The organism is Euryhalocaulis caribicus, assembly GCF_000412185.1.
In the GTDB taxonomy this organism is placed as follows: Bacteria; Pseudomonadota; Alphaproteobacteria; order Caulobacterales; family Maricaulaceae; genus Euryhalocaulis; species Euryhalocaulis caribicus.
Genome location: NZ_ASJA01000018.1, coordinates 1 through 55,478 on the forward strand (window position 1 = coordinate 1; position 55,478 = coordinate 55,478).

The window sequence follows — 55,478 nt, forward strand, 5'->3', positions numbered from 1 at the left end:
GCCGCCGCCATAGATCGTGTCGGAGCCAGCAATGCCGTAGAACGTGTCGTCGCCGGTGTTGCCGAAGAAGAAGTCGTTGCCCGTTGAGCCGGCAATGATTTCAACATCGAACATCGCGATGCGGCCGCCCAGGGACGGGGTCGCGGTCGCGGAGCCATTGGCGTTGATCACGAAGACATAGCCGCCGGAGGTGGAGCCGGCGAAGGTCGCCAGGTCCGTGCCGTCGCCGCCGAACACGATGTCCGCGCCGTCCGCGCCATTGAACACGAAGGTGTCATTGCCAGCTTCGCCGAGCAGACGGTCGGAGGCGTTGCCGCCCACGATCACGTCATCGCCGGCCGAGCCGAAGATGATGTCCGCGCCGTTGCCGCCGACCAGCGTGTCGGTGCCCGCGCCGCCATCGATGAAGTCACGGCCAGCGCCGCCATAGATCACGTCGGAACCGCTTTGACCCCACAGCAGGTCGCCAGCGCCGCCACCATAGATGGTGTCGTTGCCTTCGCCGCCATAGATGTTGTCAGCGCCGGACTGACCATAGATCAGGTCCGCGCCGCCATTGCCGAAGATTTCGTCAGGACCGGAGCCGCCATAAATGACGTCCGGGTTTGCTGTGCCTTGGATCCGGTCGATACCGGTTGTGCCAGGAATAAGCGCCATGCTTTCGCCTCTTAAGTGATTGATCTGCAAAAAGCCCTCTTAGGGGGCTAAAATATCGAAAAAGTTAAATCAACCGCACCGCCTGCGCATGCCGGCAACCCTGTCCGCCCCTGTCCCTTACAGTGGCGCAAAAGCAGGCAGATTGCGGATTTTACAGTTAAAAACACACACCGGGACGACATGGCGAAACCGGTAAGAAATGTTCATTACGTTAAATCTGGGACAGGGATGGAGAATCGATGCGCGGCAATCGCTTTCCCGGCCTAGAATAGGGGCAGGAACGATCAGGGCGAGGAGCCGGACAGGATGAAGGTTTCAGGAATGATTGCGATGGCGCTGGCCCTTTCAGGGGCGTCAGCCGCGCTTGGGGCGAACGCGCCGGGCCTTATGGAAACGGACAGGGCGTTCTCTGACCGCGCGCAGACGGCGGGACTGGCCGCGGCCTTTGAAGAATACGCCGCCCCGGACGCCGAAATCCTCCGCGAGAGCCTTTGGGAGCCGATTACCGGACCGGAGGCGATCGGCGAATCCTTTGCGGGCGCCGGGGAGGGCGTCTCGCTGGTCTGGGAGCCGGCGCGCGCTGAGGTGTCGGAAAGCGGCGATCTGGGCTTCACCTGGGGCCGCTGGACCCTGAGCATGCCGCAGGCGGACGAAGACCCGCGCATTGTCCGCGGCAAATATATATCGGTCTGGCGGCGGCAGCCCGATGGCGCGTGGAAATATGTTCTGGACGGCGGCCACACGACCACGGCTTCCCCGCCGGAATAGGGCGCGCTTCAGACAAGAAAAAAGCCGGCCCCGCAAAGGCGGCGGCCGGCTTTTCCCTGAATGGCTCCCCGGGCCGGACTCGAACCAGCGACCCAGTGATTAACAGTCACTTGCTCTACCAACTGAGCTACCGGGGATCAGAAGCCCTGTATCCGCGTATCTCTCGCGGAAGGCGCGCCTCATAGCAAGGGGCGCGCGCCGGGTGCAAGGCCCTTCTCGCAGCAAAGCGCTGAGAAAAAGAAGGGAGCCGGTTTCTCACTGGCTCCCTGTTAGGCGTATGGGTGAATGGTGGGGTGTCTTCAAGAGAAGACGATCCCGTTTATGACGAATTATGCTTAACCACAGGTTAACGCGGCGCGCGCCCATCTGGCCGCGCCTATGGAGGACGGGGCGGAGAGTGGTTATCTTCCCTTCGCTATCGACGAAAAGCGAGGCCCCATGTCCGAACGCTACCAGACCTATCGCGATTTCTGGCCGCACTATCTGCGGGAGCACGCGCGTCCCGAAACGCGGGTTCTGCACTATGCCGGATCGGTCCTCGCCATCGGCCTCCTGCTGCTGGCCCTGGCGACGCGCACCTGGTGGGCGCTGATTCTGGTTCCCGTTTCGGGGTATTTCTTCGCCTGGATCAGTCACGCCTTCATAGAGCGCAACAAACCGGCGACCTTCACGCACCCGCTCTGGTCGCTGATCAGCGACTACCGGATGCTCTGGGCGCGCATCACGGGCTCTCTGGATGATGAACTGGCGAGGGCCGGCGTAAGCGGGGAGGGCCGCGCGTGACCGCCGTGCCTTGCGTTGAATCTTTTTACCACGCGGACTCGGGCACGTTCGCCTATGTCGTCTCCGATCCCGACTCAAAGGCGGCGGCCGTGATCGATGCGGTGCTGGATTTCGACACGGTGACCGGCCGCACCTGCACGAATTTCGCGGATCGCATCTGTGACTGGGTGGAACAGCAGGACCTGACGGTCGAATGGATTCTGGAAACCCATGTCCACGCCGATCACATCTCCGGCGCGCCGGCGGTCAGGAAACGGCTGGGCGGCAAGATCGCCGTCGGCCGGCGGATCGATGAAGTCCGCGCCGCGTTCCGCGACGCCTTCGGCTACGAAAAGATCGTGCTGCCGGGGCGCGAGGGCTTCGATCATTTTTTCGCGGATGGCGAGACATTCGCCCTGGGGGGACTCGAGGCGCGCTATATCGCCACGCCCGGCCACACTCCGGCCTGCGGAACCTATGTAATCGGGGACGCCGCCTTTGTCGGCGACACCATCTTCCAGCCGGACATGGGCACGGCGCGCTGTGATTTTCCGGGCGGGGACGCGCGCACGCTGTACCGCTCGATTCGCAAGCTTCTGGATACGCTTCCCGCCGAGACCCGGATTTTCGTCTGTCATGATTATGGCGCCGCCGCGAACCGCGACCCCCGCGCGGAGACTTCGGTGGCCGAGGAGCGTCGGAAGAATATTCACGCCCGTGACGGGGTGAGCGAAGACGAATTCGTGGAAATGCGGGAGGCGCGCGACGCCACGCTGGGCCTGCCGCGGCTGATGCTGCCATCGGTGCAGCTGAATGTGCGCGGCGGCCAGCCGCCGGAGCCGGATGAGACCGGCGTGCGCCGAATCACGATTCCGCTGGACTATTTCTGAGTGCGGGAAGGGGATGGAGGCGCCGCCCGGAATCGAACCGGGGTGCAAGGATTTGCAGTCCTCTGCGTCACCACTCCGCCACGGCGCCCCTGTCGCATGTGGTGTGAAGGCGACACGCTATAGCCAAGCGCGGCGCCCCGCGCAATGAGGCGCCGCGCATGCGTTGCGGTTGGATGCAGCGGCGGGATATAAGCCGCCGCGAGAACAGTATTGGAATGCGGACAGGCAGAGACGAAAAAAGCGGATGACAGATTACTCAGCCATGCGGCGCCATATGGTCGAAGGCCAGGTGCGGACCAGCGACGTCACGATGGGCGGCCTCGTTCAGGCGATGCGGGACATCCCGCGCGAGCTGTTCCTGCCCAAGGCCAAACGGGCGCAAGCCTATTCGGATTCCCATGTGGAGCTGACCGAGGGCCGCTGGCTGCTGCGGCCGCGCGATTTCGCGAAATTGCTTCAGGCCATGGAGCCGCGCAAGACAGATATTGCGCTCAATCTGGCCTCTGGCCGGGGCTATAGCTGCGCCGTGCTGGCCAGCCTCGTGGAAACGGTCGTGGGCGTGGAGCCGGATACGGCGATGCTGGAGAAATCCAGCGCCAGTCTGGATCATATCGGCGCCGACAACGCCGTGGTGATTGAAGGCGACATCAAGAACGGCGCGCCGGACCAGGGGCCGTTCGACCTGATTCTGGTCGACGGGGCGGTCGCCGCGCCGTCGCGTTCCTGGTTCGACCAGCTCTCTGACGGGGGGCGTCTGGGCGTGTTCGAAATGGTCAACGGGGCGGGCCGCGCGGTTCTTTATCGCCGCGATGGCGGCGCCGTCGGCCGGCGCGAGCTGTTCGATGCGCAACCGCCGCTTCTGCCCGGATTCGAGCCGGAACCCTCGTTCGTTTTCTGATTTCGATTGACCGGCGCGCTTGCCGGACTGGCCCGGGACTTGTAGGCAGCCCGCGGGCCAAGGGGATTTTTGGGAGGAAACTCGGTGAAGCTACGCGCCGCCGCCATATCACTGGCCTGCGTTTTCGCGGTCTCTCCGGCCAGCGCCGACGAGCTTCGCGAAGTGCTGGCGCACGCCTATTCCAGCAATCCGAGCATTCTGGCGGCGCGCGCCAATCTGCGCATCGTCAACGAAAATTACGCACAGGCGCGCTCCAACAAGATGCCGCAGGTCTCGGCCAGCGCTTCCTACGGATACCGCAAGACCAACGAGTCCGGTTCGATCTTCGCTTCCGATGACGAGCTGGAGCCGACTGTCGCCCAGCTGAATTTTGGCCAGCCGCTTTATACGGGCGGCCGCGCCCCGGCCTCCATGCGTCAGGCGAAGGCCTCCATCCAGTCGGCGCGCTACAGCCTCTACGCCGAAACCCAGGACGTGATTTTCAATGGCGTCCGGGCCTACACCACCGTCATGACCAGCGCGGAAGTGGTCGAGATCCGCCGCGAGAGCGTGCGCGCGCTGGCGGCCCAGGTGGACGACACCGAGGCGCGCTTCGACGTGGGGGAGGTCACCCGCACCGATGTCGCGCAGGCGCGGTCCCGCTACTCCATCGCCCGCGCCAATCTTTCCAGCGCGCAGGCGGATTTCCAGGCCGCCCGCGCCAGCTATGAAAACGTGTTCGGTTTTCCGCCCATGTCGCTGGAGCCGCTGCCCGAATTGCCGCCCATGCCGGAGAGCGAGGATCAGGCGCAGCAAACGGCGATCGCCTGGAATCCCGAACTGGTCTCGATCCGCTATGTCGAGGAAGCCTCCGTGCACGGCGTTGACGTGGCGCGCTCGGACATCAAGCCCCGCGTCACCCTCAACGGCACGCTCAGCCGCCGCGAAAACCTGAACTTCGCCGGCGACGAGGAAGAGGCCGCCTCGCTGACGGCCCGGCTGGAGATCCCGATTTTTTCCGGCGGTTTCGAGCGGTCCCAGATCCGCGCCGCCAAGTATCAGGTCAATCGCGACCGCCTCCGCGTAAAGCGCGGCGAGCGCATCATCCTGGAGGAAGTGACCTCCGCCTGGAGCCAGTGGCGCGCCGCGCGCGATATCGTGGTGACCAGCGAGGACGCCACCGCCGCCGCCGAAGAGGCGCTGGAAGGCATTCAGGAGGAAGTCGATTACGGCCTCCGCTCCACGTTTGAAGTGCTGGATACCGAACTTCAGCTGCGCAACGCCCAGATCCGTCTGGCTCAGGCGCGCCAGCAGCAATATGTCGCCGCCCACCGGCTGCTTTCCGCCATGGGCCTGCTGACTGCGGATTATCTTGAACTGCCGATTGCCGAATTCGACCCCGACGCGGATTTCAACGACACGAAACGCCGTCTGGTCTCGACGTCAATCGAACCGTAAGGCTTTGCTGGACATAAAGGCGAACCCGCCATTAGCCTGTAAACATAGAACGAATCGGGGATAGCCATGGCCGAGGCTGAAAAAGAACCCACGATGGAGGAAATCCTGTCCTCTATTCGCCGGATCATTTCTGAGGACGACGAGGATGGCGCGCAGGCGGCGGAAGAGCCGCAGGCCGAAGCTGCTCCTGCGCCCGAACCCGAGCCTGAGCCCGAAGAAGCTGAGGACGAGGACGTTCTGGAGCTGACCGAACCGGTCGAGGACGAGCCCGAAGCGGCGGCCCCGCCGCCCGAGCCGGAACCCGAGCCCGAGCCGGAGCCGCGTCCGATGGAAGACGTCGTCGCGATGGACCCCGAGCCTGAACCGCGCCCCGAGATCCGCCATGAGCCGGAGCCGCAGCCTCAACCGGCGGCGGCGCGCGAATGGGCGGAAGACGCCCCGTCCGCCAGCGGTCTTGTCGGCGATGGCGCGGCGACGGCCTCCGCCGGCGCGTTCGCCAGGCTCAGCGCGGGCCTGCGCATGGGCGATGACGACCAGACGCTGGAAGCGCTGGTCCGCGAGCTTCTCAAGCCCATGCTCAAGAGCTGGCTGGACGAGAACCTGCCCCGCATTGTCGAGGCGAAGGTCGAGGAAGAAATCGAGCGCATCGCCCGCCGGCGGTAATTTCCGCGCGATTTCAGGCTTACCCGAATGCTTGGCCTGTGGCGCGGGGCGTTGCTATAGCCCCGCGAACCCTTTTTCATGTCGCCTTTAGGCGCAATTTCCGGTCATCAGAGGCCCATGCTCGACAAGACTTTCGATCCGCAGGCGGCGGAAAGCCGCTGGTACGATGAGTGGGAGGACTCCGGCGCCTTCCAGCCCAAGGACGATCCCGATGCGAAAACCTTCTGCATCGTCATCCCGCCGCCCAACGTCACTGGCTCTCTGCATATCGGACACGCCCTGAACAACACGCTTCAGGATTCGCTGGTCCGCTATCAGCGCATGCTGGGCAAGCGCGTCCTCTGGCAGCCGGGCACCGACCACGCCGGCATCGCCACCCAGATGGTGGTGGAGCGTCAGCTCGCGGCCGAGGGCAATATCTCCCGCCGCGACATGGGCCGCGAAGCCTTCATTGAGCGCGTCTGGAAATGGAAGGGCCAGTCCGGCGGCTCCATCCTTCGCCAGCTGCGCCGCCTCGGCGCGTCCTGCGACTGGAGCCGCGAACGATTCACGCTGGACGAGGGGCTTTCCGCCGCCGTCCTGAAAGTGTTCGTGGAACTGCACGAACAGGGCCTGATCTACCGCGACAAGCGGCTGGTGAACTGGGATCCGCACTTCCAGACCGCCATCTCCGACCTCGAAGTCGAGAACAAGGAAATCGACGGCCATTTCTGGCATTTCGCCTATCCGCTGGCTGATGGCTCGACCTATGAATTCCCCATCGCCCATGACGAGGACGGCAAGCCGACCGAGTGGGAGACGCGCGACTATATTCTGGTCGCCACCACGCGCCCCGAGACCATGCTGGGCGATACCGGCGTCGCCGTGCACCCGGATGACGAGCGCTACAAGGACCTGGTCGGCAAAAAGGTGCGCCTGCCGATCGCGGATGTCGAAATTCCCATCGTCACGGACGAACACGCGGACCCGGAGCAGGGCGCCGGCGCGGTGAAAATCACCCCGGCCCATGACTTCAACGACTTCATGGTCGGTCAGCGCGCGGGCCTGGCTTCGATCAATTTGTTCGACCCGGAAGCCCGCTTCCTGTCGGAGGCGACCGCCGAGGCGGACGATAAGGGCCTCGCCCGTATCCCGGAAGATTTCCGCGGTCTCGACCGGTTCGAGGCGCGCAAGAAGATCGTCGCGCGCATGGACGAGCTTGGCTGCCTGAAGGCGGTCGAGGACAAGAAAATCATGCAGCCCTTCGGCGACCGCTCCGGCGTCGTCGTGGAGCCGTATCTCACCGACCAGTGGTTCGTGGACGCCGAAACGCTTGCAAAACCCGCCATTGAGGCGGTGGAAACCGGCAAGACGAAATTCGTCCCGAAAAACTGGGAAAAGACCTATTTCGAATGGATGCGAAATATCGAGCCATGGTGCATCTCGCGCCAGCTCTGGTGGGGGCACCGCATCCCGGCCTGGTATGACGAAAACGGCAATATCTTTGTCGCCGAGACGGAAGCCGCCGCGCAGGCCCAGGCGAAAGAAAAGCACGGCAAGGACGTCGCGCTGACGCAGGATGAGGACGTCCTCGACACCTGGTTCTCTTCCGCCCTGTGGCCGTTCTCCACGCTCGGCTGGCCGGAAGAGACCGATGAGCTGAAAGCCTTCTATCCGACCACGGTCCTGATCACGGCCTTCGACATCATCTTCTTCTGGGTCGCCCGGATGATGATGCAGGGCATCCACTTCATGGACGGCGAAATCCCGTTCCATGACGTCTTCATTCACCGCCTGGTCGTGGACGCCAACGGCCAGAAGATGTCCAAGTCCAAGGGCAATGTCACCGACCCGCTGGACATCGTGGACCGCTATGGCGCGGACGCGCTGCGTTTCGCGCTGGTGTCCGGCGCCGCGCAGAACGCCAATATCCGTGTCTCCGAAGACCGGTTCGAGAGCGCCCGCAACTTCACCACCAAGCTGTGGAACGCCGCCCGCTTCGGCCAGATGAATGGCTTTGCGCCCGATCCGGATTTCAACCCGGCGGACGCCAAACAGGCCGTGAACCGCTGGATCATCGGCGAGTCGATCAAGGCGGGCCGCGAGGTGGCGCGCAATCTCGAGAATTATCGCTTCAACGACGCCGCCAACACGGCCTACCGCTTCGCCTGGAACGTCTATTGCGACTGGTTCCTGGAGCTCGCCAAGCCTATCCTGAACGGCGAGGATGAAGCGGCGATTGCGGAGACCCGCGCCGCCGGCGCCTGGGCGCTGGACCAGATCCTGCGCATCCTCCACCCCTTCATGCCCTTCGTGACCGAGGAGCTCTGGAACAAGACGGCCGGGGAGGCGGGGCGCGGAACCCTTCTGATCTCCGCCGACTGGCCGGACTTCGGCGATGACCTGATCGACGAGGCCGCCGCCGCCGATCTCAACTGGCTGATCGACCTGGTGACCGAGATCCGCTCGGTCCGCGCCGGTCTGAATGTCCCGCCCGCCGCCACCGCGCCGCTGATCTTCGTTGGCGCGGATCAGGCCGCGCAGGACCGCGCGAAACGGCTCTCCGAACCGCTGCGCCGTCTGGCGCGGGTGACGGAGCTGGAATTTGCGGATGCCGCGCCGGAAAAATCCGTGCAGGCCGTCGTCGGCGGCTCCACCTTCGCCCTCCGCCTCGAAGACCTTGTCGATCTGGACGCTGAACGCGCGCGCCTGGCCAAAGAGCTGGAGAAATGGGACGCCGAAATCACCCGCTTCGAGAAAAAGCTCGGCAACGAGAAATTCGTCGCCAATGCGCCTGAAGCCGTGGTCGCGGGCGAACGCGAAAAGCTGGCCGAGGCGCAGGCCCAGAAGGACAAGCTGGAAGCCGCGCAGGCGCGTCTGGACGGATGACGCAAGCGGGCCAGACGCTTCCCGAGGGGTTCGAGGACGCGCCGCCCGGCCTCTGGGAAACACAGGTCCGTCCCGCGCTCGGCGAGCTGGAGGCCGAACGCAAACAGGTGATCCGCCGCTGCTTCATTGCCGGCGGCGTGATCTTCGGCGTGGCGGCGATCATCTCCCTCCTGCTCGCGCTCTATGGCAACCCGGACCTGATCATTTTCGCGTTCATTCTGGCTGCTGTCCTGACTGTCGGGGGCGGCGCCGCGATGCTTCAGGGCATCCACAAAAAAGCCAAGCAGGCGCTACTGCATCCGGTCATCACCGCGCTGGGCTATTCCCATCAGGAAAAGGGGTTCGAGCCGGTCGGGTTCGAGGATTGCCGCCGCTATTCCCTTCTGCCCGGCCATGACCGCCGCGATTTCGAGGACTGGATCGAGGGCGAGCATGACGGCGCGCGCTTCCAGTTCTACGAGGCGCATCTCGAGGAAAAGCGCAAATCCGACAAGAAGACCTATTACGTCACCGTCTTTCGCGGCGTGATCGGCCGCGTTCAGCACCAGTCCAGCGCGCTGGGCGAAACTGTCTTTGCCCGCGATGGCGGCCTGTTCGACGGTTTTTCCGCCCCGCGCGGCATGGACCGCGCCGGGATGGGCGAGAACGAATTCGAGAAAATCTTCACCGTCTGGACCACCGATCAGGTGGAGGCGCGCTACCTGCTGCCGCCCAATGTCATGGAGCATCTGGCGGCGATGGAGGCGCGCTTTGGCGGCAAGAAACTGCGCGGCGCCATCGCCGGCGGCTGGCTCTATTTCCTGATCGACACCAAAAACCTGTTTGAACCCGGCTCCATGTTCAAACCCATGGACGACCCCGAACGCTTCGAAAGCCTGATGAGCGAGATCGGCTCCGTCCGCAACGTCATCAAGGCCCTTCGGGAAGTCCGGCCTTAGTAACGTTCTGGAACCTCCTTCGAGACAGCCGCTTCGCGGCTTCCTCAGGATAAGGTTGGCGTGAAATTCGCAGCGGCACAGTAGCCCTTTCCCTGAGGAGCCCGCAGGGCGTCTCGAAGGGCAGGGCGCCTGACGCCTTACTTCAAATAGATAATCCGGTGGTCGCTCTCGACCGTTTCGCCGGTGCCTGTCGTCACCCGCACGCCCAGCGCGTGCTTGCCCGGCTCATAGGGCGCGAAATCAACTCGCAAATCCCAATAGACCGCCGGATAATCCGGGTCGAAATCCAGAACCTCGGGGAAACGGTAGCCCGGCAGGTCATGGCGCTGGTCCGTCCCCGCTATCACCCGGCCGTCCAGCAGCACGTCGATCCGCCTCACCCCGTCCGGGTGCGCCGCCACGCCATAGACGGGCCGCATCTGGCGGGCCATGCGCTCGGCCGCTTGCGGCTGTTCGATCATCGCCTTGGGCAGCAGCGGACATGCGGCGGGCGGGGTCTCACCCCCGGCGCGCGCGGTATAGATGGAAACCCGCACCACGCCCGGCGCCAGCGGCACGGTGGCCAGCTTTTCGATCTCGCCGAACCTGCCGCACAGCCGCGCCCGGAACGCCGTGCGCTCCGCGCTGCGATAGAGATAGTCCGGCTCGCGCAGCGCGATCACCGCTTCGGCCCCGTCCGGCAGGTCCGCTTCCCCGCGGCCCCATTTATCCCAGTAGAACTGGAATCCCTGCGCCGCGTCGGTCGGGTGGTCCAGCGCATAGACCGGCGCCCCCGGATCGGCCGCAACCGCGATCTGCGACGCTGTCACATGGTCGCTCGCCACGACGATGGCCGGGGCATCGCCCGGCAGGCGCAGCAGCGCCGTATCCAGTGGCCGGTGCAGGTCCGACCAGTCCTCCAGATCCCCGCCATAAAGCCGCGTCTCGCCCGCGCTTTGCCACGCCATCAGGTTCACCGCCCAGCCAAGGCTCGCCACCGCCGCCAGCGCCACCCCGCCGGCCGTAACCCACACCCGCCAGCGCGCCCCGTGCATCCAGCGCTCAGCCTCGATCGCCGCGAAAGGCAGCAGCGGCGCATAGGCCATGAACGGCCAGTGCAGCAGGTAATCCTTGTTCAGCGGCGCCAGCAGCGCGAACAGAACCCAGATCAGCGCCGCCGGAAACAGGACCAGCCCCGCAAACGCCTCGCCCCGCCGGACCGCCCGCCATAGCTGCAGCGCGCCCAGCGCCACGAATGCGGCGATCACCGGCGTCAAAATCGCCGCCTGCTCCAGCGGATAGAGCAGGCCCGGCGGCCAGAAAGACCATTCCTGACGTCCCGCCGCCTGGAAGGTGAAGGACGCAAACCCCGTCTGGATATTATGGATCAGCCCGGGCGCCAGCCCGATCGCCGCGATCGCGCCCGCAATCCAGGGATCGCGCGTCTTCAAAAGGTTGCGCCCCTGCGGCGTCGCCACGGCGAACAGGCCCAGCCCCGCCGGCACGAACCAGAAGCGATAGTGATAGGCCAGCCCCAGCGCGCAAATCACGCCCGCCGCGATCCACCAGCGCCGGTCGCTGGACCGCAGCCCGCCCGACAGCGCAATCAGCAGCGTCACGAACAGAAGCTGCAATATAGGTTCGGGATAGGCGTGCGCCCCGGCCACGAAGACCGGCGGGATCACCGCCGCCATCAGCCCCGCCAGCGCCGCCGCGCGCGGCCCCGCCACGTCGTCGGCCAACCGCCACACGGCCAGCGGGATCAGCGCCCCGGCCAGCCAGAAGATCAGCCGCGCCCCCAGCCGCGTTTCCCCGAACACCGCCGCGCTCAGCCAGTTCAGCAGCGGCGCGCCCGCCGGCGTGTCGGCAAAGCCCCAGGCCGGGTGTGACCCGGCGATGCGGTAGCTTGCTTCTTCCCAGATGAAGGCCACCTGCGCAGCCAGCAGCAGCTTGATCAGCGCGGCCAGCGCGATGGCGGCCATGGCGGCATAGCGCCAGTAATCATCGGCGGCCCGGCGGACCATCACGCCTTCAGTCCAGCAGCTCGATCACGACCGGCACATGGTCGCTCGGCTTGTCCATGGACCGCGCATCCTTGTGGATCGTGATCCCGGACAGCGCGTCGGCGGCTTCGGCGGAAAGCAGGTGATGGTCGATGCGGATGCCGTGATTCTTCGGCCACGCGCCGCCCTGATAGTCCCAGAACGTGTACTGGTGCGGCCGCCCGTCCGCCTGTTCGTACGCGCTGGTCAGCCCCAGATTCAGCAGCGCATGATATTTCGCCCGCGTCGTGGGCAGGAACAGCGCGTCATCGGCCCAGACCGCCGGGTCATGCACGTCATCTTCGGTCGGGATCACGTTATAGTCCCCGGCCAGAACCAGCCGCTCCTCCAGCGCCAGCAATTCGCGCGCATGGGCGGCCAGCCGGTCCATCCAGTCTAGCTTGTAATCATATTTCGGCCCCGGCGCCGGGTTGCCGTTCGGCAGATAGATGGAGGCTACGCGCACCGGCGTATCGGCCTCGATCAGCGTCTCGATATAGCGCGCCTGATCGTCGCCATCGCCGCCCGGCAGGCCGCGCGTGACGTCGCTCATCGGAAATTTGGAGAGGATCGCGACGCCGTTATAGCTCTTCTGGCCGTGCGTCTCGATATTATAGCCGAGGTCTTCCAGCTCCATGCGCGGAAAGCCCTCGTCGGTCGTCTTGATTTCCTGAAGGCAGGCAACGTCCGGCGCCGCCTCTTTCAGCCAGTCCATGACGGTCCCGATGCGGGCCTTCACGGAGTTCACGTTCCAGGTCGCAATCTTCATGCGCCCTGTTCTAACGGAGTCGCGTTCAAAGGCGAGGGGGCGCGCCGCTCAAAAGCCTCTGAATTCAGTGAACGCGTCCACCGGCTCACGGGCCGTCCGCACGCGATTGATGACCGCATCCGGGTCGGCGTAACCCACCGCCATGCCGCAATAGACCATCTCGCCGTCCGCCAGTCCGAAATGGCTCTTCAGGGACGGGCGCAATATGCCCCAGGCTTCCTGCATGCAGCTGGCCAGTCTGCGCTCCTCCAGCAGCAGCGCGATAGACTGCATGAACATGCCCAGATGCGCCCACTGGCCGTGCCCCATCTCTTCCTCGATCACGAAGAACAGGGCCGCCGGGGCGCCGAAAAATTCGTAATTCTTCCAGAACTGCGTCAGGCGCGCGCCCTTGTCCTCGCGCGGAATTTCCAGCTTGCCATAGAGTTCCTCCCCCGCCTCGAACCGGCGGGTACGGTAGGGCTCCCAAAGCCTGGACGGATAGACGGGCCGGTCCGTGTCCTCGCCGGTCGGGTTCTCGCTCAGAACGCGCTGCGCCAGCGCGGTCAGCGCCGGCAGCTCATCGCCTCCCGCCGCGATCACCTTCCAGGGCTGCAGATTGCCGCCGGAGGGCGCGCGGCGCGCCGCGTCCAGAACCTCGCGGATCAGGTTTTCGGAAACCGGTTTGTCCAGAAAGGCGCGGGTGGAAATACGCTGCGCCAGCGCGCCGGAGACGGAAAGCCCCATCAGACCGAAAAGCTGGTGCCGCAGCCGCAGGCCGCCGTCGCGTTCGGGTTGTTGATCTTGAACGAGGCGCCGATTAGCTCCTCGGTAAAATCGATCTCCGCGCCCTGCAGGAAGGGCAGGGACACCGGATCGATCACCACGGTCGCGCCGTCGCGCTCCAGCACGATGTCTTCGTCCTCGCGTTCGCCAAAATCGATCTTGTAGGAGAAGCCGGAACAGCCTCCGCCCTCGACGGCGACGCGCAGCACCTTGTCCGGCTCGCCGGCAAGGATCGCGCCGATCTTCCTGGCGGCGGAGGCGCTTATGGTGACGGGTGTTTGATCAGACTCGGTCATGACATCTTATCTAGCGATCCCGCCTCCCGATTTTAAGAGCCGGCGCGCAGGTTGCGGCGCCTGCTTTTAACTTAAGTAAAATTTTCAGCTCAAGACTGAATGCCGGTTTAAAAAGAACAAACCGTATAATTCTTCCGTTTCTCAAAGATTTTTCTTGCCTCGCTTCGGGATCGGCACATGTCCCGTCCATGGAGCGATATTGCTTCAGCGCATCGCGAGGGACGCCTTTGCCCCCTGCAATCTCGGTGAGACATGAGTCCTGGCGGAACGGTCTCCTTTGCGATCATGCAAGAGGAGACACCAGGTTATGAATGGGTCACGCAAGTTTTTCCGTAATGGTTTGATGGTCGCCGGCAGCATGCTGGCTATCACATGGGCCGGCGCGGCCGCCGCAGACGGCACAGCGCCTTGTAACACTGGTTCCGGCGCGGATTCGCTTGAATGCGGCGTCGGCTCCGACGCTTCCGGCGAACTGGCGACCGCCGTCGGAACGGACGCCACGGCGGATGGAACGGACGCCACGGCGGTGGGCGAGAACGCCTCCGCCACGGGTCCGTCCACCACCGCGGTCGGCGGCGAAAGCGTTGCCAACGGCATCGCCGCGACGGCTTTCGGCTGGCAATCGAACGCCACGGGCGAACGCGCCCACGCCATCGGCCATATCGCCTCGGCGCAGGGAGATTTCAGCCTCGCCGTGGGTGAGAACGCCCAGGCGCAGAGCGACAACTCAACCGCCATTGGCAACCAGTCCGTCGCCAATGGCACGGACGCGCTCGCCATCGGCGACAGCGCCTCGGCCACCGGCACCTCCACGACGGCGGTCGGCGGCGAAAGCGTCGCCAACGGCACGGCCGCCACCGCTTTCGGCTGGCAGTCAAACGCCACTGGCGAGCGCGCCCACGCCTTCGGTCATCTGGCCTCCGCGCAGGGCGATTTCAGCCTCGCCATCGGTGAAAACGCGCAGGCCCAGACGGCCAACGCCACCGCCATCGGCAATCAGGCTGTCGCGAACGGCACGGACGCGCTCTCCATGGGCGACAGCGCCTCGGCCACCGGCACCTCCACCACCGCGATCGGCGGCGAAAGTGTCGCCAACGGCACCGCGGCCACTGCGTTCGGTTGGCAGGCCAACGCCACCGGCGAGCGCGCTCATGCCATCGGCCATCTGGCCTCCGCGCAGGGCGAACGCACCCTGGCGGTGGGCGAGGCGGCCAGCGCCGTCGGCCTGAATGCAACGGCGATCGGCTCTGACAGCTCGGCCGCGTTTGCCGGCTCCACGGCCATTGGCGCGGGCGCGGTGACGACCCGGGAAAACCAGGTCGCGCTGGGCACCAGCAGCAGCACCTATACGATGTCCGGGATCACCTCGGGCGCCAGCCGGTCCGCGCAGTCCGGCCCGCTTGAAATGGTCACCTCCGACGCCAACGGCAATCTGGCGACCGATGGCGGGGCCTTCTTCAACGCCATTCAGGCGAACAATCGCGGGCTGCAGGAAAATGCGGAAGGCGTGGCCATCGCGCTGGCCATGGAAACGCCGTACGTGCCGCCCAGCAATCGCTGGACCCTCAGCGGCGGTTACGGCTATTTCGAGGACCAGAACGCGCTCTCGGTCGCCGGCGCCATCCGCGCGAACGAGTACATGCAGTTCTCCGCCGGCGTTGGCGTGGGGCTGGATAGTGATACAGTCGGCGCCAGAGCTGGATTCTCCATTAGCCGGTAACGCATGACTGAACTTCGCAAACTTGGCGCGCCGGGGTTTCTTGCCCCGGCGCGTTTTTTCGTCACCGCCGCGGTTCTTGCGCTGGCGTTGCTGCTTCCGCGCGCCGCCCCGGCCCAGCAGATCAGCGAGCTGGCGGCGGAGAAAATGGTCTGGTCGACGCTTCTGGCGGTCGATCACGCCAATCGCACGAATAATTACACCGTCCTGTGGTCGCTCGGTTCGCCGGGATTCAAGGAACAGAACTCGCCGGAGCAGCTCTCGCAAATCTTCTCCGATCTCCGCGCTCAACGCGTCGATCTCAGCCAGTCCCTGACCGCCGAGCCCGCTTTCTACCTGCCGCCGCAGGTGGAGGATAACGGCCTCCTGCGGCTGCGCGGCGCGTTCGAGTTCAGACCCGTTTCAATCCGCTTCGATCTCTACTACCAGATGGTCGAGGGCGGTTGGCGGCTGCACGGGATTTCCGTTTCGCCGGCGCGCATGAACGCGGACTCGCAAGGGGGCTGACCCCTTGGCATTCAAAAAGGGCGGACCGACAATGAAGACTCTCGCCCCTTACGCCAGCGATCCGGCGAAGACGCGCGGCCGCATCCATGAGACCTCGGAAAGCCCGTCCCGCACCGCGTTCCAGCGGGACCGCGACCGCATCATCCACTCCACCGCCTTCCGCCGCCTGAAGCAGAAGACGCAGGTCTTCGTCGCCCATGAAGGCGATCATCACCGCACCCGCCTGACCCATTCGCTTGAAGTGGCGCAGATCGCCCGCTCGCTGGCCCGGTCTTTCCGGCTGGACGAGGATCTGGCCGAGGCGCTGGCGCTCGCTCACGATCTTGGCCACCCGGCCTTCGGCCATGCGGGGGAGGCGGCCCTGCACGCCGCAATGCGCGAATATGGCGGTTTCGACCACAACGCCCAGACTCTGCGCATCGTCACCCATATCGAACAGCGCTATCCCGACCATGACGGCCTGAACCTCACCTGGGAAACGCTGGAAGGCGTGGTGAAGCACAACGGCCCGGTCGTGACCGAACAGGTCAGCGTAGAGGAGTTGCCCTGGGCGCTCACCGACTATCCGCAATGGCGCGGGCTGGAGCTGGAAAGCCATGCCGGGCTGGAGGCGCAGGTCGCCGCCATCGCCGACGACATCGCCTACAATAATCACGACATCGATGACGGCCTGCGCGCGGGCCTGTTCGGCATAGATGACGTCATGGACGTGCCCTTCGTGGGCGAGATTTTCCATTCCGTGCGCAAGCGTTGGCCCGACATAGGAAAGTCGCGCCTGATCCACGAATCGGTGCGGGAGATGATTGGCGCGATGGTGGAGGACGTGATGGCGGAAACCGAACGCCGCCTCGCCGACGCCCGGCCCGGATCGCCCGAAGACGTCCGCGCCGCGGGCCGCACGCTGGTCGGTTTTTCGGAGAAACATCGCGCCAAGGATGCGGAACTCCGCAAATTCCTGTTCGCCAACATGTACCGCCACCCGGACGTGAACCGGAAGATGAGCCTGGCGCGCCGCGTCGTCGGCGATCTGTTCCAGCTCTATCTGGCCGAGCCCAATGTCATGCCGCGCGAGTGGCTGCGCCTGGCCGGGGAGCCGAAATCGCTGGAAACCGCGCGAATCGTTTCCGACTACGTGGCCGGCATGACGGACCGCTACGCGCTGGAAGAGCACCGCAAACTCTTCTCCGTCGAGGGCTATTTCTAGGTTTTAGCGGTCTCGGGCGGGGATAAACCGACAAGACCCCTTGCGGCGCGCGGCCTGAAACGCCTTTATCGGACACCTATGGGGAAGACCGGCTTTAAAAAGCTGACGAGGCAGGCATGAGCGAAGAACGCCGCGGCGCATATGCGCCGCCCGTCGATGGCGATGATTATGACGACGAGGGCGGGGGCCGCCGCCGCGGAGCCATCCTGCTGGCCGTCGCGGTCATCGTCCTGATCGCCTTCGCGGGCGTGATCTGGAGCGCCTATAATCAGGGCGTGCGCGAGGGCGGGCGCGACGCGCCGCCGCGGATCGCCGCCGACGAACGCCCCTTCAAGACCGTCCCCGCCGATCCCGGCGGCTATGAGACGCCGGACCAGGACAAGCTGGTCTATGACGAGATTTCCGGCCAGCCGCGCGAGGTTGAGGAGAATGTCTCCCCGCCCGCCGAGGAGCCGATAGAGATGGAATCGCTGCCGCCCGCCGGGACGGAGTCCGAAACCCCGGACGAAGCGCCGGACGGCCTGCGCGGCGACGAACCCGCCGGGACGGAAGCCCCGGCTGAAACGGAAGCGCCGGAAGAAACGCCAGCCGAGCCTGTAGAAGAAGAACCCGAGCCGGAACCCGAACTCGAGCCTGAACCGGAGGCTCCCGCCGCGACCGCTGATTCCGGTGTGCTTCCGGCCAGCGCCGACGGCCCCTGGCTGGTCCAGATCGCCGCCACGCGCACCAATGAAGACGCGCAGGCCGTCTGGCAGGGCTTCCGGACCAAGGCGCCGGACCTGACGAACGGCGTCCGGCCTGACTATCAGCGCGCCGATCTGGGCGAGCGCGGAATCTATATCCGCGTCCGCGTCCCCGGTTTCCAGTCCAAGGGCGCCGCGGACGCTTACTGCGCCGAGGCCAAGGCGCGCGGGCAGGACTGCATCTCGGTCGCGCGGTGAGCCAGCTCGCCGCGATCTATGGCTGTGAAGGGCTGAGCCTGGGCAAGAAGGAGCGCGCCTTCTTCGCCGACGCCGATCCGTGGGGCTTCATCCTGTTCAAGCGCAATTGCGAAGACCGGGAGCAAATTTCCGCCCTCTGCGCCGATCTGCGCGACACAGTCGGCCGTCACGCGCCGATCTTTATTGATCAGGAAGGCGGCCCGGTCGCCCGGCTGCGCCCGCCACACTGGCGCGAATACCCGGCCGCCGCGCCGTTCGGCGAACTCTACGTCATGGATCGCGGCGCCGCGCTGGAGGCTTGCCGCCTCAAGCACCGCCTGATCGCCCATGACCTTCTGGAGGTCGGCGTCAACGCCGACTGCGCCCCGGTTCTGGACCTGCCCCAGCCCGGCGCGCACGAGATTATCGGCAAGCGCGCCTTTTCCCGCGACCCGGACGTCATCGCTGCCCTCGGCGGCGCGGCGCTGGACGGGCTGGAGGCGGGCGGCGTGCAGGGCGTCATCAAGCACATTCCCGGTCACGGCCGCGCCACCGCCGACAGCCATCTCTCCCTGCCGAAGGTCGCCGCCCCGGCGGAGGACATGACGGCTACCGATTTCGCCCCGTTCAAGGCGCTGGCCGCCCGCGACCCGATGGCGATGACCGCCCATATTCTCTACAGCTCGCTTGATCCGGCGAATCCCGCCACCCTGTCCGAATCGATCATTTCTGACGTGATCCGGGGGGACATGGGGTTCGACGGGCTTCTGATGACCGACGATCTGGACATGAAGGCGCTGACCGGCTCACTGGCCGGCAAGACGGCCGCGGCGCTCGCCGCGGGCTGCGATATTGCGCTGCACTGCTCCGGCGACCTGAAGGCGATGCAGGAAGTCGCCTCGGGCTGTCAGGTCCTGACGGGCGATGCGCGCCGCCGCGCCGACCGCGCCGCCGCCGCGCCGGACCCCGAAGATTTTGACCCGGAAGCCGGCGCCGCCCGCCTGAAAGAATTGCTAACCCCGGTGGAGGCGATGGCGTGAGCGATTTCGAGGAAGACTTGGATTTCGACCTGCGCGCCGCGAAGGACAAGGAGCCGGACGAGGCGCTGGTCCTGGACCTCGACGGCTATGAAGGCCCGCTTCATGTCCTGCTTGAAATGTCGCGCAGCCAGAAGGTGGATCTGCGCCAGATATCGATTCTCCAGCTGGCCGAGCAATATCTGAACTTCATCGCCCATGCCCGCGTCCTGCGGATCGAACTGGCGGCGGATTATCTGGTCATGGCGGCCTGGCTGGCCTGGCTGAAATCCCGCCTGATCCTGCCAAAGCCGGAAACGGCTGAGGACGAGGAGGGCGATCCGGAAGCCGCCGCCAAGGCGCTGGCTTTCCGCCTGCAGCGGCTGGAGGCGATGCGCAACGCGGTCGACACCCTGTTCCGCAACGACCAGCTGGGCGTCGACGTTTTCGCGCGCGGCAACCCGGAAGGGCTGCGCCGCAAGACCACCCCCATCTGGCAGGCCGGCCTCTACGACATTCTGAAGGCCTATGGCGCGCGCCGCTCCATCGTCGCCAAGTCCACCGTGCGGTTTGAAACGCCGCCCGTCATGGCGCTGGAGGACGCCCGCGACCGCCTGACCCGGCGTCTGCCGGAAGCCGATGACTGGCGCACGCTGGATTCCCTGCTGCCGCCGGAATCCACGCTGGGTGCAAAGCCGCCGCCGAAAAAGTCTATTTCCGCCAGTGGCTTCGCGGCGTCTCTTGAGCTTGTGAAGGAGGGCGTGGCGGAGCTGCGCCAGTCCGATGTCTTCGCCCCGCTCTGGCTGCGCCGGTCACAGCCGCGCGACACAGCAAAGGATGATCACGCATGAGCGACGACCCCGTCGATCTCGCCGAGGTGCGCGCCCGCCGCGACACGCGCGACGCCATGTTCGCCGCGGCCGAGGATGACGCGGGCGAACAGCTCCGCATGATGGAGGCGCTTCTGTTCGCCGCCGCCGAGCCGCTGGACGAGGCGACGCTGGCCGCCAAGCTGCCGAAGGGCGCCGACGTGCCGGACCTGCTGGACCGCGTTCAGGAGGCCTATGAGGGCCGCGGCGTGCAGCTGGTCTGCGTGGGCGGGGCTTGGCGCTTCCAGACCGCCTCGGACCTCGCCTGGCTGTTGGAGGACGTGCGCGAGGAGCCGCGCAAGCTGTCCTCCGCCGGGCAGGAGACTCTGGCCATTATCGCCTATCACCAGCCCGTCACCCGGGCGGAGATCGAGGAAATTCGCGGCGTCGCCGTCTCGAAAGGCACGATCGACCTCCTGATGGAGATTGGCTGGGTGCGCATGCGCGGCCGCCGCCGCACGCCGGGCCGCCCGGTGACATACGGCACGACAGACGCGTTTCTTTCCCATTTCGGTCTGGAATCGCTGGGCGACTTGCCCGGCAAGGCGGAGCTGAAAGCCGCCGGCATGCTCGATTCCCGCCTGCCCAAGGATTTCGAGGTTCCCGACCCCGGAATGCTGGCCAAGCTGGAGGAATCCCTGACCGAGGATCCGCTGGACGACGATTCCGAATTCCATATGGATTTCATGGACGAAGACACGTCATCGTGAGTGCCCCGCGCGTTGGACGCTCACGCGCCCGTGCGGTATTCATCAAGGCGAAACGGAGCCGCCATTCACGCGCGGCGTTTGATTGAGAGGGTGCGCCATGTCGCCCAGCATCTGGCAAATTCTGATTGTTGTTGTCCTGCTGCTCCTGCTGTTTGGCGGCCGCGGCAAGATTTCCTCCATCATGGGCGACCTCGCCAGCGGCATTAAGAGCTTCCGCTCCGGCCTCAGCGAGGAAGACGAGGAAAAGGAGAAGGAGAAATCCGCTCCGCGCTCCATCCCCGACCATGGCGAGACCATCGACATGTCGCCTTCCGGCGGCAAGGCGAAGGACAAGTCCTCGTCCTCTTCCTGAACCCGTCTTTTGAGGGCCTGACCGGATGATCCCGCAGATCGGCTTTACCGAGCTGCTGCTCGTCGGCGCGCTGGCGCTGATCATCGTGGGTCCGAAGGACCTGCCGCTGATGATGCGCAAGGTCGGCAAACTCTGGGGGCAGGCGCGGGGTCTGGCCCGCGAATTTCAGTCCAGTTTTGAGGAACTGGGCCGTCAGGCGGAAATCGAGGAGCTGCGCAAGGAGGTTGAGGCCCTCAAGCGCGGCGACCCCGTGAAAGATATCCAGAAAGATCTGGACGAGACCGGAGACGCGGTCATGGCCCCGCTGAACCGCAAGCCGCCCGCCGATGACGCCCATGGAGCCGGCGGCGCGCCGGAACCAGAAACAAAGGCGGAGGGCGATACGCCGGACGCCGGTGAGCCGCCAGAGGATGCGAAGTCCTCATGAGCGGCTCCCAAACGCCCCCGCCCGACATCACGGACAAGGACGACAGCCCGGACGAGGTGGAGTCCAGCCGCGCCCCGCTGCTGGAGCACCTGACGGAGCTGCGCTCGCGCCTGATCTTCTCCTCGCTGGTGATTCTGGCCGCCTTCATCGTCTGCTTCATTTTCGCCGGCCCGATCTACAAGTTGCTCCTCGTGCCGTTCCAGAACGCGGCCGAGCGCTATAATGACGGGCAGGGGCGGGAGCTGCAGCTGGTCTTTACCGCGCCGCTGGAATTTTTCCTGGTCAAGGTGAAGCTGGCGCTGGTCGGCGCGGTCGTCGTCGCCTTTCCGGTGGTGGCGTGGCAGCTCTACGCCTTCGTCGCGCCGGGTCTGTACAAGAATGAGCGCGGCGCGCTGCTGCCCTTCCTCGGGGCTATGCCGGTTCTGTTCGCCATCGGCGCGGCGATGGTTTTTTATGTCGTCCTGCCGCTGGTGATGAACTTCGCGTTACGTCAGCAAATCATGGAAGAAGGCATTGTTTCGGTTAGTCTTCTTCCAAAAGTTTCTGACTATTTCTCGCTGGTCACCGCGCTCCTGTTCGCGTTCGGGGCCGCGTTTCAGCTTCCCGTCGTCCTGACGCTTCTGGCCAAGGCCGGTTTCGTCACATCCACGGGCCTGCGCAAATTCTGGCGCTACGCGGTGGTCGTCACTTTCGTCCTCTCCGCCTTTGTCACGCCGCCGGACATCATCTCCCAGACCGTCCTCGCCATCCCGATCCTGCTCCTCTACGAAATCTCCATCTGGTGCGTGAAACTGATCGAGCGGCGGCGAGAGAAAGACGCGGACTGACAGGCGGCGCAAACCCGCCTAGACGCACCGCGGGCGCGCGGCTACACGTGCCCCATGCACGACATCAAAGCCATCCGCAGCGAACCCGAACGCTTCATTGAAGGCTGGGGCAAGCGCTTCATCGACGACCCGAAGGCTCTGGTCGATCAACTGATCGAACTGGACGAGGCCCGCCGCGCGTCCGAAACGCGCCGGCAGGAAGCCGAAACGGCCCGCAACGCCGCCTCCAAGAAGATCGGTCAGGCGAAAGCCTCCGGCGACGAGGCGGAATTCGAGCGCCTGCGGAGCGAAGTCGCGCAATACAAGAAAAATATCGAAACAGAGGGCGAACAGGCCGAGAAATTATCCACAGAGCTTGGGGATAAACTCGCCGGCCTGCCCAATCTTCCTGCCGACAGCGTGCCCGTCGGCCCCGGCGAGGACGATAATGTCGAGGCCCGCAAATGGGGCGAGCCGAAGGATCTCGGTTTCGTGGCAAAGGACCACGTCGCGCTGGGCGAGGGGCTCGGCATGATGGATTTCGAAACGGCGGCGAAAATCTCCGGCGCCCGTTTCGTCATGCTCACCGGCGGTCTCGCTCGCCTGGAGCGCGCGCTCGCCCATTTCATGCTAGATATCCAGACCACCGATTTCGGCTACACCGAAGTCGCCCCGCCGTTTATGGTCCTAGACGAAGCTTTGTATGGAACAGGGCAGCTTCCGAAATTTGATGCTGATGTCTATCGCACTTCATCCGCGGAAAAGACTCGCTTGGTTGCAGGTCTAGTCAGAGCCACTGGAAGAATTCTTGAAAAACTGCGCGATGTAATTCGTTCTGGTGAGAGTGATCAGGAGCTCGAGGAGCTTGTGCGAGACGCGGAGAATAAATCTGCGGATTTACAGTCGAAGCAATTTGGTCGGGATCATTTTCTCATACCCACCGCCGAGGTTCCGCTGACCAATATTGCCGCGGGCCAGATCTCGGACAATGACAGCCTCCCGCGCCGCTACACCGCCTGGACGCCGTGCTTCCGGTCTGAGGCCGGAGCCGCGGGCCGCGATACGCGCGGCATGATCCGCCTGCATCAGTTCCAGAAGGTCGAGCTGGTCTCGGTGACCCGGCCCGAGGATTCCGAGGCCGAGCATGAGCGGATGACTCAAGCCGCCGAAGCGGTCCTGCAAAAACTTGAGCTTCCATACAGGGTTATGACGCTTTCTTCGGGCGATATGGGATTCTCCGCGAAAAAGACCTATGACCTCGAAGTCTGGCTGCCGAGCCAGGACGCCTATCGCGAAATCTCCTCGGTCTCGAACTGCGGGGACTTTCAGGCGCGCCGCATGAGCGCCCGCTACCGGGACGCGGACGGCAAGCCGCAATTCGTCCACACGCTCAACGGGTCGGGCGTCGCCGTCGGCCGCGCCATGGTCGCCATTCTGGAGAACTTCCAGAATGAAGACGGCTCGGTGACCATCCCCGAGGCCCTGCGCCCCTATATGGGCGGGCTGGAGCGGCTGGAGCCGGCGGCGTGATTCCTGAAAACCCCCGCATCCTCCTGACCAATGATGACGGCGCCGACGCGCCGGGCCTGCAAACGCTTCAGGCCATCGCCCAGACTCTCTCCGACGATATCTGGACGGTCGCCCCGCGGGTCGAACAGTCCGGCGCCTCGCGCGGCATCTCGCTGCACGATCCGCTGCGCGTGAAGAAGCTGGGGGAGCGTTACTGGTCGGTCACCGGCACGCCGACCGACTGCGTCATGCTGGCCGTCGGCTCGCTGATGGGCGACACGCCGCCGGACCTCATCCTGTCCGGCGTCAATCGCGGCCAGAACCTGGCCGAACACGTCACCCTGTCGGGCACCATCGCCGGGGCCATCGCGGGAATGGAGCAGCGCATACCGTCCATCGCGTTGTCCCAGACCATGAATTTCCGCGAGCGCGGCTCCGCGCCCCGCTTCGATACGGCGGAGGCCTTCGCCCCGGACCTCATCAAGCGCCTGCTCAAGGCCGGCTGGCCGGAGAATGTGCTGATCAACATCAATTTCCCGGACGCCGCGCCGGAGGATGTCACGGAAACCGTTGTCACCTCCGTCGGCCGCCGCGACCGCGCCCTGCTGCAGATCGACCGTCGGCAGGACCCGGCGGGCCGCGACTATTACTGGCTGGGTTTCCAGAACAAGCTCTCCACGCCGGGCGAGGGGACGGACCTGGAAGCGGTCTATGCCGGAAAGATCTCCGTCACCCCGCTGCACATGGACCTCACCCATCAGGAAACCCGTGACGCGCTGGCCGCCGCCCTCGGCGGCGGGGAGGAGACGGGCTAGGCTCCCGGACCTTATGGCTCAGGACGCGCCCGACTCCCGCAAGATTCGCCTTCTCATGTCGCTGCGCCGCGCCGGCATATCGGACGCGGCGACCCTGCGCGCCATAGAGCGCACCCCGCGCGACCTGTTCGTGTCCGGCGGGTTCGAGGACCAGTCCTGGGACGACCGCGCCCTGCCGATCGAGTGCGGCCAGACCATCTCCCAGCCCTATATCGTCGCCCTGATGACCGAGAGCCTGAAGCTGGACGACCGCTGCAAGGTGCTGGAGATCGGCACGGGCTCTGGCTATCAGGCCGCCATTCTCGCCCGCATCGCCCGCCGCGTTTACACGATAGAGCGCTACCGCTCCCTGATGGCGGAGGCGGAGCGCCGGTTCCGCGAACTCAAGATCACCAATATCGTCCCGCGCGTGGCCGATGGCGGGAAGGGCTGGACCGAACAGGCGCCGTTCGACCGCATCATCGTCACCGCCGCCGCGCCCTTCCGCCCGGACGCCCTGCTGGACCAGCTCAAGCCCGGCGGAATCATGGTCGCCCCGGTCGGCGCGGGGGAGGTGCAACGCCTGATCCGCTATCAGAAGGATGAGGAGGGCGAGGTGAGCGAGGAAGAGCTGACCCAGGTCCGCTTCGTTCCCTTGCGCGAGGGCGTCGCCCGCAGCGAGGACCGCCGCTAGGCGCGGTCAATCAGAAAACCTCGGCCGCTGACCGCTCCCCGCTTTGGCGCGATGGGGATGGGGTCCTTGAGAGTGCGCCGCGTCGGGACGCGGTCAGGGCTTCGGCTTCGACGACGGGTGCATGGCCCGCCGCCGGTTAGCGACTGATATCAAGATGCAGGCTGGCGCGGTTTTGGATGCGCGGCGCGCTGAAAAATTACTGCGCGGGCGCCAGATAGGGCGCCGGCTCGATCAGTTCGAAGCGCGCCGAATGCTCGAAATAGTGGCGCAGCGTATAGGCGTGGCCGCTGCCATAGACCAGCAGGATCCGGTCGCCGTCTTCGGCCAGCCGCGCAGCGTTGGCGTAGATATGCAGGTTGCGGCCCCACCATTCGCTCATCTCGTCCGCGCCAACGGGATTATCCGCCGACCCGGCCTCGGCCATATCCAGATACAGGCCGTGGCTCTGGTTCAGCCATTCGGGATCGTTCATCAGGGCCAGCCGCCCGGCCACCCCCATCTCCGTCCATTCCGGCGATTCCAGCAGGGCGCGCAGCCCCGCGACGCTGGCCTCGAAATGCGCTTTCAGCTCCGTCTGCCCGGCCGTGTCCATCGCGCCGGTCATGGCGTCGAAATCCATGTCCGCCTTGTGGTCGACGGCGTAAATCCGCTCATGGCCCAGCTTCTTCGCCAGCCGGAACGCCAGTTGCTGGCGTTCATTCCCGGTCAGCGCCGCCTCGCCCTCCAGATAGGCCCGATAGGCCGTGTCGAATTCGGCCTGACGGTCCGGCGTCGCCTCGATCATGATCTTGTCCGGCGCCCATTGGGCCAGCCGGTCGGTTATCGCCTCCAGGTCCGCCTGCGGGCCGGGCGCAAAGATATTGTCGTCGGCCCGGCTGACCAGATCGCTGGCCGAGCCCTCGAAATGATAGGTGCCCAGGATCATCGCCTCGCCCTGCGGTCGCGCCTCCGGGTTCATCGCCGCGGCGGGCAGGGCGGCTGTCAGCGCGGCAAGGGCGGCGATCAGGATTACAGGGCGCATCGGGGTCTCCTTCAGGGCGTTAGGCGTATTGTTAAGAGGGATGCGCCCCGCGTCCGTTTCGGATGCGTCAGGCCTCCGCCGCCACCGCTTTCAGGAACTCCGCCGCTTCCTCTTTCGCCCAGTGCGTCTTCACATCGCCGGGCTTGGTGGATTTCACGTCCAGCGGCTCATCGCCGGTCCGCTCGATCCGCGCGCCGGACGTCACGCCCACGATTTCCCCCGCCGGGTTGATCAGCAGCGTGGTCGGCATGGCGAACTTTCCGCCGTCGCGCCAGTAGGCGAGGGCGTTCATGTACGCCGCCCGGTCTTCCGACCCGTCCACCCGGATCGGCAGGCGCGTCACGCCCAGCTTCTCGAACTCGGCGCGCGCGGCCTCAAGCGATACTTCGGTATCGCCCATCGCCCCGGTCTGAAGCGCGATAACCTGAATGTCATGGCCTTCCAGCGCCCCGGCCAGCGCATCAAAATCGGGCAGCTCCCACAGGCAGGGCGCGCACCATGTCGCCCACAGGTTCAGCACCGTCCACTGCCCCTCAAAATCGTCCCAGCTTTGCAGCCCGTCCGCCGTCTCGATCGGCGCGTCGATCAGCGTCAGCCCGTCCGGCGGCGCCTGGAATGTCCGCGCGAAGGCCAGGCCCCGCGCCGCCTCCGGCACGCCGTCCAGCGCCGCGCCTTCCGTCCCCGCCGCTTCCTCCGGCGGGCCGTCTTCCAGATAGTTGTTCATGTTCAGGCGGCTGATGATCGCCGAGCCCAGCGCGATCACGAACACGATGGCGAACATGATCCCGATAATGGTGCCTGATTTCACGCCCTTGCCCATTGCGCGCTGCTCCCTTGCCGTGCGGCCTGTCCTGATTCCGTTGACCCGGTTATAGCCCCGTTGCCCGCTCCGCGCGCCCCCCGTAAGGTCGCGCCCGAACGAACCGGACACATTCACCAAGGCGATTCATAAATTCATGAGCGTTCTCGACACCCAGCTCGACCCCGATTCCGAAGACTTCAAGGCCAATGCCGCCCATATGCGCGAGCTGACGGCCCAGCTCCGCGCCAAGACCGCCGACGCCGCCCTCGGCGGGTCGGAGCGCTCGCGCCAGCGTCATCTGGACCGCGGCAAGCTGCTGCCGCGCGAACGGGTGGAGCGGCTTCTCGATGTTGGCACGCCGTTCCTGGAGCTTTCCGCGCTCGCCGCCAACGACATGTATGAGGACCACATCAACGGCGCCGGCCTCATCACCGGCATCGGCAAGGTCTCGGGCCGCGAGTGCATGATCGTCTGCAACGACGCCACGGTGAAGGGCGGCACCTACTATCCCATGACGGTCAAGAAGCACCTCCGCGCGCAGGAGATCGCGCGCGAAAACCGTCTGCCCTGCATCTATCTGGTCGACTCAGGCGGCGCGAACCTGCCCCATCAGGCCGAAGTCTTCCCCGACAAGGACCATTTCGGCCGCATCTTCTATAATCAGGCGACGCTTTCCTCCGAAGGCATTCCCCAGATCGCGGTGGTCATGGGCTCCTGCACCGCCGGCGGCGCCTATGTCCCGGCGATGTCGGACGAGACCATCATCGTGCGCAATCAGGGCACGATCTTCCTCGGCGGCCCGCCGCTGGTGAAGGCCGCCACGGGCGAGGAAATCTCCGCCGAGGATCTGGGCGGCGCCGACGTCCACGCCCGCAAGTCCGGCGTGGTGGACCATTATGCGGCCAGCGACGAACACGCCCTGACGCTGGCGCGCGATATCGTCGCCAATCTCAACATCCAGAAGGCCGTGGACCTCGACATCGCCGAGCCCGAAGACCCGCGTTTCGAAACGCGCGATCTCGGCGGCGTCATCCCGCAGGACACGCGCCAGCCCTATGATGTGCATGAGGTCATCGCCCGCCTGGTCGACGGCTCCAAATTCCACGAATTCAAGAAGCTGTACGGCGAGACGCTGGTCTGCGGCTTCGCTCGCATCTGGGGCTATCCGGTCGCGATCCTCGCCAATAACGGCGTGCTGTTCAGCGAAAGCGCCCAGAAAGGCGCGCACTTCATCGAACTGGCGGCCCAGCGCGGAATCCCGCTGGTCTTCCTGCAAAACATCACCGGCTTCATGGTCGGCTCGAAATATGAGGCCGGCGGCATCGCCAAGGACGGGGCCAAGCTGGTCACCGCCGTTTCCTGCGCCCAGGTGCCCAAATTCACCGTGGTCATCGGCGGCTCCTACGGCGCGGGCAATTACGGCATGTGCGGCCGCGCCTTCGCCCCCCGCTTCCTGTGGATGTGGCCCAATGCCCGCATCTCCGTCATGGGCGGCGAACAGGCCGCCAGCGTGCTCGCCACCGTCAAGCGCGAAGGTATGGAAAAGCGCGGCGAGACCTGGCCGGAATCGGAAGAGGAAGGCTTCAAGGCCCCGATCCGCGAGAAATACGAGGAAGAGGGCAACCCCTACTATTCCACCGCCCGCCTCTGGGACGACGGCGTCATCGCCCCCGAAGATACCCGCCGCGTGCTGGGCCTTGGCCTCTCGGCCTCGCTCAACGCGCCGGTGCGGGAGACGAAGTTCGGCGTGTTCCGGATGTAGGCGATGAACCCGCTCGTCGTCGCCTATCTCTATCTCACCGCCGCCATCGTGCTGGAAATTGTCGGCACCACGCTGCTGCAGCAGTCGCAGCAATTCACGCGCCTGCTGCCGACGGCGCTGATGGGGCTTTGCTACGCCGCGTCCTTCTATTTCCTGTCGCTGACGCTGCGCACCATGCCGGTGGGCATCGCCTACGCGATCTGGAGCGGGCTCGGCATCGTGCTGATCTCGCTGATCGGGTTCGTATTGTTCAAACAGAAGCTGGACGCCGCGGCGCTCACCGGCATCGCCTTCATCGTCACCGGCGTCGTCATCCTGAACGCCTTCTCGAAGTCGGTTTCGCATTAGCGCCCTTGGCCGCTAGGCTGGGCGCGTTAGATTCAGCAGGGCTTTGAAAGCCACGGGAATAGTCTTGATGATCACTGCCTCGCTTATCGCCGCCGCCCTCGCGCTCACCGCCCAGACGGAGGCGCAGCAGCAGGCCGTGCAGGGCGCCTGCGCCGCGGCGCTGATCTCCACCGGCTATCGCGACGTTTCCTACGGCCCGGCCTTCGAGGACGAGGGCGGGGCGGGGGACCTCCTGATCGTGAAGGGCCGCCGCTCGGCCCAGCCGGTCAAGACCTTCCTCTGCCGCCTCGACCCCGACAGCGGCGAGGCCGCCGTCACCCAGATTCCGAACACCTATAAAATCATCATCTCCGACCGCGGCGCCGACGCGATCCAGAACTATCGCCGCAACGAGACGGAGTGACCCGCCGTCTGATTATTCATGTCGGCCCTGGCAAGACCGGGACATCGGCGTTCCAGAAGGCTTGCGCGGCCGACCGCGCGGGCCTCGCCGACCGCGGCGTTCTGTATCCGGATTTAGGCGCGACGGCTCATCATCCCGTTGCCAACGGTATCTCGCTCGATATTGGTTATAAGGCGAACCTCAATCCGTTCGAAAAGCTACTGGAACAGGCAGAGGCAAGGCCCCATGACGTGCTGCTTTTGTCGTCGGAAGGGTTTACGCGTGCGCTCTTCCAGACCAGCCGTTTCTTGGAGAACTATTGCCGTTTCTGGGAAGCGCGCGATTACGCGGTCGAACTCGTCTGCGCCGTCCGTCCGCGCGAAGAAGCGCTGGAATCGCAATATTGCCAGCGTGTCAAAATCCTGAACCAGGGCATGAGATTCGGTCCCTGGGTGCGGGACAGCCTGCGCGAACTGCCGCCTTATTTGCGCTTCTGGAAAGATCCTCCGCGGGCTCTTTCACGCCGCGCCGTGACCTTCATTCCATACGACGCGGCCATGAAGGCCAATGCCGCCGCGGCGATATTTTCCGCTATGGGTCTGGCCGGCAGGGAGCCGGCGGGCGGGACAGGCCGCATCAACCCGCATCCGGGCTGGCGGCGCGTGGAGGCCTGCCTCCGCTTGACGCGCGCCAGATTCCGCCGCGTCGGGCCGGTCGCGCCCGGGCTGGCGAAGTGGGATTGGGGACGCATTGAACCCATGCTGAAAATCGTTACCCGCGCCGCGAGGAAGCAGGGATGGGAGGAGGAACCCTTCCAAGGCTTCACGCCGGAAATCCGTGCCCTCGCTGAACAGCGGCTGGGCGAGACGCAGGAAGCCTTCGCACAGGCGCAGTGGGGCCGTTCCTGGCGGGATGTATTTGGCCCGCCAGCGCTGCTTCCGCCCGCCAATGAATTCGATCCCCGCAACGCCGATCCAGAGGACAACGACGCCATACAGGCCGTCGTCCGCGACGCGCTCCGCGCTAAACCCGAACGCAACGAAAAGGCGCTCTCCAACCGCCACGCCCGCTGGCCCCTCGGACCTGGCAATTCCTCCACGTAGCAGGGATAAAGCGCAGAGTTTCCCGGGAAAGGCGCTTGTCTGGACCCCGCCTTCGAGACGCCCTGCCGGACTCCTCAGGCTAAGGGAGGGGGGGTGAAGCTGTTGGTTCTTCTCACGCTTCTATCACCCTTCCCCTGAGGAGCCGCGCCAAGGGCGCGGCGTCTCGAAGGGCCAGAAAGCAGGGACAACCCCGAAAATATCAGACCGGCCTCCGGGACGGCGTAAGCTCTCCGGTGTTCGCCGTCATGCGAGGGGCTTCGGATCCGGTCGCCCGAGGGACGGAGTTGAACGCGGTTCCCGGGATACGGGGCTCTCTGACCAGAGGGCTCACGTCCCGGCGCACCGCCAGGCGCCAGTCTGAGGCTGAAATGCCCTGGCTATTAAGACTCTGGCGGCAGCGGATGGAGAGGCCGGTCGAGGCGACTCCCGCCCTCCGCAAAAGAACCGCGCGGCGCGTCTCAAGGACGCGAAACATAAACACTACGGTCTCCGGCGTCCCGATAGACGCGCCGCGCCACCCTTGCCCTCTGACTCGATCAGAGGGGTCGTGTTTCTCTTTTCCAACCTCTGCGGCGAATGCGCCGTGGAGGCGGAGGCGCTTACCCCAACGAGTCCCCGGAAATCGCAAAGCGATTATCCGGGGTCCAGAGACGGCAGCCCCGTTGCAAACTGGATCCCGGACAATGGCTGCGCCATTTCCGGGAGCTGAAAAAGAGAAAGGCAAAAAGAACGTCATCCTCCAACGGACCCCGGCCTTGAGTCGGGGGGAGATCGGAGGACCCAGTTGAAGTCTCAGCGACCCACGATCCCTGGGTCCTCCGGTCAAGCCGGAGGATGACGGTGAAGAGAGCTAGAGGGCAAGGCAGAAAACCTCTCCCCCATCCGGAAGCGAAGAAAGCCCGAGATCCCTGGCTCAGCCTTCACGCCTCCACAAAAAAGGCCGGCCTCCGGGAGTTGTGGAGGCCGGCCTTCAGGGACGCCCCGCGCTTAACGCACAGCAAAGCGCCGGGGCGTTGTCAGGGTCTATTCCTGGCTGGCGGCCGGATCCGCTTCCGGCGTGTCGCCGGCCGCGGCTTCCTCGCCTTCGGAGGGCAGGGGCGCCATCGTCGGCATCGGTTCGGGTTGCGCCTCAACCGGGGCGGATACGGGCTGCACCGCGGCCGGCGCGGGTTGCGCGGCGGTCTGCTGCATCACCGGTTCCGGCGCGGCTTGCGGCTGGTCGCAGCCTTTACCCTGGTACAGGCCCACCATGTAGAACCAGCGGCGCTCGGCCAGTTGCTTGCGTTCTTCCTCGGCCTGTTTCTGGCGCTCCATGGCGCCGCTCAGGACGCCGCCGAACATTCCGATGGCGCGCGCGGCCTGATAGCCCCCGGCGCGGATCGCCAAGTCGGTGCCAAGGCCCATGGCGGCTTCGCCCAGCACGGCGCCGGACGGCTGGCCGCCGATCTGCTCTTCCATGGTGCGGGCCTCTGTAATCAGCTGTTCGCACGCATATTGCGCGTCGCCCAGCTGCATGGGCTGGAAGCGGCTGTCCTGGGCGTGCGCCGCGCCGGCGCTGGCCAGAATGGCGGCGGTTGCGATGTAACGGATCATGTCAGGTCTCCTCCTTGATCGGTGGTCGAAAAAAGGGGCTGAACACGTTCCCCCCCTTGGCTTGCGATGGTGGCGGCGCGCCGGGGCGCCGGCATCATCAAAAAAGATGACGCGCGGACGCTTCGGTCAGCGGCGAGACAACGCGGCTTTCCTCCATCGCCGCCGCCTCGTTCAGGGCCAGCGCGCACTCGCTCAGCAGCGCGTCGAACCGCTCCGGCTCGCGCGAGGACAGGCGGCTGGCGTGATTGATGGAGTCGATATAGCCGCTGGCGAAAAGCTGGCCCCGCGGGGTGTAGTTGAACGCCATGCGCCCCCAGCGGTCGGCAAGCTCGGCGGCCTGCGGATCGCCCCCGCGCTGGCGCACGGCGAACGCCGCGGCGCAGGTGACCGCGCGGTCCAGCTCGGCCTCGGCCAGTTCGGCGTTTGTTTCCCCGCCGCAGCCGGAGATCAGGCCAAGGCAGAGTGCCGCCACGGCGGCCGGAATGTGCAGGGACAGGGGCATGGGCGTCTCCCTTTTCGCAAAGGCGTCAGATAACGATCGCCCAAGCGTGCGCCGGGAGACGGCGCGGCCGCATCATCACTTTTGAGGAATAAAAACCGGGGGAGGATCAGGCCGAAATAACGAACAGCGCCCCGCGCGGGCTGTCCGCAATGCGCGCCGACAGGCCGTGGCGCTCCGCAATCGCCCGCACCAGCGCCAGCCCAAGTCCGTGACCCGGCGCGTCGCCCGGCTGACCGCGCGAGAACCGCTCGAAGACTTTTTCACGCAGCGCCTCCGGCACGCCGGGGCCGTCATCGCCGACCGTCAGGCGGGGCCCCGGCGCGACCGTCAGGCGCACACTCCCGCCTTCGGGCGAGAATTTCAGGGCGTTGTCCAGCAGGTTCGCGATCAGCCGTGCGAATTGCTGCGCATCGCCGCGGACCATCACCGCCGCTTCTGCTTCGACGGACAGCGCCACGCCGGCCGCCTCGGCGGAGGCCTCATAGATATCGCCCATGCTGTAAGCCAGCGCCGACAGATCAAACTCGGCCAGTCCCCGCGCATCGCCGGTCTGCGCCTGCATGGCGGACAGGTCCAGCAGCGAGTCGAGCAGGGCGGTCAGGCGGCGGATCTCGTCCCGCGCCCGGCTTGTCTCGCCTTCGGGCAGATCCGCCTCCAGCGCCGTCAATTGCCCGGCCAGCCGGGTCAGCGGCGTGCGCAGCTCATGCGCCAGCTGGTCGGTGGTCTGTTTCTGGATGGTCAGCAGCGTCTCGATGCGGTCCAGCATCTGGTTGACGTTCAGCGCCATCAGCCCGATCTCGTCGGGCCGCTCGGCGCCCGGCGCCCGGCGCTCCATATCGCCGTCGCGCACCGCCTGGCAGGCGTCATTGATCGTCTCCACGCGGCGGTGGAAACGCCGCGCGATCCACCATCCGCCCGCGCCCGCGGCCAGCAAGGTCAACAGCGTGCCCAGCGCGAACACCGCGCGGAGCTGCGCCAGCGCCGCCCGCCGCACTTCCTCCGACCGGGCGACCAGAAGGCCGTAATCGCCGCGCAATATCGTGGCCCGCCCGACCACGCGAACCGGGCCGTCCGGGCCGGGGAAGGTCGCTTCGAACAGGCTGGAGTCCAGCCGCGCCCCGTCCGGCCAGTCGGGCAGATTGCCGGCCAGGATCGCGCCCTCGCCATCGGCGAACAGATAGAACGCCTCCGCCCCCTGCGCCGGGCGCAGCTTCAGACGGTCGCCAATCCGCTGCTCCAGCCCTTCCACCCCCTCCACGGCGTAAAGCTCGACCAGTCCAGCCAGATCGATGTCGACCAGCTGCCGCAGCGTGTTCTTGGAGGACGCCGCGATGGCGAAATAGGTCGCGCCGAACACGATCATGCCCGATGCGGTCAGCAGCGCCGCGAAATAGGCGGCCAGCCGCAAATGGCTGGAGGCGCGCCAGAAATTCAAGCCGCCGCCCCGAACAGATACCCTTCGCCGCGCACTGTTCGCAGCACCGCGCCGTCAAAGCCTTCCTCCAGCTTGCGGCGCAGACGGCTGACATTGACGTCCACCACATTGGTCTGCGGATCGAAATTCATGCCCCAGACATCGCGCAGCAGCATTTCCCGGGTCACGGTGACGCCTTCATGCTCGAAGAAATATTTCAGGAGGTCGAATTCCTTCGGGCTTAACGCCAGCGATTTCCCGGCGCGGTGCGCGGTGCGGGCCTTCACATGAAGCTCGATATCGCCGCTGACCATGATCGCCGGATGCGCCTGCTGACCGGCGCGGCGGGCCAGCGCCTTCACCCGGGCGATCAGCTCCGCCGGTTCAAACGGCTTGGGCAAATAATCGTCCGCTCCGCGCTCCAGCCCGTCCACGCGATGACTGGCGCTGCCAAGGGCGGACAGCATCAGGACCGGGGCCTCAACCGCGGCCTCCCGCAACCGGGCGATCAGGTCCAGCCCTTCGCCGTCCGGCAGCATCCGGTCGAGGATTAACACGTCGCAGGGGGCGGTGAGGGCGGCGTTCAGGCCGCTGGCGAGGTCGCGGCAATGCTCGATTTCCGCGCCGATACGTTCCAGAACCCGCACCACGTATGCGGCTGTGCCTTCATCATCCTCGATCAGCAGAACGCGCATATAGTCATGATCTCTTGAAAGCAGTTTCCGCGAACAATCGTTGTGGCTAAGCTAGCGAAACCTTGGCCCGCCGTGTAGTCGAGACTCGCTGCGCCAAGGATTCGGGGGAAGGAATACCATGATCGCTTTTGCCATTGCCGCTTTTCTGGCCGCCGGACCGGCGGCGGAGACCGATCACGGACTGGTCCTGCGGGCCATGGAACTCGCGGCCGCCGCGCAGGCGGAAGGGTCGGCCGAAAATTTGCGCATGGCCGCCCGCCTGCTTCAGGCAACCGGCGCCGCGCCGCAGGAGGGCACGCCCGACCTGGCCGGCGAATGGCTGGCCGCCGCCGATGCAATGGACCCGCAGACCGAAGCGGCCGCGCCCGACCGGGGGCGCGCTGTCGGTCCGGGTTATCGCCGCGGCGTCGCCACGCCTGCGGGCGCGGTGGAGTTTTCCGAAATCTTCTATGCGGGGCAAAGCGCGACGGTATCGCTGCAACCCACCGCTGAGGCGGACCTCATCCTGCAGGTCACCGATTCCGATGGCGGAGAAATTTGCCAACGGTCCGCGCAGGCGTCCTCTGCGTCGTGTCAGTGGATTCCCGCCTGGACCGCGCCCTATCAGATCACGGTGCGCAATACCGGGGCGCGGGAAACGGCCTATTACCTCGTCACGAATTAAGGCGGCGTAACATTACAATCGCTGTAATGTTAATTATTTCAGAAACTTAACAAGGTTTGTCATTTGAGGCGCTGCGTGTCTGCGCGCTTACTGGACCGGCAATTTCAACGCCGCCAGTGAGGCCTGACATGACCGCTTCAATCCGCAAGGACGCCGACCGCACCGCCGTCATCCTGCCGTTTCCGGGGCCGCTGGCCGAACCGCTGGCGCTGCTGAACGAGCTGGGGGACCTGATGCCCGGCGGCGTGGCGATTCTGGGCCGCGACGCCAGCCTGGTTTTCGCCAACGGGGCGTTCCGCGCGGCGATGAAGACCGCGGCCCGCGCCATGGATGACCGCTTGCGCCTGACGGACCCGGCCGCCGATCTGCGCCTGCAGGAAGCGTTGAAGCGCGCCGCTGCGGGCGAGGACATGGATTTGCCGCTGGGCGCCCTGAGCTTGCGTCTTACGCCAGGCGGGCTTCCCGGTTTCATCCGGGTGGTCGCCGAGACGCAGGACAATAGCGGGGGCGAAGCCTGCAAGGCGCGGCTTCAACAGGCTTTTGGCCTGACCGTGAAGGAAGCCGACACGGCGCTTTCGCTATCCGAAGGCATGACCGCGGGAGCGATTGCGGAAGATCGCGGCGTATCCATCACCACGGTGCGCACGCAGCTTCAGATGATCCGTGAGAAGCTGGGGGTCACGTCCAGCCTGGCCGCCGCGGCGGAAATTCGCGCGCTGGCGGCGACGCACTAGAACCCTAGCGCCCGATCACCACGAACGGCGCCCAGACGCCGGGCCGCCAGCCATCGGCGAAATCCGGATCATCCATCAGCGCCAGCTGCGCCTGTCTCAAGGATTCCGCTGGGCTCAAACCGTCGCGCTGGCCGCGCACCGTCTCCACCGTGAGGCGCGCCGCCGCATCATCCCGCACCCGCCAGTGAGAGGCGAGAAGATTGCGCCCGCCGGCATAGATGAAGGCGCGCGCCAGCCCGGTCAGCCCCGGCGCGCCGGCGCTCTTTCCCGCCGCGGTGTTGCAGGCCGAAAGTATGACCCAGTCCGCGTTCAGCCGCAGCGGCGTTATTTCCGAGGCGGTCAGCAGGCCGTCATCCTCCGCGGTGGCTTCATCGGGCGGCGTGAAAACCAGCGCCGGCTCCGCCAGCCCGCGAAGCTCGCCGCTGACAAGGCCATGCGTGGCGAATGCAATCACCGAAGCGTCCGCCGGCACCGTCTGGCGGACCGCCGGCTCAGTGGCGTCCGCGCCGATCAGGAGGGCGGCGTTTTCGGGGCCGAAGGCCTCCGACATTGCGCGCAATTCCGTTTCCGCGCCGGGCAGGGAAGGCAGGTCGCGCACGGCTTCGATGTCCGCGCCCGCGCCGCGATAAAAGCCTGCGAGTCCGCCCGCCAGCACATCCTGCCCCTCGTTCGACGCCAGAAGCGGAGCGCCCGCGCCAAAGAAGCGGCCGTCCGCAGAATGCGGGGCGCCGCCGCGATCGTTCAGCGCGCCAAGGGCGGGAAGCGTGGCGATATTGAAATGGCGGATCAGCCAGTTTGCGCCGCGAAGATCACCGTCATCGCCGGGACTCTCGGTCAGCAGGATCGAGAGCGGCAACTGACCGATCGTTCCATTGGAAATGCTCAGGACCGTGCCGGCGTTCGAGACCACGTCCCATGCGCCGCCGCCGAACAGGCCGCCATAAAGGCGGTAAGCGGCGTCAGAGTCGAATTGCGGCCCGGCCCCGGATTCCGGCGCGCGGAAATCCAGAGCCGTCCGCAGCGCGGCAACGTCACTGGACAGCCCATCGGGCGTCAGCCCGGGGGCGGCGCCGGCATAAGCCGCGGCGGGCGACAGGGCGAAGACGATGACGGACCGGTCCGTTTGCAGAACGCCGTGCAAGGCTTCGCCGTCGTTCAGCGCGGCCTGCGCCTCCGCCAGCGTCAGCACGGGCGGGCGCTCAAGCTGAAGGAAATCGGGATAGCGGGCGGCCAGCGTTTCCGAGATGGCGAGCAGACGGGCCTCGGTCCGGGCGGCGCTTTCGGTAAGCTCCGCCATGCGCTCGGGATTGTCGGCGCCCGTCAGGGCGACGATCGCGCCAAGATCGGCGGCCCGGCGCTCGGCCAGATCCTGTCTTTCACGAAGCAATGCGGCGATTTCGGAATCCTGAACCGCCAGCCGGGCGGACGCCTTGGCCAGCGCCGTTGCGGCGTCGGAAGCCCAGACGCCCTGCGCCGCTTCGAACGCGATTTCGGTCTGGCCCAGCGCCACGGCCGCTTCCGCCAGCGAGGCATAGCTCTTCCGCGCGCGTTCCAGCGGAAGCGGCTGCACGTAATTTTCCAGCATGAAGGCCTGTTGCTGGGACTGAAGTTGCGCGGCGGCGGCCACGGCGCGGTCCAGCCCGCCCGTGTCCCCCGTGCGGGCTTCCAGCGCGCCGATCTCCACCGCGCCGGCCAGCCGGGCGTGATGGTCCTCCGGCAGGGTTGCTTCGCGTCCGGCCTGCGCGGCGCGGCGTTGGGTCAGCGCCTCTTCAAACTGGCCCTGACCGGCAAGAAATTCGGCATAAAGATCGTGGGCGTTGATCCGGTCGCGATTAGCGGCGGGCAGCGTCTCTACGGCCTTGGCGACAATATCGGCCTGAATCGCCATGGCCTGCGGGCGTTTGCGTTGCAGCCAGAGGGCTTCGGATATGACGCTGCGGGCGTTCAGCGCATCGGCATGCGTATCGCCGGATGCTTCGGAATAGGCCGCGTAGGAAACTTCGCCGAGAGTCTTCGCTTCCTCCAGCCGGCCCATGCGCAACAGATTATAAGCCAGCACGGACTGGGTCAGCAGCGTGTAGGGATGGTCGCGGCCATATTCGGCCACGCGCAAATCCAGGGCGCGTCGGATCACCGGCTCGGCTTCCTCATAGCGTCCCTGATCCTGCAGAAGGACGGCGAGATTATTGGCGACCAGCGCCTGATAAGGGTGGTCGGCGGGCAGAATGTCCTGGGCCAGCCGGGAGGTTTCCAGCGCTTCGGCGATCGCGGCCTCCAGATCGCCGGCCGCGCGGATCACGGCGGCGTAGCTGATGCGAAGCGCCACCACCGTGCCGTCGGCCTCGCCCATGCGATGACGCATGGCCACGGCTTCGCCCATCAGTTCGCGGGCTTTCAGGAATTCGCCGCGTCGATACTCGGCGATGGCCATCCCGCCAAGCGAAGCGGCAAGGTCGTCATGGTCCGCTTCGCCATGAATTTCGCGGCGCAGGGCAAGGGCCGCGGCCTGCTGGGCGTAGGATTCGCCGGTCTTGCCCTGCTGTTCCAGGATCGTGCCCAGATTATAGATCAGCGTCGCCCGTTCGGCCCGGTAGTCCGGCCCCGCGGATTCCAGCGCCGCGATGGCTTCGCGCGCGACCTCAGCGCTGCGCTCATGCTCGCCCAGATAGAAATAGGCGTCGACACGGCGGCCCCCGACCAGCGCGGCGCGGGGGTCGCCCGGCTCGTAGATCGCAAGCGCATGGTCATAGGCCGCGTTCCACGCCTCGAGCGCGGCTTCCGGCTCCTGCACGGGGTCGATGGCTTCGGCGGCGGCGGACAGGCGCTCCAGTTCCGCATCGTCCGCGGATTGCGCCAGCGCGTGGCCCGCAATCAGGAGCGACACAGCAAGAATGCAAATGGAAATCCGCATCGGTTCCTCCCCAGGCCGGCAGACAGAGCGGTAACTATCGGCGAACTCATGGCCGCTCACAAGCGAAAGCAATTCAGGCGCGGGCGCCTCATCATTTCTGATGACGTATCCGCGCCGACCCGGCGCCAAGACTTGTCTCCATAGCCGCCACGCCCGGCATTGCGGGCAAGTATGGAGCAGAAAATGAGCCTTCTTGGTAATTCACCCTCTGACGAGCCTGTCATCTTCGCCGAGCCCATCGGAATCGAATTCGTGGTCGAGGACGGCCCGGCCGACGGCGCGTTCGAAGTCACCGTGCTTGCCAATGGCAACGCCGTCTATGTCTGGATGGAAGAAGAAGCCGGCGCGCCCGATGACGACGACGAAGGAATCTACATGAAGATCATGGATTCCTCGGGCAACACCGTGCTCGGCAAGACGCTGGTCAACACCACCACCTATCAGGGACAGCAACTGCCCGTGGTCGAAGCCACGCAATCGGGCTTCGTCGTGGTCTGGGAAGACAACAGCCCGAACAATCCCGGCAATCTTTCTCAGATCGCGGGCCAGCGCTTCGACATGAACGGCAATGCGCAGGGCCAGGAATTCTTCATCACGACCGAGAGCGGCCACCGCGCCGAACAACAGGATGTGACGGCCTTAAGCAATGGCGGCTTCGCCATCATCTATGAGGAAAACTTCAATGATTTCCTCACCCCGCAACAGGTCTGGATCCAGCTCTATGACGCCTCCGGCGCAGAAGTCGGCGGGCCGATCGAGGTTGATTCCGATCCCGGCTTCGGCGGCCAGAGCACCCCGGTCATCGCCGCGCTGGAAGGCGGCGGGTTCGCGGTCGCCTATGCGGAATTCATCTCCGACGGCGAAAGCGATCTGGGCATTCGAGTCCGCACCTTTGACGAAACCGGCGCCCCTGTCAGCGACGCTGTAATTGCGCCGGAAGACAGCGGCGGCGGCCAGTCCGACCCGGCCATCGTGGGCCTGGCCGGCGGCGGGTTCGCCGTCACCTGGCTGCACGCCAGCGGCGTGTTGGGGGAACTGCCTATCTTCAAGGCGCGCGTGTTTGACGCCAATGGCGCGCCTGCGGGTCCCGAAGTCGTGATCCATGAAATGGAAAGCCTGCTGCCGAACAACCCGGCGGAAGTCGCCGCCTTGCCTGGCGGCGGGTTTGTGGTGGTGTTCGAGGATCGCACGCCCGGCAACTCCCGGGCCGATGTCTATGCGCGCGAATTCGGTGCAGACGGCCAGCCGGTGGGCGATGCGTTCCTGATCCCGGCCAATACCGGAAACAACCAGCCCTATATCAATGTCGCCTCAAGCGAAGACGGTTTCGTTGTGGTTTGGACGGAGAGCGATGGCGTGGACGTGACTGTCCGCTCTCAGTTCTACGCAAGCAGCGGCGGCGGTGTTTCAGACCCCGATCCGGTTTTTGGCACCGACGGCTCGGAAACCCTCAACGGCACAGCAGGCAATGACACGCTCTACGGTCTGGATGGCTGGGATTTCCTCTACGGCGCCGGCGGGGATGACACGCTGTTCGGCGGCGGCGGGGATGATCGCATGTTCGGCGGGGACGGCGACGATTTCCTGAACGGGAATAATGGCCGCGACTATCTGTTCGGCGAGAACGGCAACGATGTTCTGCGCGGGGGCGCGGGCGACGACATTCTCAAGGGCGGCGGAGGCCATGATCGTCTGGTGGGTGACGCCGGACGTGATCACCTACAGGGCGGCGCGGGCCGGGACGTGCTCCGCGGCGGCGAGGGCCGTGACATTCTGACAGGCGGCGCCGGGGCCGATGTCTTCACCTATACCGAAGTTGGCGACTCGCCCGCCGATCCGGACAAGCGCGATACGATCACGGACTTCGAGTCCGGCGTGGACCAGATCAACCTGATGGGCATCGACGCAATTGAGGGGACGACCGGCAACGACGCCTTCTTCATCGTGCGGAGTTTTTCCGGCGAGGCCGGGGAATTGACGATCAAGGCGGCCGGGCAGGCCGGCGTCTACTGGCTGCGCGGCGACACCGATGGCGACGGGGCGGCGGATTTCGAGGTGATCGTGAAGGGCGATATGCCGACTGCCGACGACATCCTGCTTTAATCGCGTTCAGCTTACTGACGGGCGTCCCGGCTTCATGGCCGGGGCGTCCGTTTTCTTTTCTTCGGCAGAGGAAAAACTTCAGGCCGCGTCTTCGCCGCGCTGTCCGTCGCGCCCGCTGTTCCGGGCGCGCTCGATCAGCTGCATGAGCTCGGCGGGGCTGATCGGCTTGGAGAGATAGGCGTCCATGCCGGCGTCCTGCGCCTCGCGCTGATGTTCGGGCATGGCGTCGGCGCTGAGCGCGCAAATGAACGCTTTGGCGTTCGGGCCTTCGCCGTCGCGTATGACGCGGGTGGCGGCAACGCCGTCCATTTCCGGCATCCGCATGTCCATCAGGATCAGGTCGAACGGACGCGCGCCGGCGGTCTCCACCGCTTCGCGGCCGTTCATGGCAAAACTCAGCGCATGGCCGGACGGCTCGAGCATGGCGGCAATTACGGTGCGGTTAATCTCGTTGTCCTCGGCGACAAGGATATTCATCGCGCCGCCCTTCGCCTCGGCCGACGCCGGGCTTGTTTCGGCGGGCGCGGCTGCGGGTTCGGGACGGGCGGCGGCGCGCGCGCGGATGGCCAGCGTAAAGATTGATCCCTGACCGGGCGCGGATTCGGCCGTCACGTCGCCGCCCAGCAGTTCAGCCAGTTTGCGGCTGATGACCAGCCCCAGCCCCGCGCCTTCGTGACGGCGGGTGATGGAGTCATCGACCTGGCTGAAGGGCTGGAAAAGCTGGTTTATGGCCTCGGCCTCTATGCCGCAGCCCGTATCCGAAACACTGAAACAACAGGTGACCAGGCCGTCTTCCTGACGGGCCTCGAGCCGAAGGACGACTTCGCCCTTGTCGGTGAACTTTATGGCGTTGGAAATCAGATTGCCCACGACCTGCCGCAGGCGGATCGGATCGCTTTCCACGACCTCACAGCCCTCGCAGACCTCGTACTCGAAACGCAGGTCCAGGCCCTTCTCTTCCGATTTGGGCGACCACAGCGTCATCAGGGTTTCCGCGACGTCGATGATATTGGTCGGACTCTTTTCGACGCTGACCTTGCCGGCGTCGACCTTGGCCAAGTCCAGCACGTCATTGAGGATGACCAGAAGCATGTCGCCGGAGGTTTCCAGCGTGTTGACCAGGCTGGACTGGCGCGGGTCGAGATCCGTGCGGCGCAGCAGGTGCGCGGCGCCCATGACGCCGTTCATCGGCGTGCGAAGCTCATGACTCATCATCGCCAGGAAGCGCGATTTGGCGAGGTTCGCGTCTTCCGCCGCGCGCGTGCGGGCCAGCGCCTCCAGCCGCGCCTCATGCAGGGCGAAACTGTTGCGGGAATACATTTTCATCGCGACGGCCAGATGGCCGACATACATCAGCGCGGTGACCAGGATGGCGATATCGCCGCCGGCATGGCCGGGCTGGAAGAACAGGGAGAACAGCGGAAGCGCAAACAGAAAACCGCCATGCGGGGCGGCTGCCGCGCCAAAGACCTGAGGCACTTGCTGCATATGCAGCGTTACATGCAGCAGCGCGCCGCACAGCCACACCATCGCGAAAACCTGTGACCCCTCCACCGGAGAGAACCAGGCCAGGGCGGGCATGAAGGAATAGGTGATGGAGGCGAAGAACGAGGCGGTCATCGCGACAGCTAGATCGCGCCGGGTGACAACATCGTCGTCGTCCATTTCCCGAAAACGCCTGAAGGCCCAGATATCGAAGAACTGGCCAGCAAGGAGCAGGGCGATCCAGAGCGAGGTCAGGGGCAGCCCCACCATGAGCCAGCCGAACCCGATGCCAAAGAGCGGGAGCGTCAATCGCGTGCGCAGGTCGCGGCGGCGCGCAATGGCCATCGTTCTCAGGCGCGGCGTCAGATGCCGTGATTTTCTCATGCCAAGCATTTGGCGCTTGTACGCAAAAAGCAATAAAGGCGCGTAAACGCGGCGAAAAACAGGGGACGGTGGAATGAAACGCAATCAAAAGGTCAAAAAAATCCGCGAGAAAGCACTAACGCAAGTTAAGCGGGGTGTTATAATAGTTAACGGGAATTAGGAATTGCCCATTCCCGCGCTGACTCAACGAAGCTGGCGCGGAGCGGGCGAAAACGGGGGATTTATGGACAAGGTTATGGAATGGCTGGATGTTGCGACCACCTATGTGGTCGAGCATTTCAGCCGCACCGAGATGATCGCGTTTGGCATTATCGCGGTGCTTCTGGCGCTGGTGCTGCCCAGTTTCGGGCTTCTCTTCATGATGGCGCTGGTGGCGCTGATCTTTCACATCATCGTGGTTTTTGCGATTCCGCTGGTCGAGGCTGGCGGCGATACCAGCGCGCTGGATTTCCAGCAGATGGCGACCGCGGATTTCTGGATCGAGGCGGGCGTGCTGTACCTGGGATATTTCCTGGCGATGCTGATCCTTCACGCGATCAAGCGCATTTTCTATCGCGGCGACTGACGTCACGCTGAACAGACCGGGGGCCGTCCATGCAGGGCGGCCCTTCTTCATTCTCGACACGGCAAGGGGACTAGAAGCCGATGGACACGATCATGGAATGGCTGCGCGCGGCGCTGGATTTTGCGCAACGGGGCTTCGCCGAAATCAACACGATTCAATATCTCATCATTGCGCTGATCAGCGCGCTTGTGATGGGCGGGTACGGGCAGATCGTCATCATGTCCGCCATCGCGGTGATTGTTCATGTGGCGGTGGACGCCCTGATGCCGGTGATCCGTTCGGGCGGCGATCTGGCGCTGTTTGTTCTGCCGAATTTCCTGACGGGTGCTTTCTGGCAAATGGCGGGGCTGCTCTATGTCGGGTATTTCATCGCCATAACGGTGTTCTTCCTGATCAAGGCGTTGCTGTTCCGCGCCCGCGGCTAGGCGGGCGGCGCTGGAGCGGGCGTATTGAGTTTGCCGGCGGCGACCGGTAGCTGATGGGGCGTGTCTTGCGCGCTGCGCGAAAGGAAGCCCCATGAGCGATGAGTCCCCCGTAATTCTTGACGCCTCCCCGGACGGCGTCGCTGCCGTGACGCTGAACCGGCCCGAGAAACACAACGCCTTCAATGGCGACGTGGTGGCGGCGCTGGACGATATTTTCGAGACGCTGCACGCCAATGAACAGGTGCGCGTTGTTTTCATTCGCGGGGCGGGCAGAAGCTTTTCCGCCGGGGCCGACCTGGACTGGATGAAGGCGGCGGCCGATTACACCGAGAGCGAAAACCGCAACGACGCCATGGCGCTGGCGCGCATGCTGAAGAAACTGCACGACCTGCCGCAATTCACCGTGGCGATGGTGCAGGGGGCGGCCATGGGCGGCGGCGCCGGTCTGGTGGCGGCGTGCGACGCGGCCATCGCCATGAAAGACGCCAAGTTGCGCTTCTCTGAAGTCCGTCTGGGTCTGACCCCGGCGACGATCAGCCCGTATGTCGTGAAGGCCATCGGGCCGCGCTGGGCCAAGGCGCTGTTTGCCACGGGCGAAGGGTTCGACGGAAACTTCGCCGAACAGATCGGCCTGGTTCAATACGCAGTGGAGAACGAGGAAGAGATGGAGGCCATCGCCGAACATCTCACCCAGCTGATCTTCGACGCCGCGCCGGGCGCGGTGGCGGACGCCAAGAAGTTGGTCGACGATGTTCTGGACCGGGAGATCGATCATGACCTCCTCTCCGACACCGCACACCGCATCGCCCATCGCCGCGCCTCCGAAGAGGGGCGGGAGGGCCTGTCGGCGTTCCTGGAAAAGCGGAAACCGCGCTGGTCGAACGGCTAGACCGCACTTTCAGACAGATAGGTCTCCAGGTCGGGCGCTGACTCGCCGATCATGTGGCGGACATAGAGCTGACGCTCGCCCCACAGAACGTCGAGATCCCAGACGCAGACGGACTCGCTGGAGGCTGCCGGGCGGAAATTCGCCTCGTCCGGTTTACGCACCCAGACGTGGAGGGGCAGTTCATTCTCGCTGTCCCACCAGGCCAGCACAACATAATCGGCCGTGCCGCCCTGATGCAGGATCAGGATGGCGGCGCCCGGACGGTCCGTCGTCACGGCCGGTTCCGGCAGGGTCCGCATGGCCATGCGTATGCCCTCATCGAACCGCGCTTCGTCGAACGTCCCGCCCTCCAGCCAGATGGCGTAACGCTTGATGCGCCAGTCCTTGCGCGGCAGCGCGCCGAGATAACGGTTCGGGCGCGGGGCGAAGGGGCGAACTGGCTTGAAGCCGGTCAATCGAGTTCGCTGAGAGCTATGCCGATATCATCGGCAAGCTTTTTCAACGCCTCGTCATCGGCGCGGTCTTCGCCATGCCGTCCCATGTCACGCCCCTTGTATCGCGGAATGACGTGAAAATGGATGTGATGCACGGTCTGGCCGGCCTCCGCGCCATTGAACTGGCCGACGAAAACGCCATCCGGGTTCAGGGCTTTTTCAACCGCCTTTGCGACGCGTTTCACCTGCACGATCAACGCCTGAAGCGGAGCGTCTTCAATCTCCAGAATATTGCGGGCCGGGGACTTGGGTACGATCAGGACATGGCCGCGCGACTGCGGAAAAACGTCCATGAAGGTCATCGTGTCATCGTCCTCATGCACGATGATCGCCGAGGCTTCCCGGCGCAGAATTTTTGCAAAGATATTCTGGTCGTCGTATTCGCCTTCAAGGCTCATATCTGTCTCCTGAGCGCGCCTCTTAGCGCTTTAAGTCCATAGAACGCCAATATAAAAGGCATGAATAGCCAGCCTGCAAACCAGGCCAATCCAAAGCTGAACCAGCGCGGTTGTCGTTTACGAAACTCGCCATCCAGAGCCTCTGTTTCTTCCTCGATCTCCACGGCGGAGCTTTCAAGGGTCAGAAGATATGCAATGGCTTCTTCCAGTTCGTCTTCTCGAACCAGAATACGGATACCGCCCAGCGCGGGAACGACGACAAAATACATCACTGCATAGTGCAGATCGGGAATACTGGCGTAAAAGCCGCCGGCCCTTAGTGCAGACTCGATGACGATCGCTTCTTCGATGGTCGAAACGCGGGTGATAGTGACAAGATCACTCATTCCCCACAGTCTTGCGGAAGGGCATGTGGCCGGTCAATTCGGCGATCTCCTCGCTCACCGCTGCGCGTTCGTGCTCCAGATAGTGGGAGACGGCGTCGCGGAAGCCGGGATTGGGAATCCAGTGCGCTGACCATGTGGCGACCGGCTCATAACCGCGGGCCAGCTTGTGCGCGCCCTGTGCGCCGGCTTCGACGCGATTGAGGCCGCGCTCGATAGCGGCGTCGATGGCCTGATAGTAGCAAAGTTCGAAATGCAGGAAGGGGCGTTCTTCGGCGCGGCCCCAGTAGCGGCCATAGAGCGTCTCGGAGCCCATGAGGTTCATCGCCCCGGCGATCCACTCACCGTCATCCTTGGCCATGATCAGGACGATACGATCCTTCATGCGGTCATGGAGAAGGTCGAAAAAGTCGCGATTCAGGTAGGGCTGGCCCCATTTGCGCGCGCCGGTGTCGAGATAGAATTCGAAAAAGGCGTCCCAGTGTTCAGGCTTCAGCTCGTCGCCCGAGAGACGGTGGATGGTCAGACCTTCCTGGGCGCGCGCCCGCTCTTTCCTCAAATCCTTGCGCTTGCGGGAGGAGAGGGCGGCGAGGAAATCGTCAAACGACTCATAGCCGCGATTGATCCAGTGAAACTGCTGGCCCTGCCGCATCATGTAGCCCAGCCGCTCCAGCATCGCCCGGTCGCGCTCGGCCAGGAAATTCAGGTGGAGGGAAGAAACGCCAACCCGCTCCGTGATCCGGGCAAGGCCGGCGGCCAACTGGTCCCGCCGCTGATCGGCGTCTGGCCCCGCCCCGGCCAGCAGGCGGCGGCCGGTGGCAGGCGTGAAGGGAACGGCGGCCAGCAGCTTGGGATAGTAGCTTCCGCCCGCGCGCTCATAGGCGTCCGCCCAGGCGTGGTCGAACACGAACTCACCGAAGGAGTGACCCTTTACATAGAGCGGCGCGACGGCGGCGATCGCGCCGCATTCCTCACGCAGCACGGCGTGGTGCGGCGCCCAGCCGGTCTGCTCGGTGGCGCAGCCGGACTCCTCCAGCGCCGCCAGAAAGTCCCAGCTCAGGAAAGGGTCGAACGGGTCTCCGGCCGGGTTGGCCAGGGCGTCCCACGTATCGCGGGCGATATCATGGATGCCGGAGGCGAGTTCGAGCGTGCGGTTTGCGGACATGGCGGAAGACATAGGCGCCGCTGTGCGGGACTTCGACCGCGTCAGCGGATTTCGAACACGCCTTCCACTTCGACCGCAGCATTCAGGGGCAGGTTGACGGCGCCGACGGCGGCGCGGGCGTGGCGGCCCGGATCATCAAAGATCTCTACCATCAGGTCGGACGCGCCATTGATGATCTGCGGGATCTCCGCGAAATCGGGCTGGCAGTTCACGAACCCGCCCAGACGGATCACGCCCGTCACGCGGTCCAGATCGCCTTCGCAGGCCGTGCGCAATTGCGCGATCAGCGAGAGGCCGGAAACGCGGGCCGCCTTGTAGGCGTCCTCCGGCGAGACTTCATCGGGAACCTTGCCCGTATAGCCGGCCGAGATCTGGCCGGAGATAAAAACCTGATCGCCGGAGATGCGCCAGGGCACATAGTTCGCCACGGCCTTGGGCGGTTCGGGCAATTCCAGACCCAGTTCCTTCAGTCGCGCATCAATGCGTCCGGCCATGAGCTGTCTCCTGCGAGCAAGTTTTTTCCTGCGGGCAATTAGGACGATGCGCAGGGGCGCGGCAAGTTCGGGGTTGATTTGACGCGCAGGTCATCGGCTAGGGTCCGGTCATGGTCACCGAGTCACCGGTCGAGTTCGAAGCGCAGGACGGGCATGAGCTGTCGGGCGTGTTTATCGCGCCGGACGCGCCACGGGGCGGCTTGCTGATGTCGGCCGCTACCGGATATCCGAAGGAATTCTACCGGCGCCTGGCGGCTTACGCGGCGGACCGCGGCTATACCTGTCTGATCTATGATTATCGCGGCGTGAACACCGGAAACGATGACGCGCTGGACGGTTTCAAGGCCGATGTCGAGGACTGGGGCCGGCTGGATTTCGCCGCCGCGCTCAGCGCGCTGGCGATCAAGGTCAAGGACAAGCCGATTGTCACGCTGGGCCACAGCGTCGGCGGCCATCTCATAGGATTTGCGGACAATTATGCGCGCGCCTGCGGGCATATTCATGTCAGCGTCGGGTCCGGATATTGGGGACACCATAAATGGCCGATGCCGCTTCTGGGACTGCTGCTGTGGTGGGGGTATGGCCCTGTCGCGCTGGCTACGAAGAATTACCTGCCCGCGGGCGGCCTGTGGAGCGGGTGCGCCCTGCCGCGCGGCGCTTTCGAGCAGTGGCGGCGCTGGTCCAATAACAGCCGCTATTTCCGGGACGATCTGGAGACAAGGCTGCGGCCGCATCATTTCGAGGACGTCACCGCGCCCATCCGGTCCTTTGTCTTTTCTGACGACCCCATCGCCAATCCCCGTACTGCCCGGGTGATACTGGACGCCTATCCCCGCGCGGAAACCGACATGCGTCTGATCAAGCCGGGCGATTTCGGATTGAAGAAGATCGGCCATGACGGGGCATTCCGCGCAAGGTCGCAGGCCGTCTGGGACGCGATTCTGGACGAAGCGGACGCGCTGATCGCCTAGGGCTTGTTCTGGCTGCGCAGGACGCGGCCTTTCACCACCGCATCGCCCCCGAACTTCAGCCGCGCCGCATCGCTGGCCCGCTCGGCCGCTGCGCGTTTCAACGCGCCGTCGTCGAACAGATCGCCCGCATCGCCCGTCGAAAGCCCCAGCTCCGATATGCCGATGCCGATCAGGCGATAGCGCGGGCCTGTGGCTTCGCCTTTCAGCAATTCCCGGCCGACCCTGAACAGGGCGTCGGCCAGCTGTGTCGGGGCGGTCAGGGTGCGTCGGCGCGTAATGATGCGGTGGTCGGCCCGTTTGAGCTTCAGGGTCACGACCTGCCCGGCGATATTATCGACCTTGGCGCGGTCGGCCAGCTTCACGCAGAGCGGCCACAGGCGATCCTCCAGCGCCGCGAGATCGCTGAGATCTTCGTTAAAGGTGGTTTCGCTGGAAACGCCCTTGCGCTCGCGCTCCGGATTGACGGCGCGCGTATCCTCGCCGCGGGACAGGCGGGCGAGGCGCAGACCGCTTTCGCCATAGCGCGCGGCCAGTTCCTTGTCCCCGGCGCGGCGGATATCGGCCAGCGTGCGATAGCCGTCGCGCTCCAGCTTCTTTGCGAAGGACGGGCCGACCCCGAAAACGAATCCGACCGGCTTGTCCGCCAGGAAATCCAGCGTCTCGGCCTTGCCGATGATCGCGAAACCGTGGGGCTTGTCGAGGTCCGAAGCGGTCTTGGCGAGGAACTTGTTGTGGGACAGCCCGATGCTGACCGTGACGCCGACTTCCTGATGGATGCGCTTTTGCAGCCGCGCCAGCGTCAGAGCGGGCGAACCGCCATGCAGACGATGCGTGCCGGTCAGGTCCAGAAACGCCTCATCGATGGAGACAGGCTGCACCAGGGGGGTCACGTCCTGCATCATCTCGCGGATGCGCTTGCCTTCGGTGGAATATTTCCGTCCCTCGGGCCGGATGACGATGGCGTGCGGGCAGGCTTTCAGCGCCTTGAACATCGGCATGGCGGAATGAATGCCATAGGTCCGGGCGACATAGCAGGCTGCGGAGACCACGCCGCGGCGGCCGCCGCCGACGATGACCGGCTTGCCTTCCAGCTCCGGATTGTCGCGTTTTTCGATGGAGGCGTAGAAGGCGTCGCAATCGATATGGGCGATGGAGAGGGTGTGCAGCTCCGAGTGCCGGATCAGGCGTGGCGAGCCGCACGCCGGGCACCGCGCCGCGCCGTCCGGCGCGTCGGCGAAACAGTGCCGGCAGAACCCGTCCATGACCTCATTCGCTCCACAGCCACGCGGCGCCGCGCACGCCGCTGGAGTCCCCGTGTTTATGCCGCAGGACCGGCGTCTCGAACATATCGGAGAACACGTGCGGACGGATTGCGCCGGGAAGGTCGCCATAGAGCCGGTCGATATTGGACAGGCCGCCGCCGAGCACGATCGCGGACGGGTCGAAGACATTGACGATCAGGCCCAGGGCCCGGCCCAGACGGCTGACCAGCCGGTCCAGCGTGTTCACCGCGCGGCGTTCCCCCGCCGCGGCGCGATCGGCAATTTCGTGGGCGGCCATGGCCCTTCCGCCCAGAAGGCGATAATCGGCGGACACCGCCGGACCGGACAGATAGGTTTCCAGGCAATTATCCCGGCCGCACCAGCAGGCGCGGTCAGGCCTGTCGTCAGAACCGGGCGCGGGCAGGGTAATATGGCCCCATTCGCCGGCGATCCCGTGAGCGCCTTCAATCAGGCGTCCCTGATGGACCAGGCCGCCGCCGCACCCGGTCCCCAGAATCACCCCAAAGACGGAATCATGGCCTTGGGCCGCGCCGCCGCGCGCTTCTGACAGTGCAAAACAATTCGCGTCATTGGCAATTTTAACATTTCGGGCCAGCGCCGTTTCCAGATCGCGGTTCAGCGATTTTCCGTTCAGCCAGGTCGAGTTCGCATTGCGGATCAGACCGGTTTCCGGACTTGGAGAGCCGGGAATGGCGAATCCGGCGGGTTGGCAGGCATGTGTTTGAATCCCCGTGACAAGTTCGCGGACTGTGGCGATGGCGGCGTCGTAATTTCCCGGATTTGGCGCACGGCGGCGTTCAAGAACGGACCCGTCCCCGCCGATCAGCGCGGCCTCGATCTTGGTGCCGCCGAAGTCGACGCCCAGAAGCGGAAAAGCATTGTTTTGCGCGATCTCCAGACTCCATCCGTTAATCATTTCATGAGGCTATCCTTGTGCCCGTCCACCGTTGATTAACTCGCTTGAGCTAAGACATCGGCCATGGGTGAAACGGGGATAGAGAAATCTCGTCTTAACGGGAAGATGTCAGGCGCTATGCTGAACGCCATGTCGAAAACGGTCCTCATTGTCGAAGACAACGAGCTGAACATGAAGCTGTTTCGTGATCTGCTCGACGCGCACGGCTATGAGACCTTGCAGACCCGCGAAGGGCTGCAGGCTTTGGAAATGGCGCGGGAACATCGTCCCGACCTGATCCTGATGGATATCCAGCTTCCGGAAGTGTCCGGTCTGGAAGTCACGAAATGGATCAAGGAAGACGACGATCTCTCGTCGATTCCCGTTATTGCAGTGACCGCTTTCGCGATGAAGGGCGATGAGGAACGCATCCGCAAGGGCGGGTGCGAGGCCTATCTTTCCAAGCCCATCACTGTTTCCACCTTTATTGAGACCGTAAAGCAGTTTCTCGACTAGGGGGCTGCGATGAGCGCGCGACTCCTTGTTGTCGACGATCTTGAGCCCAACGTGCGTCTGCTGCGGGCCAAGCTCGAGGCGGAATATTACGAGGTCATCACGGCGACGTCCGGGCGCGAGGCGATCGAACGCGCGCGCACGGAACAGCCCGATCTGATCCTGCTGGACGTGATGATGCCGGGGCTGGACGGGTTCGAGACCTGCCGGCGTCTGAAGGACGATCCCAAATCCCGTCATATCCCGGTGATCATGGTCACCGCGCTGGACCAGTCCGAGGACCGGGTGCGCGGCCTGAAAGCCGGCGCGGACGATTTCCTGACCAAACCCATCGACGACGTGATGCTGCTGGCGCGGGCGCGCAGCCTGCTGCGCCTGAAAGTCGTGATGGATGAATTACGCACCCGCGAGGCCTCGGGCCGCGCTTCGGGCGCCATAGACGACGATGTCGACGATTCCCTGCTTCTGGGCGGCCGCGTTCTGATCGTGGATGATAACGACCATCAGGCCGAGCGCGTGCGCGCCAGCCTGACCCCGGAATACCGTCCCCAGATCGTCGCCGACCCGAGAAAGGCCGCTGAACATGCGCGCACGCAGCCAGACCTGATCATTGTCAATCTGGCGGCGCGCAGCTTTGACGGGCTGCGGCTCTGCGCCCGCGTGCGGTCGGACGAGGCGACCCGGCAAATCCCCATTCTGGCGATCATCGACCCGGACGCGCGCGAACGCATGGTGCGGGCCATGGATATGGGCGTGAATGACGTCCTGCCGCGGCCAGTAAACACGCAGGAGCTTTCCGCGCGGGTGTCCACACAGGTTCGCAAGAAGCGCTATGCCGATTTCCTGCGCGGCGCGCTGGACGAGACGCTGGAAAGCGCCGTGACGGACGCGCTGACGGGCCTGAACAACCGCCGCTATCTCGACGGCCGCCTCCGCCGCCTGATGGCGCGGGCCGCCCAGCGGGACGAGGATCCGGTTTCGGTGCTGATCTGCGACATCGACCACTTCAAGGCGGTCAATGATACCTGGGGGCACGACGCGGGAGACGAGATCCTGCGCCAGTTCGCCGACCGGCTGAAACAGAATGTCCGCGCGATTGATCTGGTCTGCCGTTATGGCGGCGAGGAATTCTTGATCGTGATGCCGGAAACGACGCTGGACTTCGCCGCGGCCGCCGCCGAGCGGTTCCGCCGCAGCATCGATGCCGCGCCGTTCAGGATCAATGGCGGTGCGAGAACGCTGGAGGTCACGACCAGCATCGGGGTCGCGCAGAGCGAATCGCGCGACGAGCTGGAAGACCTCATCAAACGCGCCGACAGCGCGCTTTACGCCGCGAAGAAATCCGGGCGCAATCGTGTGAAAGTTAAGCTGGGCGGACGCAGCGGCGAGGCAGCCGCCTGAGGCAAGAGATCAGGCCGTAAAAGGGCTTACTTGATCTTGCCTTCCTTGAACTCGACATGTTTGCGCGCAACCGGGTCGTACTTCTTCAGCACGAGCTTTTCGGTCATGGTGCGCGTATTCTTCTTGGTCACATAGAAGAAACCGGTATCGGCCGTGGAGTTCAGCCGGATTTTGATCGTTGTGGGCTTCGCCATCGCTCTTGTGACCTCTGGTTCGTCGAGAAGGCGCGCAAAATAGCTACAGAGCGCAGCCTGTCAACGGGATTTGACTGTAACCGCGCGGCGTATCACTGCGAAAATCAGGAAGGCGCCGGCCATGGATGACAGCGCCATCATCAGCCCGCCGGGATTGATGGCGTCCATCAGCGCGCCGGCATAAGGCGGGCTGAACAGCTCTCCCGCGCCATACATGAAAACGAAGGCCGCATTGGCCGCGCCCAGCGCGCCGCCCTTGAACCGCTCGCCCAGCAGGACAAGGCCGATCGTGTACATGCCCACCACGATCCCGGCATAAAAGAAGAACAGGATAAACTGCGCCGCCAGTGCCCCTTCGGTGACCAGAAGCAGCAGGGGAATCAGCGTGCCGCCGATGGCGCAGAGAATCAGCACCTGAAACGCCCCGACGCGGTCGGCCAGCATGCCCAGCGGAAACTGGAACGCGATATTACCGATGGCTGCGGCGAACAGGAATAGCGCCGCAGTCTGTTCGATCAGGCCGATGCGCACGCCATAGACGGATATGAAGTGCATCGATGCCGTCTCGATGGCGCCGAAGAACAGGGCGGCGGCGAAGGCCGTGGGGGCGATCCAGACAGCGCGGGCCAGCGCGAACGGATGCGCGCCTTCACCTTCCGGCGGCTGTACGCCGGGACCGGGGAGGAGGGTGAGAAGCGAGCCTGACGCAAAAATTGCGGCCGCGACAACGAACGGCGCCCAGCCGTCCGGTCCGATAAGCGCCAGCAGAACAGCGCCCAACGCGAAGCCGGCGGACAGGGAGGTCGCGTAAACCCCCATCAGCCGGCCGCGGTGCGCATCCTCGGCCAGCTGGTTTATCCAGACCTCGCTGACGATGAAGACAATGGTCAGGCCGATGCTCAGCGAAAAGCGGAACGCCGCCCAAAGCCACAGATTGTCGGTCAGCGGAAAGGCCAGGAACGACACACCGCAAAGCACGCAGGCAAAGGCCAGCAGGCCGCGCCCCGGCAGCTTTGCCATGATCATGGGCAGCACGGGCGCAAGTATGATGGTCGCCAGCGCCGACATCATCACGTTCCAGCCGGAGATCACGCCGGACCCGGTCATGAATTCCAGATTGAGGGCGATCAGGGGCAGGGACAGACCAAAACCGCAGCCAGTGAGACTGGCTGCGGCGATAGCGGTAATCAGGCTGTTGATGCGCCTTCCGGCAGCGGCGTCCATATATGCCGCCCTCGTTCCATTCGAATATAGGGAACCGGCGCATCGGGCTCATCGAGCCGCCGCCGGACTTCGGCCAGCACAAAGCGCGTAATGGACGGGATGTCCAGAGATTCCGCCTCGTCCAGCGTCACCCAGGCGGTTTCTTCCAGCTCGGGCGTGCAGGGCCCCTGAACGGTCCTGGCGTGTTCGGCCGCGGCCATGAAGAACAAGGCGTCATACCGGATGGGCCGGTAGGGCGGGGTCACGGCCCGCGCGATCAGGCGCAGCGGCGAAATATGGGGCGTCCCGGCGCAGCTATAAAAATCCCGCCAGTCCGCAGGGCGTTTGTGAGGAGCCTCCAGCGGACGGGCGATGGCATAGCCGGTTTCCTCGAACGTCTCGCGAATGGCGGCTGCCGCGGCGGCCTGAACACGCCGTTCCGGCAGCGCGCCTGCCAGGGCCTCAAGCGCGCCGGGATGAATCTCTCCGGCTGTCCTGGCAAAGCTGTCGGCGCGGTCCACACGGCCGCCGGGGAAAACATATTTGTGCGGCATGAAACGCGTGCCGCCATGCCGCTTGCCCATCAGAACGCGCGGATCGCCGGAATCATCCAGCAGGATCAGCGTCGCGGCGAGTTTCGGACGCACGGCGCGTCCGGACATGTTCGCGCTGTGCTTTCGCGTGTCGTCGCCTTTCGGGTCGAAGGCTTTTTTCGGCCCGCTCATTTACCTTTCCGCGGTCCCCCGCGTCCCGGCTTGCCGCCTTTGCCCTTGCCGCGCGGTTTACGGTCGAACTTTCGGCCCGCCCCGCCGCCGCTACGGCCCGGTGCGCCCCCGCCGCGGTGCGGCGGTCCGCCCCGGCCGCCCCCGGAGGGACGTCCGCGTTTGGGTTTGTCGAGGATTTCCAGGATCAGGCCGCCGGTAATCGGCGCGGCTTCCTTCAGGCGCACGGTGACATTCTGGCCCAGCTCGAACCGGCCGCCGGTGCGCCGGCCGATCAGGGCGTGCGCCTTCTCGTCATGATGGAAATAATCGTCGCCGAGCGA

General features: G+C 65.0%; 58 protein-coding genes and 2 tRNA genes (1 of these 60 running past the window's edge). 34 read left to right on the forward strand and 26 right to left on the reverse strand.

Going from position 1 to position 55,478, the window contains the following annotated elements; all coding sequences use genetic code 11:
• Positions 1-657 (reverse strand): calcium-binding protein (locus tag L338_RS13385; RefSeq protein ID WP_022698903.1); only part of this gene is annotated, 657 nt, incomplete at its 3' end.
• 306 nt (positions 658-963) lie between these two features.
• On the opposite strand from L338_RS13385, the gene L338_RS13390 reads away from it, so the two are divergent.
• Positions 964-1,425: a YybH family protein gene (locus L338_RS13390; RefSeq protein WP_022698904.1), complete on the forward strand. Its 462-nt coding sequence runs from the start codon at positions 964-966 to the stop codon at positions 1,423-1,425.
• A 61-nt stretch (positions 1,426-1,486) separates the two neighbouring features.
• Here L338_RS13390 and L338_RS13395 read toward each other — a convergent pair.
• A tRNA-Asn gene (locus L338_RS13395) sits at positions 1,487-1,562 on the reverse strand.
• A gap of 301 nt (positions 1,563-1,863) precedes the next feature.
• On the opposite strand from L338_RS13395, the gene L338_RS13400 reads away from it, so the two are divergent.
• Both L338_RS13400 and L338_RS13405 read left to right on the forward strand, forming a co-directional pair.
• Positions 1,864-2,208: an Mpo1-like protein gene (locus L338_RS13400; RefSeq protein WP_027068554.1), complete on the forward strand. Its 345-nt coding sequence runs from the start codon at positions 1,864-1,866 to the stop codon at positions 2,206-2,208.
• Positions 2,205-3,077 (forward strand): MBL fold metallo-hydrolase, encoded by an 873-nt coding sequence (locus tag L338_RS13405; protein WP_022698906.1) that lies wholly within the window; start codon positions 2,205-2,207, stop codon positions 3,075-3,077. The genes L338_RS13400 and L338_RS13405 overlap by 4 nt, the downstream gene beginning before the upstream one ends.
• Positions 3,078-3,091: 14 nt before the next feature.
• On the opposite strand, the gene L338_RS13410 is transcribed toward L338_RS13405, so the two are convergent.
• Positions 3,092-3,165, reverse strand: a tRNA-Cys gene (locus tag L338_RS13410).
• A gap of 156 nt (positions 3,166-3,321) precedes the next feature.
• Here L338_RS13410 and L338_RS13415 point away from each other — a divergent pair.
• From L338_RS13415 to L338_RS13435, 5 genes are all read left to right on the forward strand, one after another.
• Positions 3,322-3,975, forward strand: coding sequence for a protein-L-isoaspartate O-methyltransferase family protein (locus L338_RS13415; protein ID WP_022698907.1), 654 nt, complete (start codon positions 3,322-3,324; stop codon positions 3,973-3,975).
• An 84-nt stretch (positions 3,976-4,059) separates the two neighbouring features.
• Entirely contained in the window at positions 4,060-5,412 is a 1,353-nt protein-coding gene (locus tag L338_RS13420) for a TolC family outer membrane protein (RefSeq protein ID WP_022698908.1), read from the forward strand.
• A 66-nt stretch (positions 5,413-5,478) separates the two neighbouring features.
• Entirely contained in the window at positions 5,479-6,075 is a 597-nt protein-coding gene (locus L338_RS13425) for a DUF2497 domain-containing protein (RefSeq protein ID WP_022698909.1), read from the forward strand.
• A gap of 117 nt (positions 6,076-6,192) precedes the next feature.
• On the forward strand, positions 6,193-8,943 hold the full coding sequence (locus tag L338_RS13430; RefSeq protein WP_022698910.1) for a valine--tRNA ligase: 2,751 nt from the start codon (positions 6,193-6,195) through the stop codon (positions 8,941-8,943).
• Complete coding sequence (locus L338_RS13435; protein WP_022698911.1) at positions 8,940-9,881, forward strand: DUF3137 domain-containing protein; 942 nt, start codon at positions 8,940-8,942, stop codon at positions 9,879-9,881. The genes L338_RS13430 and L338_RS13435 overlap by 4 nt, the downstream gene beginning before the upstream one ends.
• A 137-nt stretch (positions 9,882-10,018) precedes the next feature.
• Here L338_RS13435 and L338_RS13440 read toward each other — a convergent pair whose 3' ends face one another.
• Genes L338_RS13440 through erpA form a run of 4 tightly spaced genes read right to left on the reverse strand, consistent with a single transcriptional unit; the run spans position 10,019 to position 13,732 of the window.
• Positions 10,019-11,884 carry an ArnT family glycosyltransferase gene (locus tag L338_RS13440; RefSeq protein WP_022698912.1) on the reverse strand — a complete coding sequence of 622 codons (1,866 nt, stop codon included), beginning with the start codon at positions 11,882-11,884 and terminating at the stop codon, positions 10,019-10,021.
• Between the two features lie 7 nt (positions 11,885-11,891).
• Positions 11,892-12,671 (reverse strand): exodeoxyribonuclease III, encoded by a 780-nt coding sequence (gene xth, locus L338_RS13445; RefSeq protein WP_022698913.1) that lies wholly within the window; start codon positions 12,669-12,671, stop codon positions 11,892-11,894.
• 48 nt (positions 12,672-12,719) lie between these two features.
• On the reverse strand, positions 12,720-13,397 hold the full coding sequence (locus L338_RS13450; RefSeq protein WP_022698914.1) for a nitroreductase: 678 nt from the start codon (positions 13,395-13,397) through the stop codon (positions 12,720-12,722).
• Positions 13,397-13,732, reverse strand: coding sequence for an iron-sulfur cluster insertion protein ErpA (erpA, locus tag L338_RS13455; RefSeq protein ID WP_022698915.1), 336 nt, complete (start codon positions 13,730-13,732; stop codon positions 13,397-13,399). The genes L338_RS13450 and erpA overlap by 1 nt, the downstream gene beginning before the upstream one ends.
• Before the next feature lie 307 nt (positions 13,733-14,039).
• Here erpA and L338_RS13460 point away from each other — a divergent pair, with 307 nt between their 5' ends.
• The 13 genes from L338_RS13460 to L338_RS13520 all read left to right on the forward strand — a co-directional run bounded on the left by L338_RS13460 (position 14,040) and on the right by L338_RS13520 (position 25,257).
• On the forward strand, positions 14,040-15,452 hold the full coding sequence (locus L338_RS13460; protein WP_022698916.1) for a YadA-like family protein: 1,413 nt from the start codon (positions 14,040-14,042) through the stop codon (positions 15,450-15,452).
• Positions 15,453-15,455: 3 nt separating this feature from the next.
• Positions 15,456-15,956 (forward strand): hypothetical protein, encoded by a 501-nt coding sequence (locus L338_RS13465; RefSeq protein ID WP_022698917.1) that lies wholly within the window; start codon positions 15,456-15,458, stop codon positions 15,954-15,956.
• A 31-nt stretch (positions 15,957-15,987) separates the two neighbouring features.
• Positions 15,988-17,160: a deoxyguanosinetriphosphate triphosphohydrolase gene (locus L338_RS13470; RefSeq protein WP_027068555.1), complete on the forward strand. Its 1,173-nt coding sequence runs from the start codon at positions 15,988-15,990 to the stop codon at positions 17,158-17,160.
• A gap of 116 nt (positions 17,161-17,276) precedes the next feature.
• Positions 17,277-18,101 carry an SPOR domain-containing protein gene (locus tag L338_RS13475; protein ID WP_022698919.1) on the forward strand — a complete coding sequence of 275 codons (825 nt, stop codon included), beginning with the start codon at positions 17,277-17,279 and terminating at the stop codon, positions 18,099-18,101.
• Entirely contained in the window at positions 18,098-19,120 is a 1,023-nt protein-coding gene (gene nagZ / locus L338_RS13480) for a beta-N-acetylhexosaminidase (protein ID WP_022698920.1), read from the forward strand. Before L338_RS13475 ends, nagZ begins: the two co-directional genes overlap by 4 nt.
• Positions 19,117-19,947: a segregation and condensation protein A gene (locus tag L338_RS13485; RefSeq protein WP_022698921.1), complete on the forward strand. Its 831-nt coding sequence runs from the start codon at positions 19,117-19,119 to the stop codon at positions 19,945-19,947. Before nagZ ends, L338_RS13485 begins: the two co-directional genes overlap by 4 nt.
• A gap of 56 nt (positions 19,948-20,003) precedes the next feature.
• Entirely contained in the window at positions 20,004-20,675 is a 672-nt protein-coding gene (gene scpB, locus L338_RS13490) for an SMC-Scp complex subunit ScpB (protein ID WP_051122801.1), read from the forward strand.
• Between the two features lie 97 nt (positions 20,676-20,772).
• Positions 20,773-21,027 (forward strand): twin-arginine translocase TatA/TatE family subunit, encoded by a 255-nt coding sequence (locus tag L338_RS13495; RefSeq protein WP_022698923.1) that lies wholly within the window; start codon positions 20,773-20,775, stop codon positions 21,025-21,027.
• A 25-nt stretch (positions 21,028-21,052) separates the two neighbouring features.
• The gene (gene tatB, locus L338_RS13500) at positions 21,053-21,454 is read left to right on the forward strand and encodes a Sec-independent protein translocase protein TatB (RefSeq protein WP_033311440.1); all 402 of its coding nucleotides are present in this window, start codon (positions 21,053-21,055) and stop codon (positions 21,452-21,454) included.
• A complete protein-coding gene (gene tatC / locus L338_RS13505; RefSeq protein WP_051122799.1) occupies positions 21,451-22,281 on the forward strand; it encodes a twin-arginine translocase subunit TatC in 831 nt (276 codons plus the stop codon). The genes tatB and tatC overlap by 4 nt, the downstream gene beginning before the upstream one ends.
• Before the next feature lie 54 nt (positions 22,282-22,335).
• Entirely contained in the window at positions 22,336-23,790 is a 1,455-nt protein-coding gene (gene serS, locus L338_RS18130) for a serine--tRNA ligase (RefSeq protein WP_022698925.1), read from the forward strand.
• A complete protein-coding gene (gene surE / locus L338_RS13515) occupies positions 23,787-24,584 on the forward strand; it encodes a 5'/3'-nucleotidase SurE (protein ID WP_022698926.1) in 798 nt (265 codons plus the stop codon). The genes serS and surE overlap by 4 nt, the downstream gene beginning before the upstream one ends.
• A gap of 13 nt (positions 24,585-24,597) precedes the next feature.
• Complete coding sequence (locus L338_RS13520; RefSeq protein ID WP_022698927.1) at positions 24,598-25,257, forward strand: protein-L-isoaspartate(D-aspartate) O-methyltransferase; 660 nt, start codon at positions 24,598-24,600, stop codon at positions 25,255-25,257.
• A 196-nt stretch (positions 25,258-25,453) separates the two neighbouring features.
• Here the strand turns inward: L338_RS13520 and L338_RS13525 are convergent, their stop codons facing one another.
• The gene (locus L338_RS13525) at positions 25,454-26,278 is read right to left on the reverse strand and encodes a DUF5694 domain-containing protein (RefSeq protein WP_022698928.1); all 825 of its coding nucleotides are present in this window, start codon (positions 26,276-26,278) and stop codon (positions 25,454-25,456) included.
• A gap of 67 nt (positions 26,279-26,345) precedes the next feature.
• Entirely contained in the window at positions 26,346-27,098 is a 753-nt protein-coding gene (locus L338_RS16720) for a TlpA disulfide reductase family protein (protein WP_022698929.1), read from the reverse strand.
• A gap of 136 nt (positions 27,099-27,234) precedes the next feature.
• Between L338_RS16720 and L338_RS13535 the strand changes: the two genes are divergently transcribed.
• The 4 genes from L338_RS13535 (at position 27,235) to L338_RS13550 (ending at position 30,675) form a co-directional block, all read left to right on the forward strand.
• Positions 27,235-28,842, forward strand: coding sequence for a carboxyl transferase domain-containing protein (locus L338_RS13535; protein WP_022698930.1), 1,608 nt, complete (start codon positions 27,235-27,237; stop codon positions 28,840-28,842).
• A 3-nt stretch (positions 28,843-28,845) separates the two neighbouring features.
• Entirely contained in the window at positions 28,846-29,190 is a 345-nt protein-coding gene (locus tag L338_RS13540; protein ID WP_022698931.1) for a DMT family transporter, read from the forward strand.
• Positions 29,191-29,257: 67 nt separating this feature from the next.
• The gene (locus tag L338_RS13545; protein ID WP_022698932.1) at positions 29,258-29,593 is read left to right on the forward strand and encodes a hypothetical protein; all 336 of its coding nucleotides are present in this window, start codon (positions 29,258-29,260) and stop codon (positions 29,591-29,593) included.
• On the forward strand, positions 29,590-30,675 hold the full coding sequence (locus L338_RS13550) for a hypothetical protein (protein WP_022698933.1): 1,086 nt from the start codon (positions 29,590-29,592) through the stop codon (positions 30,673-30,675). Before L338_RS13545 ends, L338_RS13550 begins: the two co-directional genes overlap by 4 nt.
• A 1,023-nt stretch (positions 30,676-31,698) precedes the next feature.
• On the opposite strand, the gene L338_RS13555 is transcribed toward L338_RS13550, so the two are convergent.
• From L338_RS13555 to L338_RS13570, 4 genes are all read right to left on the reverse strand, one after another.
• On the reverse strand, positions 31,699-32,268 hold the full coding sequence (locus L338_RS13555) for a hypothetical protein (RefSeq protein WP_022698934.1): 570 nt from the start codon (positions 32,266-32,268) through the stop codon (positions 31,699-31,701).
• 97 nt (positions 32,269-32,365) lie between these two features.
• A complete protein-coding gene (locus L338_RS13560) occupies positions 32,366-32,770 on the reverse strand; it encodes a hypothetical protein (RefSeq protein ID WP_022698935.1) in 405 nt (134 codons plus the stop codon).
• Between the two features lie 106 nt (positions 32,771-32,876).
• The gene (locus tag L338_RS13565) at positions 32,877-34,205 is read right to left on the reverse strand and encodes a sensor histidine kinase (protein ID WP_022698936.1); all 1,329 of its coding nucleotides are present in this window, start codon (positions 34,203-34,205) and stop codon (positions 32,877-32,879) included.
• Positions 34,202-34,879, reverse strand: coding sequence for a response regulator transcription factor (locus tag L338_RS13570; protein WP_022698937.1), 678 nt, complete (start codon positions 34,877-34,879; stop codon positions 34,202-34,204). The genes L338_RS13565 and L338_RS13570 overlap by 4 nt, the downstream gene beginning before the upstream one ends.
• A gap of 118 nt (positions 34,880-34,997) precedes the next feature.
• On the opposite strand from L338_RS13570, the gene L338_RS13575 reads away from it, so the two are divergent.
• Positions 34,998-35,543 (forward strand): hypothetical protein, encoded by a 546-nt coding sequence (locus L338_RS13575; RefSeq protein WP_022698938.1) that lies wholly within the window; start codon positions 34,998-35,000, stop codon positions 35,541-35,543.
• 128 nt (positions 35,544-35,671) lie between these two features.
• Entirely contained in the window at positions 35,672-36,277 is a 606-nt protein-coding gene (locus tag L338_RS13580) for a helix-turn-helix transcriptional regulator (protein ID WP_022698939.1), read from the forward strand.
• Positions 36,278-36,281: 4 nt separating this feature from the next.
• On the opposite strand, the gene L338_RS13585 is transcribed toward L338_RS13580, so the two are convergent.
• Positions 36,282-39,188: a CHAT domain-containing protein gene (locus L338_RS13585; RefSeq protein ID WP_022698940.1), complete on the reverse strand. Its 2,907-nt coding sequence runs from the start codon at positions 39,186-39,188 to the stop codon at positions 36,282-36,284.
• Positions 39,189-39,371: 183 nt separating this feature from the next.
• On the opposite strand from L338_RS13585, the gene L338_RS18135 reads away from it, so the two are divergent.
• A complete protein-coding gene (locus L338_RS18135; protein WP_161624632.1) occupies positions 39,372-41,291 on the forward strand; it encodes a calcium-binding protein in 1,920 nt (639 codons plus the stop codon).
• Between the two features lie 78 nt (positions 41,292-41,369).
• Here L338_RS18135 and L338_RS13595 read toward each other — a convergent pair whose 3' ends face one another.
• A complete protein-coding gene (locus L338_RS13595; RefSeq protein ID WP_161624633.1) occupies positions 41,370-43,160 on the reverse strand; it encodes an ATP-binding protein in 1,791 nt (596 codons plus the stop codon).
• Between the two features lie 223 nt (positions 43,161-43,383).
• Here L338_RS13595 and L338_RS13600 point away from each other — a divergent pair, with 223 nt between their 5' ends.
• From L338_RS13600 to L338_RS13610, 3 genes are all read left to right on the forward strand, one after another.
• The gene (locus tag L338_RS13600) at positions 43,384-43,725 is read left to right on the forward strand and encodes a hypothetical protein (RefSeq protein WP_022698943.1); all 342 of its coding nucleotides are present in this window, start codon (positions 43,384-43,386) and stop codon (positions 43,723-43,725) included.
• Between the two features lie 80 nt (positions 43,726-43,805).
• Positions 43,806-44,150 (forward strand): hypothetical protein, encoded by a 345-nt coding sequence (locus L338_RS13605; RefSeq protein WP_022698944.1) that lies wholly within the window; start codon positions 43,806-43,808, stop codon positions 44,148-44,150.
• Positions 44,151-44,241: 91 nt separating this feature from the next.
• Complete coding sequence (locus tag L338_RS13610) at positions 44,242-45,039, forward strand: enoyl-CoA hydratase-related protein (RefSeq protein WP_022698945.1); 798 nt, start codon at positions 44,242-44,244, stop codon at positions 45,037-45,039.
• Here the strand turns inward: L338_RS13610 and L338_RS13615 are convergent.
• Genes L338_RS13615 through L338_RS13635 form a run of 5 tightly spaced genes read right to left on the reverse strand, consistent with a single transcriptional unit; the run spans position 45,036 to position 47,973 of the window.
• Positions 45,036-45,494 (reverse strand): isochorismatase, encoded by a 459-nt coding sequence (locus L338_RS13615; RefSeq protein WP_022698946.1) that lies wholly within the window; start codon positions 45,492-45,494, stop codon positions 45,036-45,038. The genes L338_RS13610 and L338_RS13615 overlap by 4 nt on opposite strands.
• Positions 45,491-45,931: an HIT family protein gene (locus L338_RS13620; protein ID WP_022698947.1), complete on the reverse strand. Its 441-nt coding sequence runs from the start codon at positions 45,929-45,931 to the stop codon at positions 45,491-45,493. Before L338_RS13620 ends, L338_RS13615 begins: the two co-directional genes overlap by 4 nt.
• Positions 45,928-46,317, reverse strand: a complete 390-nt coding sequence (locus L338_RS13625) for a hypothetical protein (RefSeq protein ID WP_022698948.1) — start codon at positions 46,315-46,317, stop codon at positions 45,928-45,930. Before L338_RS13625 ends, L338_RS13620 begins: the two co-directional genes overlap by 4 nt.
• On the reverse strand, positions 46,310-47,491 hold the full coding sequence (locus L338_RS13630) for a GNAT family N-acetyltransferase (protein ID WP_022698949.1): 1,182 nt from the start codon (positions 47,489-47,491) through the stop codon (positions 46,310-46,312). Before L338_RS13630 ends, L338_RS13625 begins: the two co-directional genes overlap by 8 nt.
• Positions 47,492-47,520: 29 nt before the next feature.
• Positions 47,521-47,973, reverse strand: a complete 453-nt coding sequence (locus tag L338_RS13635) for a RidA family protein (protein WP_022698950.1) — start codon at positions 47,971-47,973, stop codon at positions 47,521-47,523.
• A gap of 110 nt (positions 47,974-48,083) precedes the next feature.
• Here L338_RS13635 and L338_RS13640 point away from each other — a divergent pair, with 110 nt between their 5' ends.
• Complete coding sequence (locus tag L338_RS13640) at positions 48,084-48,944, forward strand: alpha/beta hydrolase family protein (RefSeq protein WP_022698951.1); 861 nt, start codon at positions 48,084-48,086, stop codon at positions 48,942-48,944.
• Here the strand turns inward: L338_RS13640 and L338_RS13645 are convergent.
• A complete protein-coding gene (locus L338_RS13645) occupies positions 48,941-50,206 on the reverse strand; it encodes a DNA polymerase IV (protein ID WP_022698952.1) in 1,266 nt (421 codons plus the stop codon). The genes L338_RS13640 and L338_RS13645 overlap by 4 nt on opposite strands.
• 4 nt (positions 50,207-50,210) lie before the next feature.
• On the reverse strand, positions 50,211-51,143 hold the full coding sequence (locus L338_RS13650) for an ROK family protein (RefSeq protein WP_022698953.1): 933 nt from the start codon (positions 51,141-51,143) through the stop codon (positions 50,211-50,213).
• A 129-nt stretch (positions 51,144-51,272) separates the two neighbouring features.
• Between L338_RS13650 and L338_RS13655 the strand changes: the two genes are divergently transcribed.
• Complete coding sequence (locus L338_RS13655; protein ID WP_027068560.1) at positions 51,273-51,638, forward strand: response regulator; 366 nt, start codon at positions 51,273-51,275, stop codon at positions 51,636-51,638.
• 9 nt (positions 51,639-51,647) lie between these two features.
• Complete coding sequence (locus L338_RS13660) at positions 51,648-53,036, forward strand: PleD family two-component system response regulator (protein ID WP_022698955.1); 1,389 nt, start codon at positions 51,648-51,650, stop codon at positions 53,034-53,036.
• A gap of 26 nt (positions 53,037-53,062) precedes the next feature.
• On the opposite strand, the gene rpmG is transcribed toward L338_RS13660, so the two are convergent.
• The 4 genes in view from rpmG to rnr are tightly spaced (at most 60 nt apart) and all read right to left on the reverse strand, a layout consistent with a single transcriptional unit that may run on beyond the window.
• Positions 53,063-53,230: a 50S ribosomal protein L33 gene (gene rpmG, locus L338_RS13665; RefSeq protein WP_022698956.1), complete on the reverse strand. Its 168-nt coding sequence runs from the start codon at positions 53,228-53,230 to the stop codon at positions 53,063-53,065.
• Positions 53,231-53,290: 60 nt separating this feature from the next.
• A complete protein-coding gene (locus L338_RS13670; protein ID WP_022698957.1) occupies positions 53,291-54,454 on the reverse strand; it encodes an MFS transporter in 1,164 nt (387 codons plus the stop codon).
• Positions 54,418-55,158 (reverse strand): NUDIX hydrolase, encoded by a 741-nt coding sequence (locus tag L338_RS13675; RefSeq protein ID WP_022698958.1) that lies wholly within the window; start codon positions 55,156-55,158, stop codon positions 54,418-54,420. The genes L338_RS13670 and L338_RS13675 overlap by 37 nt, the downstream gene beginning before the upstream one ends.
• Positions 55,155-55,478, reverse strand: the 3' portion of a protein-coding gene (rnr, locus tag L338_RS13680) for a ribonuclease R (protein ID WP_022698959.1). The gene runs 1,983 nt beyond the window's last position; the window shows 324 of its 2,307 coding nt (coding positions 1,984-2,307); its start codon lies beyond the right edge, outside the window; its stop codon occupies positions 55,155-55,157. Before rnr ends, L338_RS13675 begins: the two co-directional genes overlap by 4 nt.

Excerpts from the sequence above, each read along its gene's own strand:
- L338_RS13390 (WP_022698904.1), top strand. The coding sequence starts at position 964 with ATGAAGGTTTCAGGAATGATTGCGATGGCGCTGGCCCTTTCAGGGGCG.
- L338_RS13400 (WP_027068554.1), top strand. The coding sequence starts at position 1,864 with ATGTCCGAACGCTACCAGACCTATCGCGATTTCTGGCCGCACTATCTG.
- L338_RS13415 (WP_022698907.1), top strand. The coding sequence starts at position 3,322 with ATGACAGATTACTCAGCCATGCGGCGCCATATGGTCGAAGGCCAGGTG.
- L338_RS13425 (WP_022698909.1), top strand. The coding sequence starts at position 5,479 with ATGGCCGAGGCTGAAAAAGAACCCACGATGGAGGAAATCCTGTCCTCT.
- L338_RS13430 (WP_022698910.1), top strand. The coding sequence starts at position 6,193 with ATGCTCGACAAGACTTTCGATCCGCAGGCGGCGGAAAGCCGCTGGTAC.
- L338_RS13435 (WP_022698911.1), top strand. The coding sequence starts at position 8,940 with ATGACGCAAGCGGGCCAGACGCTTCCCGAGGGGTTCGAGGACGCGCCG.
- L338_RS13440 (WP_022698912.1), bottom strand. The coding sequence starts at position 11,884 with ATGGTCCGCCGGGCCGCCGATGATTACTGGCGCTATGCCGCCATGGCC.
- xth (WP_022698913.1), bottom strand. The coding sequence starts at position 12,671 with ATGAAGATTGCGACCTGGAACGTGAACTCCGTGAAGGCCCGCATCGGG.
- L338_RS13450 (WP_022698914.1), bottom strand. The coding sequence starts at position 13,397 with ATGGGGCTTTCCGTCTCCGGCGCGCTGGCGCAGCGTATTTCCACCCGC.
- erpA (WP_022698915.1), bottom strand. The coding sequence starts at position 13,732 with ATGACCGAGTCTGATCAAACACCCGTCACCATAAGCGCCTCCGCCGCC.
- L338_RS13460 (WP_022698916.1), top strand. The coding sequence starts at position 14,040 with ATGAATGGGTCACGCAAGTTTTTCCGTAATGGTTTGATGGTCGCCGGC.
- L338_RS13465 (WP_022698917.1), top strand. The coding sequence starts at position 15,456 with ATGACTGAACTTCGCAAACTTGGCGCGCCGGGGTTTCTTGCCCCGGCG.
- L338_RS13470 (WP_027068555.1), top strand. The coding sequence starts at position 15,988 with ATGAAGACTCTCGCCCCTTACGCCAGCGATCCGGCGAAGACGCGCGGC.
- L338_RS13475 (WP_022698919.1), top strand. The coding sequence starts at position 17,277 with ATGAGCGAAGAACGCCGCGGCGCATATGCGCCGCCCGTCGATGGCGAT.
- scpB (WP_051122801.1), top strand. The coding sequence starts at position 20,004 with ATGTTCGCCGCGGCCGAGGATGACGCGGGCGAACAGCTCCGCATGATG.
- L338_RS13495 (WP_022698923.1), top strand. The coding sequence starts at position 20,773 with ATGTCGCCCAGCATCTGGCAAATTCTGATTGTTGTTGTCCTGCTGCTC.
- tatB (WP_033311440.1), top strand. The coding sequence starts at position 21,053 with ATGATCCCGCAGATCGGCTTTACCGAGCTGCTGCTCGTCGGCGCGCTG.
- tatC (WP_051122799.1), top strand. The coding sequence starts at position 21,451 with ATGAGCGGCTCCCAAACGCCCCCGCCCGACATCACGGACAAGGACGAC.
- serS (WP_022698925.1), top strand. The coding sequence starts at position 22,336 with ATGCACGACATCAAAGCCATCCGCAGCGAACCCGAACGCTTCATTGAA.
- L338_RS13520 (WP_022698927.1), top strand. The coding sequence starts at position 24,598 with ATGGCTCAGGACGCGCCCGACTCCCGCAAGATTCGCCTTCTCATGTCG.
- L338_RS13525 (WP_022698928.1), bottom strand. The coding sequence starts at position 26,278 with ATGCGCCCTGTAATCCTGATCGCCGCCCTTGCCGCGCTGACAGCCGCC.
- L338_RS16720 (WP_022698929.1), bottom strand. The coding sequence starts at position 27,098 with ATGGGCAAGGGCGTGAAATCAGGCACCATTATCGGGATCATGTTCGCC.
- L338_RS13535 (WP_022698930.1), top strand. The coding sequence starts at position 27,235 with ATGAGCGTTCTCGACACCCAGCTCGACCCCGATTCCGAAGACTTCAAG.
- L338_RS13540 (WP_022698931.1), top strand. The coding sequence starts at position 28,846 with ATGAACCCGCTCGTCGTCGCCTATCTCTATCTCACCGCCGCCATCGTG.
- L338_RS13545 (WP_022698932.1), top strand. The coding sequence starts at position 29,258 with ATGATCACTGCCTCGCTTATCGCCGCCGCCCTCGCGCTCACCGCCCAG.
- L338_RS13555 (WP_022698934.1), bottom strand. The coding sequence starts at position 32,268 with ATGATCCGTTACATCGCAACCGCCGCCATTCTGGCCAGCGCCGGCGCG.
- L338_RS13560 (WP_022698935.1), bottom strand. The coding sequence starts at position 32,770 with ATGCCCCTGTCCCTGCACATTCCGGCCGCCGTGGCGGCACTCTGCCTT.
- L338_RS13570 (WP_022698937.1), bottom strand. The coding sequence starts at position 34,879 with ATGCGCGTTCTGCTGATCGAGGATGATGAAGGCACAGCCGCATACGTG.
- L338_RS13575 (WP_022698938.1), top strand. The coding sequence starts at position 34,998 with ATGATCGCTTTTGCCATTGCCGCTTTTCTGGCCGCCGGACCGGCGGCG.
- L338_RS13580 (WP_022698939.1), top strand. The coding sequence starts at position 35,672 with ATGACCGCTTCAATCCGCAAGGACGCCGACCGCACCGCCGTCATCCTG.
- L338_RS13585 (WP_022698940.1), bottom strand. The coding sequence starts at position 39,188 with ATGCGGATTTCCATTTGCATTCTTGCTGTGTCGCTCCTGATTGCGGGC.
- L338_RS18135 (WP_161624632.1), top strand. The coding sequence starts at position 39,372 with ATGAGCCTTCTTGGTAATTCACCCTCTGACGAGCCTGTCATCTTCGCC.
- L338_RS13595 (WP_161624633.1), bottom strand. The coding sequence starts at position 43,160 with ATGAGAAAATCACGGCATCTGACGCCGCGCCTGAGAACGATGGCCATT.
- L338_RS13600 (WP_022698943.1), top strand. The coding sequence starts at position 43,384 with ATGGACAAGGTTATGGAATGGCTGGATGTTGCGACCACCTATGTGGTC.
- L338_RS13605 (WP_022698944.1), top strand. The coding sequence starts at position 43,806 with ATGGACACGATCATGGAATGGCTGCGCGCGGCGCTGGATTTTGCGCAA.
- L338_RS13610 (WP_022698945.1), top strand. The coding sequence starts at position 44,242 with ATGAGCGATGAGTCCCCCGTAATTCTTGACGCCTCCCCGGACGGCGTC.
- L338_RS13620 (WP_022698947.1), bottom strand. The coding sequence starts at position 45,931 with ATGAGCCTTGAAGGCGAATACGACGACCAGAATATCTTTGCAAAAATT.
- L338_RS13625 (WP_022698948.1), bottom strand. The coding sequence starts at position 46,317 with ATGAGTGATCTTGTCACTATCACCCGCGTTTCGACCATCGAAGAAGCG.
- L338_RS13630 (WP_022698949.1), bottom strand. The coding sequence starts at position 47,491 with ATGTCTTCCGCCATGTCCGCAAACCGCACGCTCGAACTCGCCTCCGGC.
- L338_RS13635 (WP_022698950.1), bottom strand. The coding sequence starts at position 47,973 with ATGGCCGGACGCATTGATGCGCGACTGAAGGAACTGGGTCTGGAATTG.
- L338_RS13640 (WP_022698951.1), top strand. The coding sequence starts at position 48,084 with ATGGTCACCGAGTCACCGGTCGAGTTCGAAGCGCAGGACGGGCATGAG.
- L338_RS13645 (WP_022698952.1), bottom strand. The coding sequence starts at position 50,206 with ATGGACGGGTTCTGCCGGCACTGTTTCGCCGACGCGCCGGACGGCGCG.
- L338_RS13650 (WP_022698953.1), bottom strand. The coding sequence starts at position 51,143 with ATGATTAACGGATGGAGTCTGGAGATCGCGCAAAACAATGCTTTTCCG.
- L338_RS13655 (WP_027068560.1), top strand. The coding sequence starts at position 51,273 with ATGTCGAAAACGGTCCTCATTGTCGAAGACAACGAGCTGAACATGAAG.
- L338_RS13660 (WP_022698955.1), top strand. The coding sequence starts at position 51,648 with ATGAGCGCGCGACTCCTTGTTGTCGACGATCTTGAGCCCAACGTGCGT.
- rpmG (WP_022698956.1), bottom strand. The coding sequence starts at position 53,230 with ATGGCGAAGCCCACAACGATCAAAATCCGGCTGAACTCCACGGCCGAT.
- L338_RS13670 (WP_022698957.1), bottom strand. The coding sequence starts at position 54,454 with ATGGACGCCGCTGCCGGAAGGCGCATCAACAGCCTGATTACCGCTATC.
- L338_RS13675 (WP_022698958.1), bottom strand. The coding sequence starts at position 55,158 with ATGAGCGGGCCGAAAAAAGCCTTCGACCCGAAAGGCGACGACACGCGA.